The following is a 57,671-nucleotide window of genomic DNA, read 5'->3' on the forward strand; positions in this document are numbered from 1 at the left end:
TATTATCACTGGTACGGACAGTTGCAGACTTATTAGATGGATGAAGAAATACTGGAAAACAAAGATAAGGACGCTCAAGACATTTTTAACAGGCGTAAAACTCGATTATAGAGCTATATTAAATACCATTAGGGAAAATGTCACAAATGGAATCACAGAGGGATTTGTAAATAAGCTAAAAGCTGTAAAGAGAACTATGTATGGTAGAGCAGGCATTAAATTACTAAGAAGAAAGATGGTTCTGGAGCATATATTCTTCAACTAAATTAGAGAAGAACCGAATAAGTTGTCTGACCTTACCGGATTAGTTGTCATATATTTAGCCGCAATAGGTTATAGAAGATATTTCCAAAATTGATAAAGAACCAAACAAATAGGCAGAAGTCTCTAAATACAAGGGACTTCTGCCTAAAGTTTTATATATCAACAAATTACTTATCGTCCTCAATAGCAGCCTGTGCCGCAGCAAGACGTGCGATTGGCACTCTGAAAGGTGAACAGCTGACATAGTTTAGACCTACTCTATGACAGAACTTAACAGAACTTGGTTCACCACCATGCTCACCACATATACCACACTTCAAATCGGGACGAGTGGCACGGCCTTTCTTTACTGCCATTTCAACAAGTTGACCAACACCAGTCTGATCTAAAACTTGGAAAGGATCAACCTTTAATATCTTCTTATCAAGATATACTGGCAAGAAACTTGAAATATCGTCACGACTATAACCAAACGTCATTTGAGTAAGATCATTAGTTCCAAAACTGAAATATTCTGCTTTCTGTGCAATAATATCAGCAGTAAGAGCTGCACGAGGAATCTCTATCATCGTACCCACCTTAAATGGAATTTCAACACCTTCCTTTTCAAATATCTCTTTTGCTGTAGAATGAATAACTTCCTCCTGAATGTCAAACTCATTTACGATACCAATCAACGGAACCATTATTTCTGGTTGAGGATTATAACCTTCTTTCTTCAAATCAATCGCAGCACCAATGATAGCACGTGTTTGCATCGCTGTAATTTCAGGATAAGTATTACCAAGTCTACAACCACGATGGCCCAACATTGGATTGTGCTCACTCAATGAATTTACTCTATGCTGAATCTCCTCTACGGGAATACCCATTTCCTTAGCCATAATCTTCTGACCTTCAATATCATGAGGTACAAATTCATGCAATGGAGGATCAAGTAATCTAATATTAACAGGGCAACCATCCATTGCCTTGAGAATGCCATAGAAATCCTGTTTCTGATAAGGTAATAGTTTCTCTAAAGCCTGTACTCTACCTTCTTTCGTATCAGAAAGAATCATTTCACGCATTGCCTTAATCTTTTCATTCTCGAAGAACATATGTTCTGTACGGCAAAGACCTATACCTACCGCACCAAAACTACGAGCGACTTCTGCGTCATGTGGAGTATCAGCGTTAGTACGAACAACAAGTTTTGTATACTTCTTACAAAGATCCATCAATTTGGCAAAATCTCCTGTAACTTCAGCAGGCTTAGTCTTAACCTCACCAAGATAAACCTCACCGGTAGATCCATTAAGCGAGATAAAATCCCCTTCACGAATAATAACTCCATCAATATCTACAGTTCTATTCTTATAGTTAACATTTATAGCCCCAGCACCACTGACACAGCACTTTCCCATGCCACGTGCAACAACGGCAGCATGACTTGTCATACCACCACGAGCAGTAAGTATACCTTCGGCTGCATTCATGCCAGCAAGATCTTCAGGACTTGTCTCAATACGAACCATGATGACTTGATGACCATCGTCATGCCATTTTGCAGCATCATCAGCAAAGAAAACCACCTGTCCACATGCTGCACCTGGACTTGCAGGAAGACCACGAGTAAGAACCTTTGCACTAACCAAAGCTTCCTTGTCGAAAACAGGATGAAGAAGCTCATCAAGTTTATTAGGTTCGCAACGTTCAAGAGCAGTCTTCTCATCAATCTCGCCCTCAATAAGCAAATCCATAGCTATTTTAACCATGGCAGTACCAGTACGCTTACCATTACGAGTCTGGAGGAACCAAAGATGACCTTCCTGAACTGTAAATTCCATATCCTGCATATCATGATAATGTTTTTCCAACTTATCCTGAATATCATTCAACTGTACGAAAATCTCAGGCATAGCCTCTTCCATTGAAGGATATTTAGATGCACGAATTTTTTCATCAACAGATTGTTGTTTAGCCCAACGCAAAGAACCTTCTTTTGTAACCTGCTGAGGTGTACGAATACCAGCAACGACATCCTCTCCCTGAGCATTTACAAGATATTCACCATTGAAACGGTTTTCACCAGTAGCAGCATCACGGCTGAAGCAAACACCAGTAGCACTAGTTTTACCCATGTTACCGAATACCATAGCCATCACACTAACAGCTGTGCCCCACTCTGCAGGAATACCTTCCATCTTGCGATAAAGTATAGCACGTTCATTCATCCAAGAATCAAATACAGCACAGATTGCACCCCAAAGTTGATCCATAGGATTTACAGGGAAATCAAATCCTGTCTGTTCCTTGATTGCAGCCTTGAATTCAGCAACAAGCTGTTTCAATTCGTCAACATTCATTTCATTGTCTAGAGATATTCCACGCTGCTTCTTTACCTTAATTATAATGGCTTCAAAAGGATCAATATCCTCTTTATTTACAGGTTTCATGCCCATAACAACATCACCATACATCTGAACAAAACGACGATAGCTATCATAAGCAAAACATTCATTGCCTGTTTTACGAGCTAAGCCTTCAACAACTTCATCGTTCAATCCAAGATTAAGAATAGTATCCATCATACCAGGCATACTTGCGCGTGCACCAGAGCGTACACTCATCAAAAGGGGATTCTCTATATCACCAAACTTTGAATTCATCAAAGTTTCTATATGTTTTACAGATTTTATAACATCGTCTTTAAGAAGATCGACAACCTGTTGTTTGCCTTTTTCAAAGTATTCATTACAAACATCGGTAGTTATTGTAAAGCCAGGAGGAACTGGTACTCCTATAAGATTCATTTCAGCCAAATTAGCTCCTTTTCCGCCAAGCAGATTTTTCATATCAGCCTTACCTTCCGCCTTACCATTTCCAAAGGTATAAATTCTTTTTTCACTCATAGTTGATTAGGTATTCTAAATGTTTTTATACGTTAAAATTTTAAATCTATAATGCAAATATAATGTAAATTTATTAATAGCCAAAACTTTTATATGCTTTTTTGCAAACTAGACCTTACATTTTAGGATGTTAGCGGACACAGAATAATTTAATTACACGGTGAACAATGTAGTTTGGGATTATTTTAGTAATTTTGCACGGAAATAATAAAAAATATATGACAAGAAAACATAAGCCATACCCTATATTGGAGAATGTCGAGATTGAAGCTATTGCAGCTGAAGGCAAATGCCTCTTTCATCATGAGGATAAAGTAGTATTTGTACCTTTCTGTGTTCCTGGTGACATCGTTGACATACAGATAACAAGAAAGAAACACAGCTTCATGGAAGGGCGTGTTGTTAAATTCATTCAATATAGTAAGGTGCGCACTACCCCAATGTGTTCTCACTTCGGAATTTGCGGTGGATGCAAATGGCAGAACCTACCATATGAAGAACAATTAAAAGCAAAACAGCAACAGGTATTTGATCAACTTACTCGCATTGGTAAGATAGAACTACCCGAAATAAATCCTATCCTTGGAAGTGTTAAGACAAGTGAGTATCGCAATAAACTTGAATTCGGTTGCGCTAATAAGCGTTGGTATACGCAAGAGGAAATAAATGCGATGCCACCACGTGAAGAAGGAAAAGAAGGTAATCTGAATGAAAGTGCTATCGGCTTTCATATCACCGGAGCTTTCGACAAAATATACCCTATTGAGAAATGCTGGCTAATGGATGATTTCCACAACACTATTCGTAACGAAATACAAAAATATGCCAAAGAAACTGGCATGACTTTCTATGACATCAGAGCACAGCATGGATTACTGCGCGACATTATGATGAGAAACTCTAACACGGGTGAATTCATGGTGCTGATTCAGTTCCATTATGATGTTGAAGGAGATGAAGAAAGAGCTAAAGCATTACTTAAATACGTAGCTGATAAGTTCCCTGAAATAACAAGTTTAATATATGTAGACAACCAAAAGGGAAACGATACGTTTGGAGATTTAGAACTCACTACATTCAAGGGAACAGACTTTATATATGAAACAATGGAAGACCTTAAATTTAAAGTAGGTCCAAAGAGTTTCTACCAAACAAATACAGACCAAGCCTATCACCTATATAGCGTGGCAAGAGAATTTGCCAACCTATCAGGTAACGAACTTGTATATGACCTATATACAGGAACAGGAACTATTGCAAACTTTGTAGCTCATAAGGCGAAGAAAGTTATAGGTATTGAATACGTACCAGAAGCGATTGAAGATGCAAAAGTAAACAGCGAAATCAACAACATCACCAATACCCTATTCTATGCCGGTGACATGAAAGACATTCTTACAGATGATTTCATTGCAGAACACGGACATCCTGACATAATAATCACTGACCCACCACGTGCTGGCATGCATCAAGACGTGGTAAATGTAATACTAAACGCAGCACCAACGAGAATTGTTTATGTAAGTTGCAACCCTGCAACACAAGCTCGTGATTTAGCTTTGATGGATGCTAAATATAAAGTATCCAAGGTGCAACCTGTTGACATGTTCCCCCACACACCACATGTAGAGAATGTAGTGCTATTGGAGAAAAAATAGAGAATTATTTATTAAGAAGAGTAAAAATTTAAAATGAAAAAATTTCTATTAATCACGACTATGGCACTGGCTGCAATGTACGGCAATGCTCAAGAGTCTAAACCATTGTTTAACAATATCAAACTAAGTGGTTTTGGTATGGCCCAATATACTTACAATGGGCAGAAAAACGAAGAAAGCAATACATTCAATATCAGAATGTTGCGTTTAATTCTTGACGGAAAATTCCAAAACGACTTTTATTGGAAAGCTCAAATTCAGTTTAACGGCAATACCTCTACACTAGGTAACAGTCCTCGCATTGTAGACTTGTTTACTGAATGGCAGAAGTATGATTTCTTTAAAGTGAAAATTGGACAGTTTAAACGTCCATTTACATTTGAAAATCCTCTAGCACCTATTGAAGAGGGCTTTATGAGTTACAGCCAAGTTGTTACAAAGCTATCTGGTTTCAATGATCGTAATGGTGAACAGGCTAGCAATGGCCGCGATATCGGTTTGCAGATTCAAGGTGATTTCCTTAAAAACGGAGAGGGCAGAAACCTTCTTCATTATCAGATTGGTGTATTCAATGGACAAGGAATCAATACTAAGGATGTAGACCAACGCAAAGACATTATCGGAGGAATATGGGTAATGCCTGTAAATGGAATGAGAATTGGAGCATTCGGCTGGGAAGGATCTGTTGCTAGAAAAGGTACATGGCTAGATGAAAATGGTACATCACAAACAGGTGTTCGCTCATTACCAAAATACAGATATGCAATCAGCGGTGAATATATTACCAACGATTGGACATTCCGTTCTGAATATATTCATTCTACAGGTAAAGCATTCAAGACAGCTATAAATAATAGTGAAGACTATTCAAAATGCGATCTGAATACAACCATTGGCGACAAGGCAGATGGCTTCTACGGAATGGTCATTGCCCCAGTAGTAAGCAAAAAGCTATATGCTAAAGTTCGTTATGACATGTATCGTCCTAGTGCATCATGGGCTACTTCGAACACGCAATATGAAGCTGGTGTGAACTATATGATTAATAAAAATCTTCAGATAGATCTAGAATATGCAAGAGTTAACGACCGCGCAAAGTCTGATTACAACATATTAGATGCACAGGTTGATTTCAAATTCTAACATGAGTTAGCTATCTTGAAATAGCTAACAACAATAAAAAATTAAGGCATTCGATAATTTTCGGATGCCTTAATTCTTTACATTATAGTTCTTCACATTCCTTTAACCAAAGTGTACTTGCGGCATCACTTGGCATTCGCCAATCACCACGAGGACTAAGGCTTACACTACCAACCTTCGGTCCATCAGGCAGACAACTACGCTTAAACTGTTGGGCGAAGAATCTTCTGCAGAAAGTAGTAAGCCACTGCTTTATAACTTCATCATTATAAGTGCTGTAGAAAGCCTTTTGTGCTAACATAAAAATCTTACGTGGGCGGAAACCAAAGCGTAAAAAATAATACAAAAAGAAATCATGCAACTCGTAAGGTCCTACAAGGTCTTCTGTCTTCTGTTTGATATTTCCATTTTCATCTGCTGGAATAAGTTCTGGACTTATAGGAGTATCGATAATATCATTCAAAATAGCAGAAGTACCACCTTCCATTGTATCCGCAACATATCTAACAAGATATTTTATCAAAGTCTTTGGTATGCTTGAGTTTACACCATACATACTCATATGATCGCCATTGTATGTTGCCCAACCAAGAGCCAACTCAGAAAGATCACCAGTACCGATAACCATTCCATTGAGCTTATTACTTAAATCCATTAGAATCTGAGTGCGCTCACGTGCCTGTCCATTTTCGTAAGTAACATCATGAACATTGATATCATGGCCAATATCCTCAAAATGCTGTGTAACACTTTTTGCTATGCCAACTTCACGAATTGTAATACCAAGTCTTTTCATCAAACTTATGGCATTATTGTAAGTACGATCGGTAGTTCCAAATCCAGGCATAGTAACGCCAACGATACCACGTCTTTCAAGTTTCAGTTTGTCAAATGTTCTAACGCATACTAGTAAAGCCAACGTTGAATCAAGTCCGCCACTGATACCAATAACAACAGTCTTACAGTTGGTATGCACAATACGCTTAGCCAATCCCATAACCTGTATATTGAAAATCTCCTCACACGACTTTTTCATATCGTCTGTATGAGGAATAAACGGATGCGGCTCAACTTCACGTTCCAATTTAAAATCAGATTTCACGTCAATGCCATGACAATCAACAACGTGTTCATCAGTCATTACGTTACGTTGAGCTGTAACGAAAGTTGTATTATTTCTTCGTTCAGCACGCAATCTCTCTACATCAATCTGAGCAGTTACAATCTGAGCAGACAAAGAAAATCTCTCGCCCTCAGCAAGCAATTTTCCATTTTCATGTATAATAGCATTTCCACCATATACAACATCCTGCGTACTTTCACCAAATCCACAGCTGCTATAAACATATCCACACATTGTACGTGCACTCTGCTGAGACAACAGAGTTTTAAGATAGTCATGCTTTCCGATAAGTTCATCAGAAGCCGACATATTGAAAATTATATCAGCACCAGCCAAAGTAAGATTATTGCTTGGTGGTATCGGAGCCCATACATCCTCACAAATCTCAACACCAAACCTTACTCCCTGAGAAGTTGTAAAGACAGGAGATTTAGCTGGCATAATCATCTTATGTCCAGCAAAACGTATTTCCTCATGGCACAAATCAGCAGAAGACGCAAACCAACGTCTCTCATAAAACTCATTATAGTTTGGAAGATACGTTTTTGGAACAATACCCAAGATTTCTCCCTGCTGAATTACGACTGCACAATTCAACAACAAGTCACCAGCTATAACCGGAACGCCAACAATAGTTATGATATTAAGTTTTCTTGTAAAATCCAGCAATATCATAACCGCTGTCTCAGCAGACTCTAAAAGAATTTCCTGACGAAACAAATCCTGACAAGAATATCCTGTAACGGAAAGCTCTGGAAAAACTATAACTTCAACGCCCTGTCCTTCAGCTTGAGCAATAAGATTCTCAATCTGTGCAGTGTTGTATTTTACGTCACCGACTTTCACTGACGGTATGGCACTTGCGACTTTTATAAATCCGTAATTCATTATTACTACAAATTATATTCTACTTAATGTCTTATCGTATAGTAACTTGAGTGGCACCATATCCATATTCTTGGAAAGAAGCATCCTGATAAGCATATTTCTTATATCTATAATGTAATTCATTAATTATAGAGCCTCTCAGTACACCTTCACCCTTACCATGAATGAATACTATTTTCTGTCCTTTTTTATTTGCATATTCAGCTAAGGTATCACGAAATTTCTTCATCTGATAATTTAGAATATCAGCAGTAGTCATGCCTGCAGTTGTATCTAATAATTCATCAGCATGAAGATCAACGACAACTATGTCATCATCTCCACGATGCTTTATCTTAAAAACATTCCCATTTTTGCCGTCTTCATATCTGCGCATATAATTTCCGATATGCTCTGGTGATTCTTTCTTTTCATTATCAGCACCGGCAAACATTTCCTTTTTCAAAGCTTTAGGATCTATTACGAGAGGTCTTGCTGGTACATCATCAACAATGAGACTGTAAAGTAAAGCAGGAGATTCAAAGAACTGTGTATCTTGAAAAGTATGAAGCTTATAAAACTTCACTGGATCAATTCGGAACTGTGCATCTACACTAGGCTTCATAATAAAGCCCTTTTCTAGCTTATATGATATAAACTGTACCGCAATATGATTCATATCATTAAGAGCATCACGACCGAACTCTTCAATATACAGTTTGGTATTTGGTTCAACCTCTCCTTTAAATTTAAGGTTCCAACTATTACCTTCAGCTATCATATAACAGAACTGAATATAATAGTTGCTGTCATTAACAAAATATGTTTCAAAACGAGTTGAAGTCACATTATTTATATCCATTGGAACAAATGCTATATATGCACTGAGCATATTACCACCTTTGCGTTCCTCAACTGGCGCACGGAAAGTAACTTCCTTTTCGTCATCAACAGTGTCATATTTATCTTCTTCATTAAGAGAAGCATCAACATCATCCTGCCCGTCTTTCAATAATGTCTTTATACTGCGTCCATCAGGTTCTATTCCATTTTGTTTGGATTCAGCCGCCATTTTTGAACTTACAAGTTTTGATGTTGCATAGTTATCCTCGCCAATAAGAACAACCTCGTTTATAGGGAACGGTATTTGAAAACCGTCCTCGTCTTCAACGAGCACTATATTCTTTCCTTGGAAACCAGCGACCTTTCCGCCACCTGTCTCACTAAGAAATCTCACTTTATCTCCAATATTCATATTCAGATATTTTTATGGAATTAATAAAGAACTGTCACCATAACTAAGGAAGCGAAAATCGTGTCCCAAAGCATAATCATAAATGCTCTTCCAGTCACCTTTAACAAAAGCACTCACCAAAAGCAACAATGTACTCTGTGGTTGATGAAAATTAGTAACAAGCATTTTCACGATTTTATATTCATATCCTGGAGCGATGATAATCTGCGTACTGCTATGCAATGCCTCTACTCCACATCTATCTAACCAGTCAATGATATTCTGTATCGCTTGAACAGGAGAAATACCTTCTGCAATCTTGCCGTCTCTGCCATTATCATAAGGTTCCCACTGATTTACATGCAGGTCTTCCTCAGTAGCATCAGAATTCGTAGCCAATTTCACACCAATGTAATATAGACTCTCCAAAGTTCTCACACTCGTTGTGCCAACAGCGATAGCATTACATTCATGATTAACCAATTTCACAAGACTATGGCGATGAACTACTATATATTCAGTATGCATCTCATGTCCATCAATCTCCTCACTCTTAACTGGTTTAAAAGTTCCTGCACCAACATGTAAAGTTACCTCTTCACGGTCTATTCCATGTTCGTCAAGTGCATTAAGCACTCTATCTGTGAAATGCAGTCCAGCTGTTGGGGCAGCTACACTACCCTTTATCTTGCTATAAACAGTCTGATAAGTAGTTTTGTCACTTTCCTGTGTTTCCCTATTTAGGTATGGAGGAATAGGCAACTCACCAACCGTTTCCAAAATTTCAGCAAAGTTGATATTATCATTATCCCAATCAAAATCCACCCAATAGTTTGTTCCTGTAGCACTATGCTCACTTTCGCTCCTGTTTAACGTAGCTGTCAAAGTTAGTTTATGACCTTTAATTTCAAAGTCACGTTTCAGTGAACCATCCTTCCATTTTTTTAGATTACCAATCATACAAAGCCACGAGCAATGTCCTGTAGTCTGAAACATCAATTCGTAATCTACAGGTTCAGCCGGTTCCATAAGAAACACCTCAATCAGAGCACCAGTCTCTTTTCTAAAATGCATACGCGCCTGTATGACTTTTGTATTATTGAATACCATTAAGGCATTCTTTGGAAGATATTGTGGCAGATTATAAAAAATATCATCACTCAGACTACCATGATTGTATATCAAAAGTTTGCTATGGTCACGTTCCTCTAATGGGAATTTTGCAATTCTGCTATCAGGCAACTCGTAGTTAAAATCACTAATTTTAATATGTTTTGTATCCATTATCAATTAATTTCTCAATATTGTTGTTTCTAAAATACATTTACTGTTGCCAAAATCAAAGCATATAATACAGTAAGCGAAAGTGTTGTTATTACAATATCTACATCAATAAAACTATATCCTGTTGACGTATATTGAGAAGATATGTAATTAATGTGGGGATTGCGTTTGTAATATAAATAAGAATACATGAAATATGCTACGGCACCACACATCATTCCCCACAAGGTGCCGACGATTACATCAGACGGATAATGCATTCCCAAATATAATCTAGTATAGGCATTTATTGCTGCCCAAATAAATAATCCAAAATTAAGAATTCCACTTCTCACCAATAAAGCCATGAATGTTGCTATTGCAAATGTATTTGCTGCATGAGCAGAGAAAAAGCTAAACTGATCGCTGCTTACTCCATAAACGGTATCGATAATATATTTTGTAGCTAAATCATTTACTGGTCTGGGACGTGCAACAAGCGGTTTCACTATTAAGTCATCAACACCACCAGCAAGCATAACACTCAGTAGTACCCCACCAACAATAAAAAATATTTGAGCCATCGTCTCATTATTCTTCACGACGATATAAAACAACGCCAAATACAGAGGTATCCACGTAATCCCAGATGTAAGTGTTTTTATTACTCCATCAATAAAGAGATTGTCATTCTGATTAAAAAATGAAAGCAACTCTCTGTCCAATTCTATAATGCTAACAGCATCCAAAGCTTATTAATTATATATGTTAATATACTAAATTTCTTCTATCTTACCTTTAAGAATCCAACCTTCACGACCATCAGGGAGCCTGATTCCAGTCCAGCCTTTCATAGCACGATCAGTAATATAGACTTTTGTTCCTTCATGAATAATAAATTCATCAGCACTTCCAACCGACGGTGTCTTTTTCACATTTACAACAGGAGATGTAACAATAGCCCCACAACGGTTTTCAAAAAAACATTTCTGTTGATAAGCAAATAATATACTTAAAATAAAACATCCTATAAAAGTAAGCGATCCAAAGAAACCAACTTTTCTGAGACTTACTTTTTCGCAGAATAAATATACCAATAACAACAGCAATGCCATGATTACCGACACAACACTTATTTTAGCCCATCCGTCAACACTCTCAAAATTTACAACAGACTTATACCATGTAACGAAAAACATCTCGTCATCGTCAGCTACCTTATCTATTGTCTTGTTTCGTACAAATTGCAGATTGAATCTTATATCCTTGTTACCCGGATCAAGCATTGAAGCACGCTCATAATTAAGCAATGCACGTGTAATATTATCAACCTTATAATAAGCATTACCCAAATTATAATAGAGTTCTGAACTTACTCCATGTGTCAACAACTCTTCATAATCTTTTATAGCTTGCTGATAATTCGCCTTCTTATACTCTGCATCTGCCATATCTTTTGTCACAGCACCAACTGTCATGCTGAAAGCAAGAAAAGCAACTACGCAAAATATGATATGTAAAATATGTCTTTTCATTTTCAATTCACATTAATGTTTTCTTTTAGACTTGCCTTTAAAGACATTTTCAATCTCCATTATTGCAGACATTGCCGATTCAAAAGTACGGCTCATATTGCCAGCAACATCACCTGGAGCATACCTTTCAAATTCACATTCATCAATAGCATTGATAAATTTATCTATCGTATTGTCATCAACATCACTACCTTTAAGATTATCTGAGATATTCTCACGTGACAACTTCTCCACTGACATATTTAGTTTATCACCTACATATCCCCACAATGCGCGCAATACTTCATCATAGAATTCATTAGCCTTTGATGCCAGCATCAGTTTTTTAGCCTTACGAAGTCGCTTAGTAGCAACCTTGTTAGCCCTCTTTCCACGAGTCTTTACAACATCAGCCAAATCCATAGCACGCTTTCTAAATAGTATAAGCAATACTACGAAAACTATCAATGGCAAGAATAAAACTACGCAATATTGTGCAGAACCGAAAAAGAATTCATTAATATTATGAATCTTGGAACTTCCCTCCATTAATGGATGAATATCGTTATCCTTTTCAGCAAAGTCTGTAACACTGCCAGACTTACCATCACCCTTATCTACATTTATATTAAATGCCTGAGTTTTGATAGTCTTATAACTGTTACTACCAGTATCATAGTATGTGAATTCTGTCGCAGGAATAGTATAATGTCCTTGATTCTGAGGAACTGCAAGGAAGTCATAAACCATATTTCCTTCTACTCCATTAGCTGTAAGTTTAGTCTTATCAGTAACCTTAGCATCATACTTTTCAAAGTCCTTAGGGAAATTTACAACAGGCTGTTTGATTAGTTTCAAGTTGCCTATTCCTCCAACAACAAGACGAAGTTGAAGCGGTTCGCCTGCCTTAATACTCTTCTTGTTAAGTTGTGCTGAAATATTAAACTTACCAACACCTCCAGAAAAACCAACAGGGCGTTTAGGCAGAGGACTAACCATTATGCTAAGACTAGGGGCTTTGATGTCTCGTTTAACCTCAACATATCCAGATCCGCCATTAAAGAAAGCCTCAAATGGGTCAACATTTCTATTCTGCTGAACAACAATACCTTTGAATGTTATACTTGGAATTGTTAGTTTGCCTGTCATCTGTGGATACATCACATATTGACTCCATGTGACACATCTGTAGGCTCTGCCGTTTATACGTTCAACATGAAAACTCTTCTGTTGAGGCAACTGTACTTCCTGAGTATGGAACCCCGTTAAATCAGGCATTTTACCTTCCAACTGTGTCAGTTCAACTAATGTATATACCTTATATGTAAGCAATACAGGCTCCTGTTCATGTACATTGCGCTTATTGGCACTTACACGAATAAACAAGTCATTACCTGAAATACGAGAACCTGCAGCTTTCATAGCTGCACCACCATCGTTATCATAATTGTTAGCACTCTGCGAACCTCTTCCGCTAGCAGCATTGCCAACAATCGTAATAGTTACAGGACGTGAAGATATTCTTCTACCATTCACAACAACATGAGCGCCAGGAATTTTATACGTACCATGTTTTACTGCATATAATGTATATGTAAACGTAATCGAAGAAGAAGAACTGGTATGTCCATTTACCATCTGATAACTAGACTGTTGAGATGTATAAGGTCCAGCAATAACTTCTATTCCTGAAGGAATATTACCTGCACGGAAATCCTCTACGTCTTGAGTATTTACGGTATAAGAAAGTCTAAAATTATCACCTGCAGGCACTTTAGAAGGTGCCTGTACAGAAATGCTTTGTGCATACGAACATCCTATATCACAAAGAGTTATAGCCAATATCAATACAATATAACGAATATATCTATACATATAAGTCAATATAAAATAATCATTTTACCAATTTTTCTGCAATTTTCTGCTTCCTGTCTGCTGCATAGCCTTGCTGATACGTTGCTGAGTAGCCTTTTCTTCCTGCATCGCCGCGTTAAGCAACTGCTCTGCATTCTCTTTACTCATTCTGTCTTTAGGTTGCTGTTGCTTCTTGTCCTGCTTATTTTGGTCCTTGTTATTCTTATTTTGTTTGTCTTTATTCTTATCCTTCTTGTTTTTATCCTTATTTTTCTTGTCCTTCTGTTTATTATTCTGCTTATTCTTATCCTTTGGTTGATTTTTCAACAATCTTTTGCATAACGCAAGATTATATCTTGTCTGATTATCATTAGGATTGTTTCTCAAAGCCTCTTTATAAGCATTAATAGCGTCACCATACATCTGGTGTTTCTGACAAATTACACCAATGTTATGATAGCTCATAGCCTTTCTTATCTTACTCGTTTCAATTCGTCCTGATTTTTGAAACAAAGATGTTGCGGCAGAGTCTTTCTGCTGCATTAGCAAAGCATTTCCGAGATTATATATAGCTTGAGAATTATTCGGATTCTTTGAAATGGCCTTTCTATACTCCACTTCAGCCTTTGCATAATTTTGCTGGTGATATAGTTTATTGCCATTTCTGATATATTGTCTGTCTGATTGAGCAAATCCACTTGCACAAACAAAGATAGACAAAAGAATGAATATGTATTTAATACCTCTCATTATTTTTTCTTTTTAAACAATCTGACATTCTTAACCAATGGATTCTTAGATTCCAATACACAAATTTCAGCAATAAGCAAGAATATAAGTATCAGTCCAAATGCCTGGAACTGTTCATTGTACTCACTAAAAATAACACTATTGGTTTCGCCACTCTGCAACTTTGTCAATTCGTCATTAAGTTTTTCTTGAGCTTCATTAGTATTGTCTACGTGAATATACGTGCCACTACCCGCTTCAGCAACTTGTTGACACATCTGCTCATTCAAAGCCGACATAACAGTCTGTCCAGTGTTGTCTTTAAGATATCCACCATTTCCATCAGGAATAGGTGCCCCTTTTGGATCACCGACTCCTAGTATAAATACGTTAATACCCTTTTTACGAGCATCTTTAGCTGCTTCCAGAGCACCACCTTCATGGTCTTCACCATCAGTTATTACAATAATAGCCTTACCAACCTTATCCTGCTGAGTAAAACTGCTTTCTGACAATGTAATAGCCTTTGCTATATCAGTACCTTGAGTAGCGATAAGTGACGGTTCGATATTCTGCAAAAACATCTTTGCCGAAACATAATCGCTTGTAATAGGCAACTGAACAAAGGCATCACCCGCAAAGACAACAAGTCCCACCTTGTCATTATTAAAGTGGTCGACCATATTCTCAACTAGCAACTTGCTCTTTGCCAATCTTGATGGCATTACATCTTCTGCCATCATAGAATTACTTATATCAAGAGCTATAATAGCCTGTATTCCATTTCGTTTCTCGTGAGATACCTTGGTACCCATTTGTGGACGAGCTATCATACAAATAAGAATCGCTATTGCCGACATCAGCAACCAGAACTTCACTGTTGGACGATATTTAGAAACATCCGGCATGAGTTGTTTGAGCAGTTCAGGGTCACCAAACTTTCGTAGTTTGCTACGACGCTGTCGCCAAACTATAAATCTCACCATTGCCATTACAGGCAAGATGAGCAGCAACCACAGATATATTGAATCTTGAAATCTTAACATAGTTATATATATTTATGGGATACGACGCAATACTGTTGTACGCAATATTAATTCAAAAAGCAAGACTAGCAAAGCTGCTATTGCAAAAGGCTGATAAGCCTCATAACGCTTTGAGTATGTTTTAACATCCATCTTTGTCTTTTCCAATTTGTCTATATCCTTATATATTTGCTTTAATTCCCTATTATTTGTTGCTCTATAAAAATTACCTTCGGTCATAGCAGCAATATCACTCAATGTCTTTGTGTCTATTTCTACAGGAATATTCACATATTGGACACCACCTGCAACAGGCATTGGATAAGGAGCTACCTTGTTTGTACCCAAACCAATAGTGTAAACTCTTATGCCAAGGCTACGCGCAATCTGCGCACTTGTCATAGGAGATATATCACCCATATTATTACTACCGTCAGTAAGCAAAATTACAACTTTACTCCTTGACTTTGAATTTTTAAGTCTGCTTACAGCATTCGCCAATCCCATACCAACAGCTGTACCGTCAGAGATTAGTCCACGAGCAGCGATGTCTGTCCTCACACTTTGTAACAGATTAATAAGTGACGCATGGTCTGTTGTCATTGGACATTGAGTAAATGCTTCACCAGCAAATATTGTCAGACCGATATTGTCATTTGGACGGTCTGCAATAAATTCAGACGCTACATTTTTGGCAGCCTCAAGACGGTTTGGTTTTAAGTCCTCGGCAAGCATTGATGTTGAAACATCCATTGCCATCATAATATCTATTCCGTCAACTTGCTTATTATCCCATGAATTGTGTGTCTGTGGACGCGCCATAACAATGACAATAAGAGTGAAAGCTATACAGCGCAGCACCATAGGCAGATTTACAAGTCGCATGCGCCAACTTTTTGGTGCATAGCGATATGCAAAAGTGTCGCTCATCTGCATTGTGGGCTCACTTTTCTTTCGATATAGGAAATACCATAATATATACGGTATAAGCAATATCAATAATATGAAGTATTCTTTACTTGCAAATTCCATAATCTTATCCTAACAACTGATATACACTATATATAATATATACCAATAGTACAACAACAGCTACAGTAATAACAGAAATAAGCGACTTTATAGTCATTCTACTCTTTCGAGATTTTTCTTCGTCATCACTTAGTTGCGGTATAATTTTTTCTTCTGTTTCTTCGGTTGCCGTCTTCGTACCATCAATAAAGTTAATAGCGTTCACAAGATTAAGATCATTCTCATTAATCAACGCGCTATGCTTTGCGAATTTTACCAAGTCGGCAGTTTCAAACAACTCATGAAGTTCATCAATACTTTTTTGGTCACCACTTTCACGAAGTCTGTAAATGATTTCGTTACTTGTCATTTCCATTGCATTGAATCCAAATCTTTCCTGAATATACTGTCTAACAGTATCAGTAAGCTTTGTGTAATATTCTTTTTGATTTTCAGACACCTGCATGTGTTCGGACTTAATCTTATCGATTTCGTTCAAAGCCTTCTTGTGGGCAGGTATATGTTTTACAATACGTATTCTTGTTATAACAGGCTTATTACTTTTCAGTCTACTATACAGATAATATACAATGCAGCAAAGAATTACCAAGACCACGCTCAACCAAAAAGCCAAACTAAAATCAGCCCATTGGAAAGGATTATTCTGAACGTCTTTAGGTGGGAAAAATTGATTTGGATGAACTGTATCAACATCAACAGTCAGTACTTTCAGAGCTAATTGAGTTCCAACATAAGACTTACCGTTTACACTCACCTTTACAGGAGGAATAGCATATAATCTTTCGTCAAAACTAGTGAGAGTATAAATCTTGCTAACCTTTGTCATTCCGTCTACTTCAGATGTATCGCCATTCTCAGAATTTACGACTTCAACACCAGGAGTAATATACTGTGACGGTTTGAATTTCTGCCAATCAATCTTAGCACCATGCTGAGCCGTAACAGTTACAGTCATGTGAGCCTGCTGTCCGATAAGTATAGAAACAGAATCTATTTTCTGCTCCACCTGAACAGTTTGTGCGTGTCCGCTGAAACTTATTCCCAACAGACACATCAAACATATTATGATTTTCAGATATCTCATTTACGCTCTTTTCTTAAATAATAACATGAGGGCTTTAGCAAAGTCCTCATTTGTAGCAATAGAAGTCCAGTCAACGTTACTCATTGCAAAGAGCCTGCGCAAATCTTCCTCACGCTCCAACCAATAGGCAGTATGAGCATGACGAAATTTAGCTGAACTCGTGTCTATAATCATTTCGTGTCCTGTTTCTGCGTCGCGAACTTTCATTAGTCCGATATCAGGCAACATTTTGGCACGTTGGTCATACACCTGAATGGCTATCATATCATGCTTTGAATTAGCAATCTGCATCTCTTTGTAGAAATCATCACGTGTATAGAAGTCACTTAATAGGAATGCGGTGCAGCGTCTCTTCATCATCCTAGTGAGATACGAAACAGCCATGCCAACATCTGTGCGACGGCTTTGCGGTTTAAAATCCAACAATTCTCTGATAATATACAGGATGTGCTTTCTACCCTTTTTTGGTAAGATATATTTTTCGATCTTATCAGAAAAGAAAATCACACCAATTTTATCATTATTCTGAATGGCACTGAATGCAAGAGTTGCAGCAATCTCAGTAACCATGTCACGTTTTGTTTGGTGAATAGTACCGAAGTCAAGCGAACCGCTCACGTCAACAAGTAACATTACAGTAAGCTCTCTTTCTTCCTCAAACACCTTGACGTAAGGATGATGAAAACGGGCAGTTACATTCCAATCAATATCGCGTACATCATCGCCATACTGATACTCACGCACTTCGCTGAAAGCCATACCTCTACCCTTAAAGGCAGAATGATACTGACCCGCAAAAATGTTTTGACTTAGTCCGCGAGTTTTAATCTCTACCTTCCTTACTTTCTTTATGATTTCAGATGTTTCCATTAACTTAATCCTTTGTTCTTGTTTATTAGATTGCAAAGTGTAATTTATGGAACTTCAACCTTGTTGACAATCTTTGATACAATTTCCTCTGAAGAAACATTACTTGCCTCTGCTTCATAAGAAAGGCCAATACGATGACGCATAACGTCATGAACAACAGCACGTACATCTTCAGGAACAACATAACCGCGGTGCTTAATAAAAGCATAAGCCCTACTTGCCTTAGCCAAGTTGATACTTGCACGTGGAGAACCTCCATAAGTAATCATTCCCTTCAATTCAGAAAGTCCGTAACGTTCTGGATAACGGCTTGCAAAGACGATATCAGCAATATATTGCGCAATTTTATCATCAATATATACCTTATTGACAACATCACGAGCAGCCATTATTTCCTTTGCTGAAGTTACAGCTGTAACAGTAGGCAGACTTCCGTTGATATTCTCACGAATGATAAGTTTTTCCTCTTCTATTGTAGGATAATCAATCACTACCTTTAGCATAAAACGGTCAATCTGAGCCTCAGGCAACTGATATGTGCCTTCTTGTTCAATTGGGTTCTGAGTTGCCATTACCAAGAAAGGTTTTGGCAAAGCAAATGTATGATCACCAATAGTGACCTGATGCTCTTGCATTGCCTCAAGAAGAGCGCTCTGAACCTTAGCTGGAGCACGATTAATCTCATCAGCAAGAATGAAATTAGCAAATACAGGACCTTTTTTTACATGGAAAGTTTCATCTTTCTGTGAATATATTTGTGTACCAATGACATCAGCAGGAAGGAGGTCAGGAGTAAACTGAATTCTACTGAAATCGGCATCTATAAGCTGAGCTAGAGTCTTTATAGCAAGAGTCTTTGCCAAGCCAGGAACACCTTCCAACAAAATATGTCCATCACTAAGAAGTGAGATAAGAAGTGAGTCAACAAGATGTTTCTGACCCACGATAACCTTATCCATACCAGCAACAAGATTAGTTATAAAACCACTCTGCTGCTCAATCATAATATTTAGTTCACGAATATCAATCGTCTCAGCCATAATTATTTGTATTTAACCGATTATAAATTAGTGACCACAAAATTACAATAAATCGCTTAGAGTAACTAACATCAGCAACTAAATAATATTAAAAAAGTTTCCGAAAACGTATATTTTAAGAAACTTTCAATCGCGAGCACCCAAATATCTGATAAAATGAACAACATTTAATGTTATAACAGTTTGTGATGATCACTTCCTGAATTTCGTTACAACGTTAATATATTTACATAACTATGTTAATATCGCTTACATATTAACATCAATAAAAATTGATAAAATTCAAAAAAATAAGGATGACTTCAAAAGAAATCATCCTTATTATAGATTTTAATCTAAGAAGATTAAGCCTCAGCTGGAGCTTCAGCAGCTTCCTCTGCAGGAGCCTCTGTTGTTTCTTCTGTTGCAGCCTCTGCCTGAGCAGTAGCATTTGCAGCTTTCTTGTCAGCCACCTTCTTAGCGATAGCTTCATTAACCTTCTTTTCAGCCTCAAGAGCTGCTGCAAGAGCATCCTTTTTAGCCTTTGCATCCTTTTCACTGATAGCTTCAAAGCCCTTCAACTTGTTTTCTTTCCAAGCGTCAAACTTCTTCTGAGCAGCAGCCTCGTCAAATGCACCCTTCTTAACACCACCACGAAGATGCTTCATCATGTAAACGCCTTCGCTTTTAAGAATGTTACGAACTGTGTCTGTTGGCTGTGCGCCACTCTCTACCCAGTAAAGGGCGCGTTCGAAATTCAAATCTACAGTAGCAGGATTGGTGTTTGGATTGAATGTACCAATCTTCTCAGTAAATTTACCATCACGTGGTGCTCTAACATCAGCGATTACGATACCATAAAAAGCATAGCCTTTACGACCGCCACGCTGCAATCTGATTTTTGTTGCCATTTTAATTTAATATTTAATTAGGTTTGAATTAATGCTGCCATCTCGTGACAGCGCCTGCAAAGGTAACAAGAATTGTTGGAATAGACTGAACTGAAAAACTGATAACGCCAAACTTTAATCATATTTAACAAAACAAAAAAGTCCACGATATCTCATCGTGGACTTAAACAACACAAACACAAAATTTCTGTCCGACTTAGCGATAACAGAATTTATAATTTTTAAATTACATTATTCCATCTTCACGAAGTTTCAGCTGCCATTTCCATGCACTGGCCATGACATCTGCGAGTGAGGCTTCAGCTTTCCAACCTAAAACTTTGTTGGCTTTACTGCAATCACCCCATATTTTTTCAATATCTCCCTCACGACGCGGTCCAAACTTCCAATTAACCTTTACACCGGTTGCTTTCTCGAAAGTATCAACAAGTTCCTTTGTTGAATTTCCACGACCTGTACCGATATTGAAATATTCAATATTATCTGTTTCTTTATCAAGAACACGGCTCATTGCAGCTACGTGTGCCTTTGCTAAATCTACTACATAAATATAATCACGGATACATGTTCCATCCTCTGTATCATAGTCATTACCAAAGATTGTTAGTTCCTTACGAATTCCTATAGCGGTCTGTGTTACATAAGGAATAAGGTTAGCAGGAACACCGTTTGGCAATTCACCGATTAAAGCACTAGGATGAGCTCCGATTGGATTAAAATATCTCAGTACAATACTCTTTATATTTGCTCCACTATGTATGTAGTCATAAATAATCTGTTCGTTGATTTCCTTTGTGTTACCATAAGGAGATGTAGCCTTCTGATGAGGTGCATCCTCGGTTACAGGAAGGTTCTCTGGTTTTGGCTGACCATATACAGTACAACTTGAAGAGAAAATAATTCCCTTTACATTATACTCTGGCATAAGTTCCAAAAGATTAACAAGTGAAACTATGTTGTTACGATAATAAACAAGAGGTATCTTTACACTCTCTCCCACAGCCTTTGAAGCTGCAAAATGAATAATACCCTCTATATCAGGATATTTTTTAAATACGTTTTCTGCTGCTGCCTTATCACGAAGATCTACATTTTCAAATGCTGGACGCACACCAGTAATTTTTTCGATACCGTCAAGAACCTCTACCTTTGAATTACTCAGATTGTCTACAATAACTACTTTATAGCCAGCTTCAATCAATTCCACTGTGGTATGAGAGCCAATAAAGCCTGTGCCACCTGTAACAAGTATTGTCTGTTTCATAAGAATTTAAATGTTTATAAAGCACAAAGGTACACACAATTTATTTAAAACAGAATACCTTTGAATTTTTTTTTTCATTTATTGACTTTATCCCAATCCAAACAATGTGCGAAGTCCACTTTCTAATCCACTGAAACCCATAAAAGAAAGGGCCAATAATGAAGCTGTTATCAAAACTATACTCATTCCCTGCATTCCTTTTGGAATTTTCACCAGTTCCTGTTGTTCACGTATTCCTGCAAACAGAACCAAAGCTAATGCAAATCCCAAAGCAGTAGAGAAAGCATAAACGATGCTTTCCATAAGATTATAATCCTTCTGAATTACAAGGATAGCAACACCAAGCACACAACAGTTTGTGGTGATCAGAGGCAAGAATATTCCCAGAGCTTGATACAATGCGGGAGACACTTTTTTCAAGATGATCTCAACCATCTGCACAAGTGCAGCTATAATAAGGATAAATGACACTGTCTGAAGATAACCAATTCCGAGTGCATCAAGAACGTATTTTTGTACGAGCCATGTTATTATAGTGGCAAGAGTAAGAACGAAAGCCAACGCACCGCCCATACCAATAGCTGTATCAATCTTTTTTGATACTCCAAGAAAAGGACATATTCCCAAGAACTGGGACAACACGATATTATTAACAAATATCGCTGATATAAATATCAATAAGTATTCCATATATTATATTTTATATGTGTTTAATATTAACTGTTACATCCATTTACTCACTCTTCAACTTATTGAAGATAGCAACCAAATAACCTAGTGTAAGAAATGCTCCTGGAGGCAACACAAACAGGAGTATGTTTGTCGTCTCAGGCAATACTACCACTCCAAAAAGACTTCCCGCTCCAAGAAACTCTCTTACACAACCAAGCAATGTAAGACCACAAGTAAATCCCAAACCAATACCGATGCCATCAAAGATACTTGCTATAGGAGTATTCTTGCAGGCAAAACTCTCTGCACGACCAAGGATGATGCAGTTCACAACGATAAGCGGAATATAGATACCCAATGCCTTATTGATTGAATCAGGTGCATAGGCACTCATAAACATCTGAAGAATGGTCACGAAAGCAGCAATAACAACAATGAATACAGGTATTCTAACCATATCAGGAGTGATATTCTTTATACAAGATATAACGAAGTTTGTACATATCAGCACTGCCATTGTTGCTAATCCCATGGATAATCCATTTATAGCACTGGTTGTCGTTGCTAATGTAGGACACATACCAAGGAACAACATGAATGTAGGATTTTCCTTGATCAGTCCATTAAGTAATATTTTTAAATTGCTCATTATTCCAAATTTTTAAATACACATCATTTTTTCTTTGCATAAGCAGCATAAGCCTGATTTATGGCTTTCAAAAAAGCACGACTAGTTATTGTCGAAGCTGTAATAGCGTCAACATCTCCTCCATCCTTGCTTACAGCCAACGGTTTATCTTTAGGATTCATACTAATTATATTACCCTTACCGTTTTTCTGAAACCAGACTCCAGCCTTAGCTCCCAGTCCTGGTGTCTCAGAACTTTTTAGGATTGTATAGCCGAGAATCTTTCCATTATTGTCGAAACCTACAAGAACCTGAAGATCACCGCCAAATCCATTCGTAGTGCTTTCAACAGCCGAACCGATATTCTTTCCAGAATTATCAGAGCATGAATGTATTATAAAAGTGGCATTCTTGCCATCTATAGTCTGGTTTAAAGTTTCGGGATCAGCAACTCGTACGTTATTATTCTGCATAACGGTTTTTATTCCTGCGGCGAGAGTCTGTTGTTCCTTTTGCTTTATTGGTCCTTCCGTGATGTGATTGACATAAGCAAGCAAACCTCCTATTATAATAGAGAAGCCTACAAGAACACCAACCATATTTGGTAAAGATGATTTTAGTTTTTCCATCTTCTTATATTTTTTTCTTAATTACCTTTGTTTATTTACTTCTTCACTACTTCTCCAAAACGCTTTGGCTTTGTTGATAAATTGATTATCGGCGTGAAAGCGTTCATTATAAGTATGGCGAAACTCATTCCTTCAGGATAACTTCCCCAATTACGTATTACCACAGTAAAGAATCCAATTGCTATACCATAAATCAACTGACCTTTATGGGTCATCGGAGACGTCACATAATCCGTAGCCATAAAGATTGCACCGAGCATCAACCCGCCACTAAGGATTTCATTCAACGGATTGGAATAAACAGGATTTGCCAAATGTAAAAGACCACTAAATATAAATACAGTTGCAATTATGGATACCGGGATATGCCATGTAATTACCTTTTTCCACAATAGGTAAGCTAAGCCAAGCAACAGAGCCAAAGCACAAACTTCACCGATAGAACCTAGTCCCATTGTTGGATTTGAACCTAAAAGCAGTTGTGTGGCAGATGGCAACTTATCCAAAATAGACGCATCACCAGTCTTTATAGCTTGTTTCATTATTGCAAGCGGAGTTGCTCCTGTCTGTGCGTCAATATAACTTGTTAATTGACCAGCCATTGGCCATGACGTCATCTGAGCAGGAAAGCTGACGAGCAATATACAACGTGCTACCAGTGCAGGATTGAAAGGGTTGTTACCAAGTCCTCCAAAGGTCATTTTTGCAACACCAATTGCCATAAGCGCACCTATGATAACAATACACACTGGCAGGTTACTAGGAAGATTCATACCAAGAAGCAATCCTGTAACAATTGCCGAACCGTCTGTCAATGTAGGTTCACGCTTCAACATATATTTTGTTATAGCCCATTCAAAAAACATGCAGGCAGCAACACTGCTTAGCAATACGACAACAGAACCAAGTCCAAAATAAATAAAAGATACAAGTATTGCTGGAATAAGTGCTATGACAACTCCAAACATATTTTTCTCAACACTGTCATTTCCATGGGCATGCGGTGAAAGAGATACTATTAATTTTCCCATTTTTGATAATTCATTTTAAATACTACTTCTTGACATTTCTCGCCTTAATCATTCCCATAACAACACCTTTACCTTGAAGGATATTATCCAATATAGGGCGATGAGAAGGACATGTAAACTGACATGAGCCACATGACATACAAGATGTAACGCCTTCATTCTCAAGACGATCATACAAATTGTTTGCTGAGAGTATAGCCAAAAGATATGGTTCCAATCCCATAGGGCATGCATCAACGCATTTTCCACAACGGATACAGGGTTGAATAGCCTTGCGGCGAGCATCATTACCACTAAGAATTGTTATTGAATTTGTACCTTTTGTAACAGGCACATCCAAAGACATAACAGATTTTCCCATCATTGGACCACCAGCAAGTACCTTATTGTCACCTTCTGGCATTCCGCCGCATGCGCATATAAGTTCACCGAAAGTAGTTCCAATTCTCACTAAATAATTACCAGGATTCTTTACTTGCTTTCCTGTTACAGTAGTGTATCTCTCAAACAAAGGCTTATGTTTCATAACAGCTTGATATACAGCATAAGCAGTACATATATTCTGAATAATTGCTCCAACATTCACAGGTATTGCAGGCGGTGCAGGGACTTGTCTATTTATAACAGCATCCACAAGTTGTTTTTCACCACCTTGTGGATATTTTTGCGCCAATGGTACTATTTCAATGCGAGAGTCATCAGCAGTTAGCTGTGTAAACAACTTTATTGCTTCGGGTTTATTTTCCTCAATACCTATATATCCACGATCCACTTTAGCGGCTTTCATAAGTAAGTCCAATCCTACTAGGATTTCCTTTGCATGCTCCATCATCAAGCGATAGTCGGCGGTAATATATGGTTCGCACTCCACCCCATTGATTATGATACATTCAGCCTTTGCTGTTGGTGGAGGACATAACTTTATAAATGCAGGGAAACCAGCGCCTCCCATACCGGTAATGCCAGCACGCTTGATTATATCAATAATATTTTCAGGAGTAAGTTCAGAATGCTCATCAAGAGTTTCAAGTTTCTCACTTCTATCAATACTCTCTTCCCATTCGTCTCCCTCTACATTGATTATTATCACGGGTTTACGATAACCTGTAGCATCAATACTTGTATCAATCTTAGCAACTGTTCCTGAGACAGAACTGTAAATCGGAGCACTTACGAATCCACCAGATTCTGCTATCAATGTACCTACCTTAACAAAGTCTCCACGTTTAACAACTGGTTTTGCTGGTGCACCGATATGTTGCCCCAACGGGAATATCGCAACTTTAGGCAATGCTGCATTCTTTGTTTTAACATCTGCCGTTATTTTGTTTTCCTCTGGGTGCACACCACCTATTTTAAATGTATGTAATCTCATGCTTCAACCTCCACTTTTTTCTTTATAGGAAAGTTTATCTTTACTATCGCGCCAGTAGGACATTCATCAACACACTTTATACACATGTGGCACTTGTTGAAGTCGATATAACTGAGATTATTCTCTATTGTTATAGCGTCAAACTGACAAACCTTTTCACATTTTCCGCAACCTATACAAGCAACACTACATGCCTTTTTAGCAACGGCACCTTTGTCCTTATTTGCACATTGCACGTAAACACGATGACCTTTAGGTCCCTTTTTGCGAAGTTCTATAATATGGCGAGGACATACTTTTACACACGCACCACAACTGGTGCACTTATCTTCATCCACTTCTGGAAGACCCGTATCTGGATTCATGTGAATTGCATCAAACTGACATGCGCTAACACAGTCTCCACAACCGAGACATCCGTAACCGCATCCTGTTTCACCAGCACTTGTTGAATTTATCGCAGCACATGTATGCAAACCATCATATTCAGCAATTCGAGGGCGATTATCGCAAGTTCCATTACAACGTACAACAGCCACAAAAGGTTCTGATGACGCAGCAGCCATACCCAATGTATCGGCTATTTTTAGCATCACATCGTCCCCACCGACAGGACAGCGAAATCCTTCTATGGAACCTTTGTCGGCTCCTGCTACCAGAGCGCATGCCATACCGGAACATCCGGCAAAGCCACAGCCGCCGCAATTAGCACCAGGCAGCAACGCTGACACCTTGCCAATTCGCGGATCTTCTTTTACGGCAAACTTCTTGGAAATAAAATATAGCACAACCGAAGAGATTAGTGCTATTGCTCCAAGAGCTATTACCGAAGTTAAAATAAAATTCATAATTTGTTTGTATTTGTTTTAGCTATTTGTTTTTTCAATTTGTTTTCTCTATTTCAAAATACACTTGAGAACTTATTTTATTTCTCAATATATATACGCAGGCATAATAAGGTATCAATGAAAACAAAGCGGACATTGCTGCCCAACCATCACTTCCAGTAATCGCCTTGACAACTATTAGCACAGTCATCATAATCACTAGAGGCAATATATAAGCATATATAGTCGCCATCATCCCTACTCCATTTGTAGTTGAAACCTTGACACTTTCTCCAATGCTGTATTCGTTGGCTTTATCTGTAATAATATCTATTATTTTATCCTTTGATTCTGATGCGTTACAGTGCCCGGCAACTTTGCACTCCGCACATGCTGATGATTGTGAGATAGCTACATGGAGGCAATTCCCTTCTATCGTATTTATCACTCCTAAATGTTCAATCCTGTTGCTCATGTTGTTTTTATTATACCAGATTGCAAACTCCAGTTGACAATTGCAAAGATAATATGATTTTTTCAATATACAAATATTTCTATATCATTATTGCTCTAAACAGTCTTTTAGTTAACAACTCTTAAACGTAAACGTTTACATATCATGATTATAAAAGATTAGTTGTCAACAATTGAACATCTTAATTATTCATCACAGCCCCTTCTGTTATCATTCAAAATTGTTTCCCATAGCTATAATTTGTCAATATTTACAATATAGCGAATAGTAGTATTTACAAACGTTAGATTATCAGCATTAAGCACAAAGCTTATCTCATCCTTCTACTTTTAAAGGAACATAACATACTGAACTACAAGTAGATTCAGTACAAATTATAGAATTTAATTTATGTCATAGCCACCCTTATGTATGTAGCCTGCCTTTTAAGAAACAGTATCATCGGCATCTACGATTTTATACTCAGGATGTTGTTTTAACCATTTAACCGCATACGGACAAGTTGCAGCAATCTTATTACCATCAGCAATAATTTTATTTACCGCCAATTGTACAAGTTCTGCAGCTACCCCTTGGCGTCGAAGAGAATTATCAACAAATGTATGGTTAATTGTTGTTACACCATCATTTGTTTTAAATGTGATTTCAGCAATAACTTTACCGTCACTGCCATCCACATATATGCGATCATTTTCTGTAATATACTTCATAATGTTTTACGTTTTAAAATCATTAATTGCAACCGTAAAAATATGAAATAAAAACGATATTTACATTATTATGATTATTAAATTATGTAAATTAACTTTTGATACTTCAATATTATTCCCTAACTTTACCGACAAAATATTAAATGTAAAGAAATGAAGAAAGTAATGTTAGCTGTATTAGGAACTGTTCTATTCCTAGCCAGTTGCAATACAAATAAAATTGTAACTGTTGATGCAAATAAGTTTGAAGAACTAGTAAAATCTTCCAAAGTACAACTTGTTGATGCTCGTACAGCCGAGGAATATGCTAGTGGAAGAATATCTGGGGCAACAAACATTGATGTAAAAAAAGGTGACTTTAAACAATTTGCAGAAGAGAAACTAAGTAAAGATAAACCTGTTGCGATATATTGTCGTTCCGGCAAGCGCAGTTTGATTGGTGCTGGTATACTTCAAAAAGCTAAGTTTAAAGTGATAAACCTACGTGGAGGAATCATGGCATGGGAACAAGCCGGAAAAAGTATCTCTAAATAAATGCAGAGAGGAATACCTATAAAATTACATATATGTGATAAACAAAAAAGGAATACTGCTACAATGCAATATTCCTTTTTTATATTTATTTGAAGAAATCGTTATCTATTGGAACTTCCTCCTACAATATCAAGCAACTCATTAGTAATTGCCTGCTGACGACTCTTATTATACTGCAAATTCAATCCACGCAACAATTCATTAGCATTATCTGTGGCAGTCTGCATTGCGACCATACGAGCAGCGTGTTCACTGGCATTACTATCCAATAGCGCTGTGTATAGTTGAAGATTAAGCTGCTTAGGTATCAAAATGCTCAAAACAGTATTAAGATCAGGCTCTACAATGAAATTATCATTAAGAGGTTTTGCCTCAGCCTTCTCTCCTTCTTCCTCTAGCTTGCGTTTCTTTAGATATTCCTGCGCTTTAGCGGTAGTTGTGTTACCACTCAAATCACGATCGTTTTCATTGCCGATAGACTCTGTAGACAAGTCGATAGGCAAATAAGTCTTACGCGTAAGAATCTGCGAACCAGCACTCTTGAAATGATGATAGATAACTTCAACCTTATCTATTTCATGAGCAATAAACTTTTCACGCAGTTCCTTGGCGATTGCTGCACATCCTGCTGAATTTGGTTTATCTACAAGTTCAAGATAACTTCCAGCTTTAGTTAACCCCTGCTTAACGACATATTCTTCAACCTTTCTACCTATCGGGTAAACAATGATGTCATCAATGCCACGAGCTTTATAATCATCAATAGCCGAACTGAGCATCTTGATTATGTTATTGTTGAATCCACCACACAATGAACTATTGCTGGTATAAACAACAAACGCAACCTTTTTTACCTGACGCTCTGATTCAAGCTCATTCCACGCTTCAGGCACTGCCACCAAGAATGACTTGAGGATATGCTCAAGTAAGTTCTCATAAGGCAGCATACTCTGAATGGCAGTCTGGGCATGATGAAGTTTACTAGAAGCCACCATCTTCATAGCACTTGTAATTTTACGAGTGCTATTAACAGAGTCAATACGTGTTTTTATCTCTTTTAATGACGGCATTGCTAACTATTAATCTTAATTATTAAAACTATCAACCTTTATATTGTCCAACGACGTTAGCAATTGTGTCCTCGATAACCTTTATGGCCTCATCGCTCAACTGTCCGTCTGACAAGACATCAAGTATATCGTTATGAGAAGAACGCATTGCATCTAAGAACTGATTCTGACATTCACGAATATTCTCAACAGGAACATCATGCATCAAACCATGTACTCCGCAATAAAGGATAGCAACCTGCTCACCTACAGCCATTGGGCTATATTGTGGTTGGATAAGAAGTTGATTGTTCTTACGTCCACGATCCAAAGTCATTGCTGTTACGGCATCCATATCACTTGAGAATTTAGAGAAAGCCTCTAGTTCCCTGTATTGAGCTTGGTCAATCTTAAGTGTACCAGCAACCTTCTTCATACTCTTAATCTGTGCAGAACCACCTACACGAGATACAGATATACCAACATTAATGGCTGGACGGAAACCTTGGTTAAACAGATTTGTTTCCAAATATATCTGACCATCGGTAATAGAAATAACATTCGTAGGAATATAAGCAGAAACGTCACCAGCCTGTGTCTCAATGATAGGCAAAGCTGTCAAAGAACCACCACCACGAACATGTCCCTTCATACATTCAGGAAGGTCGTTCATTTGCTCAGCAATCTCTTGCTGATTATTGATACGTGCGGCACGTTCCAAAAGACGAGAGTGCAAATAGAACACGTCACCAGGATAAGCCTCACGTCCAGAAGGACGTCTCAATATCAAAGATACCTCACGATATGCAACAGCCTGTTTACTAAGGTCATCATATACCACAAGAGCACTATATCCACGATCACGGAAATACTCGCCGATAGCAGCACCAGCAAAAGGTGCATAATATTGCATAGCAGCAGGATCTGCAGCTGTGGCAGCGACTATAATAGTATATGGCATTGCACCATGTTCCTTAAGAATCTCAACCAAAGTAGCTACGGTAGAAGCCTTCTGACCGATCGCTACATATATACAATATACAGGTTTTCCTGCATCATAAAGACTTTTCTGATTGATGATTGTATCTACAGCAATTGCAGTCTTACCAGTCTGACGGTCACCAATGATAAGTTCACGCTGACCACGACCAATAGGAATCATTGAGTCGACAGCCTTCAAACCAGTCTGTAACGGTTCCTTAACAGGTTGACGATAGATAACTCCAGGAGCTTTTCTATCAAGAGGCATTTCAAAGGCATCAGCCAAATCTATATCGCCTTTGCCATCTATAGCTTCACCAAGAGGATTGATTACACGCCCAAGCATATTGTCATTAACGAGAATTGAAGCAATACGCTTTGTACGCTTAACAGTCATTCCCTCCTTAATGCCAGCGGTAGATCCAAGAAGCACGCATCCAACGTTGTCTTCCTCCAGATTCATCACAATTGCCATTGTTCCGTTCTCAAACTCTAACAATTCATTGGCCTCAGCATTGCGAAGTCCATAGATACGGGCAACACCATCACTCACCTGGAGCACAGTACCCACCTCATCAAACTTCTCACTGCCATTGATACCTTTGAGCTGTTCAAGAAGAACTTGAGACACTTCGCTTGGTTTTATTTTATCTGACATAATTTGTATTTTAAAAATTATTTCTTAAGCTGTGTCAGGATGCCGTTAAGCTTTGATTTCACGCTAGCGTCCATTCTGTAAGTATCATACTCTAGGATAAATCCCCCGATAAGATCAGGTTCTACCTCGGTCTCAAACTCCACAGTTCCATTAGTATTACTCTCCACCATCTGTCGCATTTTCTGCTCTGTGTCATCAGATACGGCAGCAGCGGTAATGAGTTTGCCACGGATGACATTCTTCTGTTTTCTATAAAGTGTGATATACGAATTCGCCATGAACTGCATTATTCCCTCACGACCCTCTTTCAAAACAAGAGAAATGAAATTCTTCGTAAGTTCGCATACATTGCTTCCTGCCGCAGTAACGAGAAGATTTTCCTTACTGTCTTTTGAAAGCATTGGATTGTCTATCGTAAATCTGAGTTCAGGTACATCGATGTAACTCTTTGCAAGAATTTGCATATCTTTATACACCGAATCCTCGATTTTAGCATCTGTACTGCTTTTTAGCAGTGCACGCGCATATCTTACCGATATTACTCCTATATCCATAACCAATTATTTATTTTCTGCCGAAGAAACGTCATCCAGCATACGGTCAATCAAATCCATCTGAGCTTTGTCATTACCAAGATTTTCACGAAGAATCTTCTCAGCTATTTCAACACTCAATGTCGCTACTTGCTTTCGGATATCACTTATGGCAGCCTGCTTTTCGTTGTCAATTTCTATTTTGGCATCGCTAATCAAGCGGGCACCTTCCTCACGTGCTTTATCCTGAGCTTTTTCAACAATTGCGTCACGTGTGTTAGCTGCCTCCTTCAATATTGAGGCTTGTTTCTCACGCGCTTCCTGCAAGATGGATTCACTCTCTTTCTGTATATTAGCTAGTTTTTCGTTTGCTTCATGAGCCTTACGTAGACTATCATCAATAAAAGCCTTTCTCTCTGATACCATTTTTACGATAACAGGAAAGCCAAACTTCCATAAGATAAATAGTACGACAAGGAACGTCAGAGACATCCAAAATAGCAAGCCAGTACTAGGAACCAATAAATCCATACACTGTTTTAATTATATGTAGAGGAATGTATTTATACATCTGGAAACAATCCAATTGCGACATTCCTCCAAAAAAGTTTTATATTAAATACACAAGAATGCTATTACGGCAGCGAAAAGTGCAACACCCTCAACAAGTGCGGCTGCGACGATCATATTCGTGAATAACTTATTCATAACTTCTGGCTGACGTGCCATAGCATCCATTGCATGACCACCAATTTTACCAATACCAAGACCTGCACCTATAGATGCGAGACCTGCACCTACTGCGGCGCCTAATTTTGCAACACCTTCTGCTGCTAATAATAATGAAATCATAATCTTGAATGTTTAAATTGTTATTTTATTTTTTATATTAATTATTCGTGTTCTGGTTCAGCTCTTGCCAACCCAATAAATGCAGCACTAAGCATAGTGAATACTATTGCCTGAATAAAGCATACCAAACATTCCAAACACATCATAAATATACTCATCAGAATGCTCAATGCAGACATACTAAGAAATACTGCTGCTGTTCTACTTGCAACAAGGAATATTATACATGTTATAGCTAGTCCGATAGCGTGTCCAGCCATCATGTTGGCGAAAAGTCGAATCATAAGAGCAAACGGTTTAGTAAAGATGCCTACAAATTCGATTACAGGTATAACTGGTACAGGTGCTTTCAACCATGTAGGAACTTTGGGCCAGAATATATCTTTCCAATAATGTTTGTTTCCACTAAACTGTACAATTATAAATGTACACAATGCCAAAAAGAATGTAACGGCAATATTACCCGTCACGTTTCCACCACCAGGAGGAAATGGCATTAAGCCCATTATATTACACGTAAATATAAAGAAGAAACATGTAAGCAGATATGGAGTATATTTCTCATAACCTTTTCCTACACCAGGTTTGATGATTTCGTCAATGACGTACATCACCAACATTTCAATAAATCCTACAAATCCCTTAGGAGCAGGATCACCAGCTTTACGTTTCTTGTACCATCTGGCAGGTATCAAAATGCAACAAAGCAACAGGATGACATCTATAAACATCACCGCTACGGTCTTCGTAATAGAGATATCAAAAGGGCGCAGTTCTGCTCCAGACTTGTCAATCTCAACTATTTTACCGGCATTGTCACCCTTGCTTGCTATTGCCAAATTAAACGGTCCATGACGGTATCCTTTAGCATCTGCAACTTCTGAAAATTGCGAACTGCAAAATACATGAAAACCAGTTGAACTGTTTACTATTATCGGCAAATGTATTACCAAAGGCTTATCTCCAATATTAGTAATGTGCCAGTCATAAGAATCCTTGATATGTTCAAGCACCACATCCTTAATATTTGGATCTCCACCTTTGCCATTTGCGAAAGTCGGCAACACGGCAAGCATTACCATTAAAATACCTAACAGTCGTTTGATGTGATTCATTTCTACTTAATGTTTTAAAATCAGCGTTACTACCATTGTTACGACATACATTCCTAGAAACATTGCCACAAAATGGATAGAATCTTCCCTATCTTTAGACGACAACACATAAACCGCGACTATCGTAGCCACAAGCAATATGCGTATTGTTGCCATAATAAGATAGAAATTTACTAAATTACCCGGAGCATGACTTTTTACGAAATCATATCCTTTAACGTAAACTGTACCTAAGAGGACATAAAAGAATACAGATAGAAAAATTACCAATATACTCATTGTGCCTTTTCTACACAGATATTGACATCATTCTTCTGGACCTCTACAAAACCTCCAGTTATAGCCAACTCTTTTCGGCCTTCTTTGGTAACAAATTCAACTACACCTTCTTGAAGTGCCGATACTATCGGAGCATGGTTACTGAGAACTTCAAATATTCCCATCAATCCTGGAACCTTTACAATTTCGGCTTCACCGTTGAACTCCACCTTTTCTGGCGATACGATTTTTAGTTTCAAACTCATATCCGTCATCAGTTTAATTACCCTTTGCTGACTCTAGCAGCATCTTACCCTTCTCTTTGGCATCTTCGATTGTACCAACGTTAAGGAATGCCTGTTCTGGAAGGTCATCGACCTCACCATTCAATATAGCATTAAAACCTTTAATAGTGTCTTCGATTGGCACCATTACACCCTTTAGTCCGGTAAACTGTTCTGCAACAGTAAATGGCTGACTAAGGAAACGCTGTACACGACGTGCGCGGTTTACTGTAAGTTTATCTTCATCTGAAAGTTCATCCATACCAAGAATAGCAATAATATCTTGCAATTCCTTGTAATGCTGAAGAATTTCCTTCACTTTCTGTGCACACTCATAATGTTCTTTACCAACAATCAGTGGATCAAGAATACGAGAAGTGCTACCAAGTGGATCAACAGCAGGATAAATACCAAGTTCGGTAATCTTACGTGAAAGTTCAGTTGTAGCATCCAAATGGGTAAATGTTGTTGCAGGAGCAGGGTCAGTCAAATCATCAGCAGGCACATAAACAGCCTGAACAGATGTGATTGAACCATTCTTTGTTGATGTAATTCTCTCTTGCATAGTACCCATTTCACTTGCCAATGTTGGTTGATAACCTACGGCAGAAGGCATACGTCCAAGAAGTGCAGACACCTCTGAACCAGCCTGAGTAAAACGGAAAATATTATCAATAAAGAACATTATATCAGCAGCTTCACCATTAGGACCTCCATGATCACGGAATTCCTCAGCAACGGTAAGACCAGAAAGAGCTACAGAAGCACGTGCGCCAGGTGGCTCATTCATCTGTCCATAAACAAGTGTAGCTTGACTCTTTGCAAGTTCCTCCTTATCTATAAGCGAAAGGTCCCATTTGCCTTCATCCATTGATTTACGGAATTTTTCACCGTACTTAATAACTCCACTCTCAAGCATATCACGCAACAGGTCATTACCCTCACGTGTACGCTCTCCTACACCAGCGAATACAGAATATCCATTGTGTCCTTTGGCGATATTATTGATAAGCTCCATGATAAGGACAGTCTTACCAACACCAGCACCACCAAACAAACCGATTTTTCCACCTTTCATGTATGGCTCCAAAAGGTCAATGACCTTAATACCTGTCGCCAACATTTCTTTATGGGTAGACAATTGATCAAATTTAGGAGCATCTCTGTGAATAGGATAAGAACCTTGCATATCAAGGTTTTCCATTCCATCAATAGGCTTACCTATTACATTCATCATACGACCCTTTATCTGTTTGCCGGCTGGCATTGTTATTGGACTTCCTGTAGGAACTACATCAAGTCCTCTTTGAAGACCATCGGTATTGTCCATAGCAACACATCGCACTGTGTCTTCACCGATATGCTGTTGAACCTCAATCACAAGGTCACTGCCATCCGTGCGCTTAACTTTAAGAGCTTCGAAAATCTTTGGCAACACCTTTTCAGCATCCTGTCCTTTTGTATCGAAATAAACATCGATAACAGGACCGATAATCTGAGAAATGCGCCCGATAATTTGTGACATAAGCTACTATTTTTTATTAATGTTCTATTTATTTTCGATATAGCAAAAGTACGAATATTTATGGAAACTACAAAACAAATCCGAGTTTTGTACCATTATTAACCACATATTAACCACTTTTTAATACCTTTTAATATTAGATACTAAGTTCATCTAGTACTTGTATTAACTTACGGTCAAAAGGTTTATCACTTCGTATTGCTTCGCTCATCGGAACATATACAACTTCATTATTTCTCATTCCGACCATAATATTACGCTGTCCCTGCATGATAGCCTCAACGGCGCCTAAGCCAGTACAACTTGCAAGGATACGATCACGTGCTGATGGACGTCCACCGCGCTGAAGATGTCCCAAGATAGAAACACGTACGTCATATTCAGGGAACTCTTTCTTTACACGGTCAGCATAATAAAGAGCACCACATTTAGGACTTTCGCTTACAATCACTATACAACTCTTTTTACTTTTACGTATTCCTCGTTCCATAAACTGAGCCAACTGGTCTACATCAGTACGGTCTTCAGGAATAATAGCAGCTTCAGCACCACTCGCAATAGCAGAGTTCTGTGCCAGGAAACCTGCGTCACGTCCCATAACTTCAACAAAGAATATTCGTTCATGACTTTGGGCTGTATCACGAATACGGTCAACACACTCCACGATAGTATTCATTGTGGTGTCATAACCTATGGTATTATCTGTACCATATAGGTCATTGTCAATTGTTCCTGGAAGTCCGATGCAACAAACATCATATTCCTGAGCAAATAACATGGCTCCTGTAAGAGAACCATTTCCACCGATTACAACAAGTGCGTCGATACCTTCTTTTACAATATTATCGTAAGCCTTCTTCTTACCCTCGTCTGTCATAAAATCTGACGAACGAGCAGTCTTAAGAATCGTTCCGCCTTGATTGATAATACCACTTACATTCTCTGTCGTGAAATCAACAATCTCATCATTAATAAGGCCATCATATCCACGATATACAGCCTTAATATTGAAACCGTTATAAATTCCGGCACGCGTCACCGCACGAATAGCAGCATTCATTCCTGGAGCATCACCACCAGAAGTAAGAATACCTATTGTTTTAATTTTTGCCATAATCAAATTATTACCTTAATTTTTAATTATTCTTGATAAGTTTTATATTCTCGTATTTATAAATTCACCAACATCAGTACCATGAAGCCTACAGCGGTTCCAAGCACGCATTTCCATCCTACATTCCTGAAATACCAACCAATATGCATACGTTCCATTTTTAATAAAGCGATACCACTCATGCTACCTATTGCTAATACATTTCCTCCTGACATTACACAAAAAGCTATCACCTTATAATATATATCATTCATTTCTACATTCTGCTTTATCTGAATAAAACTCATTGCCGTTGCAAATGTATCCAAAACAGAACTAATAACACCTGCTATAACACCATATATCCAAACACTATTTATATTTTCCTGAAGAAAATCCCACAATAATTTAGTTGCACCAGTCTCTTTAACAACACCAAGAGCAAGCATGACTCCCATTACATAAAGCATCATCTGGATCACTCCATACTGCAATACGCGTGGGGTGCGACGTTGTATCATTTGGTCGGCATTCATCAATTTATGATTGAATATCTCATTAACAATCCATAAGATTGAAAGAACACATAAAGCGCCAAGGAATGGGCTCAGCTTTGTTATATTATGGAAAGTAGGAATAAACCAAAGTCCACCTATTCCAACGAATAGCATCAATAATCTCTGCCAAGTATTAAGATTTGTATCATCTCCTCTATATGGCATCACCACCCATTCGGTATCCAATCTACTAGGAAGCATGCGACCAAGCATCCAAGTTGGTATAGCCCAAGCTATAATGCAAGGAATTATAAGAGACATTGAAAAATTAGTAGCACTAACGGCTCCGATATTCCACAACACCAATCCCTCCGGATTACCTATTACTGTTAAAGCTCCGCCTGCATTTGCCGCTACAACTATAGCTGAACCAAATATCATCCTTTGACGACGACTTGGAACAACTTCATGCATCATTGTGATCATCATTACAGTTGTAGTGAGGTTATCAAGATTTGCCGAAATCAAAAAAGTAACAATTCCAAGCGACCAAAGCATTCTCTTACTGTTTCTTGTCTTTAGCAATTGAGAAACAAAATCAAAGCATCCATTATTGTTCAATATCTCAACAATAGTCATCGTTGACAACAAAAACAAAACTATCTCAGCAGCCTCACCTACATAAGGAAGAAAAATACGTTTGGCTATAAATTGTTTCACTACTACGCTTGAAGAAGTCGCACTGTCTAGGAAACTTGCATATTCACCATAATGCTGACTCATTACGAAATCAGTGCCATAGCAAATATACAATACCCACCCTACTGTACCAGCGAAAATAGCTATAGCAGCTTTATTCACGTTGGTGATTTTTTCAGTAGCGATGAGCAAAAAGCTCAGCAGTATTATAGCGACTATTATAAGCGTCATAGTTTATTTTATTTAGTGGCAAAGTTAACAATTATTCTGAAACATTCAAACATGATATTAGTTTTTTATATTGGTTTAACGATAAAGTGTAAGATTGTAACCACAATGAACAAGGTTTTGCAAAGTATAGATTACAAAGAACGGTCACTATGCAAAAACATAGTGACCGTTCTGAATATTAAGTGACAATGTGCATCACATATTTTTCAACTCTTCATATATTCTCTGTACAGGAAATCCCATCACATTAAAGTAACTTCCTTTAATAGATATAACGCCTATATAGCCTATCCATTCCTGAATTCCATAAGAACCAGCCTTGTCATAGGGCTTAAAAGTTGAGATATAATAATTGATCTCTTCATCTTCTAATTTTTTAAACGTAACTTCAGTTGTAACCTTGAAACTACGCTGTTTAGAAATTGTTGTAAGACTGACGCCAGTAATAACTTTGTGTGTACGTCCGCTAATCATTCGCAACATTCTAACAGCATCCTCTTTATCTTTTGGTTTGCCTAAGATCTCTTCATCCACAACAACTACAGTATCAGCTGTTATAATCAATTCATCCTCTTTTATATCTTCCAAATAAGCAGAAGATTTAAGTTTTGACAAATACAAAGAAACATCGTCTACAGGTGTAGATTCGGGATATGTCTCGTCAATATCATCCTTTACAAATACTTTAAAGGGGATATTCAAACCAGAAAGTAATTCTTTACGACGTGGAGAATTACTGGCAAGTATTATTTTATAGTTCATAATTATATATTACCATCCAAAAGCCTTCGCATCACTTAGCCATTTGCCATTAGCTCGAAGCACTTGTTCTATGATATCACGTCCACAACCATATCCTCCATTACGAGAACTTATATAGACGCTGATACTCTTAATATCAGTACATGCATCTGCCGGACAACAAGGACAACCACAACGGCGCATAACCTCATAGTCAGGAATGTCATCACCTACATAAATCACTTCGTCATCTTTAAGATTATGCTTTTTAAGAAATTCATCATAAACAGTAACCTTAACAGCGCAGTTCATGTAAATATCCGCAACGCCAAGATGCTCATAACGCATTCTTACAGCCTCAGTATTTCCACCAGTAAGAATAGCTATTTTAATACCCATCTTTACAGCTAACTGAATGGCGTATCCATCCTTTATATTCACTGTTCGCAAAGGCTCTCCGTCGTGCGACAGTACTATTGTCTCGGCAGACAGAACTCCATCGACATCAAAAACGATAGCTTTAACCTTACTCAAATCATAATTTATCATAGGTCTGAATTTTTATTTATTGCGATAGAATGGATAGCTTTACTCATAAGTTCATAGATCTTCTGATTAAATGGAGCACCATCCAGTAATTGGATCTGACGACTAATTACGTTTTCATCATATCTTATAGCAGGACCCGTTTGAGCATCCTTTGGTTTCACATTGTGCACCTTCTTTGCAGTTTCGTCTATCAAAGGCAGCATCACATCAAAAGGTATACCATTATCATTCAATATCTCTGACGAAATTTCGTAACAATGATTAGTAAAGTTACATGCGAACACAGCTGCTAAATGCAAATACTTTCTCTGTTCTGTTGAAAGTTCATATATACGATTAGATATATTGCTACAAATATTTTCAAGTACAGATTTAGCCAACTCGTCAGAAGTCTCTATAAAACAAGGTATTACTTTAAAATCCACAAAGCGTTGTTTTGAGAAAGTCTGCATAGGGTAAAGCACTCCGTAGTGCTCAACATACCCTTTAAATATATCCATTGGCATACTACCTGCCGTATGGAAGAAGAACTTATCAGATTTATTTTTACATAGCGACGGAATGATTTTTTCTAGTGCATCATCCTTTAAAGCCACGATATACAAATCAGCTTCATCACTTACATTATGAATATCATCTACGGCCCTTGCTCCTATTCTATCAGCTAGAGAAGTAGCATGCGAAAGCGTTTGACTATAAACTTGAACGACTTTGTTACCAGAATTAAATAAAGCCACTCCTATATTTGTAGCCAAGTTTCCTGAGCCAATCAATGAAATTTTCATTTTAGCCTCTTAATTTTCATGTCCATTATAGCCAGTCCCTTATCAGTACAGAAACCACGCATAAACAAGAACATCACATTATATAAGATATGTTGCATGCTATAAGTCTCATACAACTTATTATCCATCACATATTCCATTGTTGCATTGCTGAAACGCTCAACCAAAGAATAATCAATGTCATCACGAAAATATCCATCCTTGATACCTCGCTTGAAAAACATATGCGACTTGTTTCTACGCAATTCGTGCCGCTTAGAAAGATAATTAACTATTTTAGAATACTTATGTAATTCTGCAAAGAACAAAGGATTAACTGTGCGAACCTTTTCCATTTGTACCTTATAAAATTCCACGAGAATATCCATCACATCTGGAGCTTTTTCCTTTTGGAATTTCTCCATATGATTATCACACAAGCATTCAGACATCTTTATACCTTCTAGTAAAAGATCTTCCTTTTTGTTGTATATTTCATAAAGAGTACGCTTCGATATGACCAGTTTCTTCGCTATGTCATCCATCTTGACACGCTTAATTCCATTAACATAGAATTCTTGCATGGCTAAATTCAGAATACGGTCTTTCAACTGTTCCCGATACTCAGTTTGAATATTAATTTTATGCATAAGCAACCGTTTACCGTAATGAGTTTTAATATTATTCTGCAAAGTTACAAAAAATAACAAAAAACTCGCACTCATTTAAACGTTTTTTACTAACTTTGCGCTTGTTAGAAGGAAAAATTAAAAGTAGAGAATTGAACTTTAATTACTAGAAAATGGTAAAGATTACTAAGGAAGCTGCTCTGGAGTATCACGAGAATGGACGTCCGGGCAAAATTGAAGTAAAGCCAACTAAGCCTTATCACACACAAACTGATTTGAGCTTAGCTTATTCACCTGGTGTTGCATACCCATGTCTTGAGATTCAATCTGATCCGGACAGTGTATACAAATATACTGACAAGGGCAATCTTGTTGCCGTAATCAGTAATGGAACTGCCGTTCTTGGCCTTGGTGATATAGGTGCTATGAGTGGTAAACCAGTAATGGAAGGTAAGGGTTTACTATTCAAAATTTATGGTGGTATTGATGTGTTTGACATCGAAGTAGCAGAAAAAGATCCAGAAAAGTTCTGCGAAGCTGTAGAAAAGATTGCACCTACTTTCGGTGGTATAAATCTTGAGGATATTAAAGCTCCTGAATGTTTCTATATTGAGGAAAGATTAAAGAAGACTCTAGACATACCAGTAATGCATGATGATCAGCATGGAACTGCTATCATTTCTTCTGCGGGACTTCTTAACGCTCTTGAAGTTACCGGGAAAGACATCACTAAAGTCAAGATTGTTGTAAATGGTGCTGGAGCCGCAGCTATCAGTTGTACAAAACTATATGTTTCACTTGGAGCTAAAGTTGAGAATATCGTTATGCTTGACTCTAAGGGAGTCATAACAAAAGATAGAGAAAGACTTAGTCCACAGAAAGCATTGTTCGCTACAAGCCGCAAGGATGTTCATACTTTGGAAGAAGCAATGAAGAATGCTGATGTATTCTTGGGACTTAGCAAGGGTAATATCCTTACACAGGATATGATTCGCTCTATGGCTAACAACCCTATCGTATTCGCACTTGCCAATCCTGTTCCTGAGATCTCTTACGAAAATGCTATGGAAAGTCGTCCTGACGTCTTAATGAGTACAGGACGTAGCGACTATCCTAATCAGATAAACAATGTAATTGGCTTTCCTTACATTTTCCGCGGAGCTCTTGATGTTCATGCTAGAGCTATCAACGAAGAGATGAAGCTTGCTGCAGTAAAAGCTATTGCCGATTTGGCAAAGCAACCTGTTCCAGACGTTGTCAATGACGTATATCATGTAAGCGACCTTACATTCGGTCCTAAATATTTCATTCCGAAACCTGTTGACCCACGCCTTATCACTGAAGTTAGTGCAGCCGTTGCAAAGGCAGCCATCGAAAGTGGTGTAGCCCGTAAGACAATTACTGATTGGGAAGCATATAAGAAGAACTTGCGCCAGCTTCTTGGTCAAGAGACTGTACTTACTCGCAAGCTTCACGATACAGCTCGTCTACATCCACAGAAGGTCGTATTTGCCGAAGGTGGACACCCTACTATGATGAAGGCTGCTGTTCAAGCTAAGCAAGAAGGTATATGCAATCCTATTCTTCTTGGTAATCCAGATCGCCTAACTCGTCTTGCTACTCGTTTGAAACTAGATCTTACCGGTGTAGAAATCATTGACATGAGAGCAGACCAGGAACAAGGTCGCCGTGCTACATTCGCTAAACATCTTACAGAAAAGCGTTCTCGCCAAGGTTATACTTTCGACGAAGCTTACGACAAGATGTATGAGCGCAATTACTTCGGTATGAGTTTGGTTGAAAACGGATATGCTGATGCATTCATCACAGGTTTGTACACAAAATATAGTAATACTATCAAGGTTGCAAAAGAAGTTATCGGTGTAAGACCAGAATTCAACACTTTTGGAACTATGCATATTCTGAACACTCAGAAGGGCACATACTATATTGCAGACACACTTATCAACAGACATCCTGATGAGAATGTACTTACAGACATCGCAAAACTGAGCGCACACACAGTGAAGTTCTTCAATGAGGAACCTGTTATCGCTATGCTTAGTTATTCAAACTTCGGCACAGACGAAAAGGGAAGCCCTGTTAAAGTACATACAGCTGTAAAGCACATGCAGGATTTGTATCCTGAGCTTGCTATTGACGGAGAGATGCAAGTTAACTTTGCTCTCAACAAAGAATTGCGTGACGACAAATATCCATTTAGCCGTTTGAAAGGCAAGGATGTAAACACACTTGTATTCCCTAACATGAGCAGTGCAAACTGTAGCTATAAGCTTCTTCAGGCTCTAGACCCTGATTGCGAGATTATAGGCCCTATCCAAATGGGATTAAACAAGGCTATACATTTTACCGACTTTGAAAGCTCTGTAAACGATGTCGTAAATATTACCGCTGTTGCAGTAATCGATGCCTACGTTGAAAAGCTTAAGAATGGCAAATAAGACTATAAGACTAAATACGAAAGAAGGATGAAGTAAAAATACTTCATCCTTCTTTTTTATATATCCTTTCGGATATTAAACTGTTATGTCACTATTAATCTAATAGAGTAGAAGCCCTTACCCTACTCAAAGTTTCAGGAGTCATTTGGAGATAACTTGCTATAAACACTAAAGGAGCACGCAAAACAACTTGAGGCATCAACTTGCACATTTTCTTATATCTGTCACCAGCTGTTTCAAATCTAACTAAGTCTGCATGCACCTGAGAAAGAATCAAACTTTCTTCAAGTATTTTTCTATAGAGAATCTGAATGTTCACATTATGAAGAGCTACACTTTCAAGATGATGCTTAGGAAGTGCATAAATCAAACAAGGTTCCAAGGCTTCAACTTGCAAATGCGATGGAGTCTCTTTAAAAAGACTTTCTATGCACATAAAAATCGTACGATCTTCACCTAGATGTTCTGTAACCTCCTTACCATTCTTAAAATAGAACTGGCGCACAAGTCCTTTATCAATGTAGTATAGATTCTCACAAATTTCACCATCCTTGATAATCATTTCACCCTTCGCGAATTTCATCGGAACAAGAACACTTTCCAAAGTATCAAGTTCTTCATGAGTCATCGTACTATACTTTCGTGCTAATTCACGTGCAATATCGCGTGGTGTGTTTACAGGTTCTTTCATAAAGTTTCCTCCAAATTTTAGTTATCTTCCAAGTATCATATTATAAATTAATCAAGTTTAAGGACAGCTAAGAATGCCTTCTGCGGAACTTGCACATTTCCAACCTGCTTCATGCGCTTTTTACCTTGCTTTTGCTTTTCCAAGAGCTTACGCTTTCGGCTAACGTCACCACCATAACATTTGGCAGTTACATCCTTACGCACCTGTTTCACAGTCTCTCGCGCTACGATTTTAGCTCCTATGGCTGCCTGAATAGCTATATCAAATTGCTGACGAGGAATCAACTCTTTCAGTTTCTCACACATTCTGCGTCCAAAATTCACAGCATTACTCTCGTGTGTCAACGTAGAAAGAGCATCAACAGGTTCGCCGTTTAGCAATATATCCAACTTAGCCAATTTAGATGGGCGGAAAGAATCTACATGATAGTCAAAAGAAGCATATCCTTTTGAAATACTCTTCAGTTTATCATAGAAGTCTATCACGATTTCTCCCAACGGAATCATGAAGTGCAACTCTACTCTATTTCCTGTCACATATTCCTGATTTAAAAGTTCGCCTCTTTTGTCAAGACACAACTTCATTATCGGACCTATATATTCCGCACCAGTAATGATACTAGCTTTGATATAAGGTTCCTCAATATGGTCTATCATGGTCTGATCAGGCAATCCTGACGGATTATGAACTTCATTCTCATTTCCCTGCTTATCATAAACCATATATGAAACGTTAGGAACAGTCGTTATCACATCCATATTGAATTCACGCTCCAAGCGTTCCTGAACAATCTCCATGTGCAGAAGTCCAAGGAATCCGCATCTAAAACCAAATCCCAATGCGATAGAACTCTCTGGTGAGAATGTAAGTGATGCATCGTTAAGCTGCAATTTCTCCAAAGAAGCCCTTAGATTTTCATAATCATTAGGATCTATAGGATATAAACCGGCAAACACCATAGGCTTTACTTCCTGGAATCCTGCAATAGCCTCTTTACATGGGTTTACCACAGAAGTTACTGTATCACCAACCTTCACCTCGGTTGCATTCTTAATACCGCTTATGATATATCCTACTTCACCGCTAGATAACGTGCTGCATGGAACCATATCCATTTTCAACACGCCAACCTCGTCAGCAGTATATTCCATATCTGTATTGAAGAACTTTACCCTTTCGCCTTTCTTTATACTACCGTTAATAACCTTACAAAGTACGATTACTCCACGGAAGCTATTAAATATTGAGTCGAAAATCAAAGCCTGAGCTGGAGCATTCACATCACCAATAGGATGAGGAACACGAGCAACAACGGCTTCAAGTATATCTTCCACACCCTCACCGGTTTTTCCAGATGCTCTTAATATCTCGCTTCGGTCGCAACCTATAAGATCTACAATTTCATCCTCCACCTCATCAGGCATGGCATTGGGCATATCAATCTTGTTGATTACAGGGATAATCTCCAAGTCATGTTCAATAGCCATATACAGATTTGATATTGTCTGTGCCTGAACGCCCTGTGTAGCATCAACAACAAGCAAGGCACCCTCGCACGCAGCAATAGAACGCGAAACCTCATAAGAGAAGTCTACGTGTCCCGGAGTATCTATAAGATTGAGAACGTATGCCTGCTCATCCTTAGCCTTGTATGCCATCTGTATAGCATGACTCTTAATTGTAATTCCACGCTCACGCTCAAGATCCATGTTATCTAGCATCTGACCTTCAGTAATTTGGATCGTCTTTGTTCGTTCCAAAAGTCTGTCTGCCAATGTTGATTTTCCATGATCAATATGAGCAATGATACAGAAATTACGTATATTATTTATATTATCCATGTTAATTAATGTCCATTTAAAGCGCAAAGATAACGAATTTTCCGCAATTTATTATTATCTTTGCACGAAAATAAAGCATTTGCATTATGAAAAAAACATTTATTTTGATTATTTCGGCACTTGCTCTCACGGCTTGCCACCATGAGACCCTTGATGAACGTGCTAAAAGAGAGACTACAGAATATACCCAAAAGTACTGCCCTACGCCTTTTATCAATTATACCCGTACAGACAGTATGACTTTCGAGAATTCTTCCAGAACAATTATATACTACTGTTCATTCTCTGACAAGATGGACAATGCTGATATAATCAACAAAAACAATAAGAAGATTATTGACGGATTGAAGAAAGGCATTTCTGATAACACTGGTATAAAAGGTTATATTGACGGAGGATTGAATTTCAGATATGTTGTTCATTCAAAGAAGAATCCTCAGCAAATTCTTTTCAAGCATGACTTCAACAACAAAGAAATAAAATAAAATAAAAAACAGAAATCTCTATCAAATAAAGATTTCTGTTTTTTTTATTTTATCTGTATAAATTATGCTCCCTTTTCTAGTTCATCAAGAGCTATAGCAAGTTGATCAGGGCAACTTGTGGCTTTTGTTCCACAAGCAATTCCCTTTAATTTTGATTTAACATCATCAACTTTCATACCTTTAACCAAAGCCATAATTCCGTGCGTATTACCATCACAACCACCCACGAATTCTAGATTTGTGATTATATTGTTGTCATCAACATCAATATTGATCATGCGAGAGCAAACACCCTTTGGCTTATATGAAATACGACGAGACATATTTTTTACGCTTCAGTATCTTCTTCTGGTATCATGTTGGTGTATACAGTCTGTACATCCTCAAACTCTTCCAATTTATCAACCATTTTTTCAATAGTTGCACGCTCTTCAGGAGTTACCGCCTTCAAATCGTTAGGAATACGAGTAAATTCTGCACCTGTAACCTCGAAACCATCTGCCTCAAGATGCTTCTGAATGTCGCTGAAACTTGTTGGAGAACCATAGATAGTTACCTCACCAGCTTCCTCGTCTTCATCATATTCATCTTCTACTCCATAATCAATAAGATCAAGGATAAGTTCATCCATGTCGATACCATCCTTCTTCTTGAATGTGAATACACATTTGTGGTCGAAAAGAAAAGAAAGACTACCTTGTGTACCAAGGTTTCCGTTAAACTTATTGAATATAGAACGAACATCGGCTACAGTGCGTGTAGTATTGTCTGTAAGAGTATCAACAAACACCGCTATTCCGTGAGGGCCATATCCCTCATAAGTAACATCCTTATAATCACTTTGATCCTTGCCCATCGCATTCTTGATTGCGCGATCGACGTTGTCCTTAGGCATGTTCTCACGTTTGCAGTTTGCAATGAGAGCACGAAGTGTTGGATTGTTCTCAGGTTCAGGACCACCAGCTTTTACTGCAATAGCAATCTGCTTACCCAATTTTGTGAATGTACGGGCCATGTGACCCCATCTTTTCATCTTCGTAGCTTTACGATATTCAAATGCTCTTCCCATTGAATTTTAAATTTATCGATTATTTTTTACTTAAATTATCTTTATCTTTTATCGCAATTCAGCACCTAGCTTAGCGCATAACTGCTTAATCATCTTCTGCATGATCGCGTCAATGGCCTTGTCATTCAGGGTTTTTGTATCATCCTGTAGGATAAAGTTAATGGCGTAGCTCTTCTTGCCAGCAGGCAGATTTTTGCCCTCATATACATCAAACAAGTCTACACTCTTCAATAGTTTCTTTTCAGTCTGCAATGCAATCTGCTCAATCTGCTCAAACTCTACGTTCTTGTCTATCAGCAATGCCAAATCTCTGCTCACAGCTGGGAACTTGCTTATTTCCTGATATTCCAAAGTTTCTTTCTTCACAGCCTTCGTAACATTATCCCAATAGATATCAGCATAGAAGATTGTCTGTTCTATATCAAACTTCTTAAGAACCTTACCGTTCAGAATACCAAGCTCAGCAAACACCTTACCTCCGCGGTTTTTGTAAACAAGGCCCTTAGAGAATATATTGTTGTCGCTCTTTTCAAGCACAAGTTTGTTTATTCCAAGACCTACATGAGCAAAGATATTCTTTACATAAGCCATTAGCTCATAGAAACTAGTGTCTTCATCAGGATGAATCCAAGAACCTTCTACACGCTTTCCTGTAACCCAGAGAGCCATGTGCTGCTCCTGACCGTATGCTCTTGCAGGATCTTCTTCAGTCCATTTAGACTTATCATACTTATAGGTATTACCAACCTCAAAGAAACGAAGATTACTGCTTTTGCGGTTCACATTTCTCAAAATACTCTCCAAGCCACCAAACAACATTGTCTGACGCATAACGCCCAAATCAGCACTAAGCGGATTCATCACCTTTACGGTTGTATCAAGAGGATATGCGTTATAAGCGTTATCTGCGTAATAAGAAAGTTTTGAAAGCGAGTTGTTCAATATTTCATTGAATCCACAACCTACAAGTTGCTCACTTACAAGATTTTGAAGACGATGCTTCTTATCTTCATCACCAGCTATTGTAAGAGAACTCTTTAGCTGAGTAGGAATTTCTACATTATTATATCCGTATATACGCAGGATGTCCTCAACAACATCACATGGACGCTGAACATCAGAACGATAAGGAGGAACAACAATTGAAATACCTTCATTTGTCTCAGATACAATCTTCATTTCCAAGCTTGTAACGATTTCTTTGATGGTTTCCTTACCTATTTCCTTACCTATCAAATTATGTACGTATTCGTAAGACAACTCTACATTAAAGCCTTCAATAGGTTCTGGATATACATCCTTTATCTGCATAGAGATCTTACCACCAGCAAGTTCTTTACACAAAATAGCAGCCTGCTTCAATGCATAGATATTGCCATTAGGATCAATACCACGCTCAAAACGATAACTTGCGTCTGTACTTAGTCCATGACGACGAGTGCTCTTGCGAATCCATGTTGGATGGAAGTATGCACTTTCTAATACCACGTTCGTTGTAGTATCATAAGTTCCACTACCCTTTCCGCCGAAGATACCAGCTATACACATCGGATCTTCTGCGTTGCATATACTCAGGTCACGAGCACCAAGTGTATGCTCCTCACCATCTAGAGTAACAAATTTAGTTCCTTCTGGTTGAGTGCGCACAACGATCTTATGACCTTTCACCATGTCTGCATCAAAGCAATGCATAGGCTGACCATAAGCCATCATAATATAATTTGTGATATCCACAATATTATTAATAGGGCGTAAACCGATAACACGCAATTTATTCTGCAACCATTCTGGACTCTCTTTCACTTCGCATCCAGAAATGCTTATACATGAATAGCGCTTGCAAGCATCAGTATTTTGCAAGTCTACATCTATTTTAAGATCTTCATTGTCTACGCAGAATGCAGAGCTATCAGGACGATGCAAACTTGTTGTATATCCGTTTTGCTTTAACCAAGCATAGAAATCGCGCGCTACACCATAGTGAGACAAAGCATCTCCATGGTTCGCAGTTATATCTATTTCTATTATCCAGTCACTTTCAAGGTGATAGTAATCAGCAGCAGGAGTTCCTACAACAGCATCCTCTGGCAAAACAATTATTCCTGCATGGTCTGTACCTACGCCAATCTCGTCTTCGGCACAAATCATACCTAATGACTCAACACCGCGGAGTTTACTCCTCTTAATGGTAAATGACTCCTCGCCAGCATAGAGAACGCAGCCCAAGTCGGCAACGATTACTTTCTGACCAGCAGCCACATTTGGAGCGCCACAAACAATCTGCTGTGGTTCAGCTTTACCCAAGTCTACCGTTGTTATATGCAGATGATCACTGTTTGGGTGACTTTCGCATGTCAGAACTTTGCCGACATACAAACCTTTAAGCCCACCCTTTATAGTCTGAACTTCTTCAAGAGCGTCTACTTCAAGTCCCACAGATGTCAATGCATCGGCAGTTTCCTGCGGTGTAAGGTCGAAATCGACGTATTCTTTAAGCCATTTATAAGAAATATTCATTATAATGATTTTTATATTTACTCAAAAACTCTGCAAAAATACAAAAAAATCATCACATGCACAAAAAGAATCATTGATTTTTAGTTCATCAACATACATATATCTAGATATTACACATCATAATTATTCTTTTCTGTACTTTTACACATATTATTCGCTGTTTATTCCACGATATTCAGTCCCACAATATATCCTGTTGTCCAGGCTGCCTGCAAGTTGAAACCACCTGTTATTGCATCTATATCAAGCACTTCTCCTGCAAAAAACAGATGTGGGCATATCTTGCTCTCAAGAGTATGATAGTCTATATCGCTTAATGATACTCCTCCACAAGTAACAAATTCATCACGATATGCGCCCTTCCCTTTTACGTGATAAATATCATTCGTCAAAGCTTCTATCATTCTGTTTATATTACTCTTTCCTAATTCCGACCATTTCTTTTCCTTTGGCAAACTTAGTTTATCTATAATATATGTCCAGAGTCGTGAAGGCATGTCATAAGGTCTGAGCGAAGCAAGCTGCTTATTTGGATTTTCGTTTACAATATTCTTTATATATTCCTCTATTTCATCACGATTTACCACATTCGCCCAATTCACGGATATGTCTACATTATAATTGTTTTCATGCAAATATCGTGCAGCATGTGATGATAGTTTTAATATTGCAGGTCCGCTGAACCCCCAGTGCGTAACAAGTAGCGGTCCTTGTGAGCGAAACTTGGTTGAAGGAATTGAAGTTATAACAGGATTTACCACAGTACCCATCAATGCCAATATTTTTTTATCTGATATATTAAAGGTAAAAAGTGAAGGTATCGGTGTTTCTATTCCATGACCCAGTTCGCGCAAATGCTGCAAGTCGCTTATGTTAGGCGATCCACCTGTCGTAATTGCCACTCTGTCAAAGACTTGCGTCTTACCGTTTTTGAAATACAACATAAATAATCCGTCCTCAGCCTGTACAGCCTTTTCCATTTTATATCCAGTCATAATGTTTACCCCCAGACGCTTTGCCTCATTGATAAGACAATTCACGATAGATGCCGCTTCCTGAGATTTAGGAAACACGCACAAATCTTCTTGAGTAACCAATGGAACGCCATTATCCTCAAACCATTTATAAACTTCATGATAGTCAAATTGCTTAAACAAGCGTTTCATCAGCTTATGTCCCCTTGGATATGCATGTTTAAGATCAGAAATTTCTTCAAAGGTATTAGTCAGGTTACATCGTCCCCCACCAGTAATCATCACCTTAGCCAAAACGTTTTGATTTTTCTCAAAGATAGTTACATTGGCGTTTGGATTTTTACTCTTAGCTCTTATCGCTGCAAAGAATCCCGAAGCACCACCACCGACGATAGCGACATTCATTTTTATCATATATGGATACCGTATTTTTTAAATTATTCCGCTAAGTTATGAATAATTTCACAAGTTTCAATGCTTTTCCTGTAAAAAGTAAATGTAAAAAGCAAACACCTATTTGTATATTAATGAAATATATTGTAAATTTGCAATAATAATATCATTCAACAACAAAATTAAGAATAAATGAATATGAAGAAAACCATTTTAACCGCAATTATTCTAGCAATGTCTATCACGGCATTCGCTCAACATGATTACACACACGACAATAATCATGTTTACTACCATGGAATGATGTTAAGGCATGCCAACATCGAAACATTCCAGGACTTAGGCTACGGTTACGCTAAGGATTCCCGACACGTCTACCAAAACGGTAACATTCTGGAATATGTAGATCCCAACAGTTTCAGGATAGACAGCCGCTATAGAATAAGCAATAATGATGACATTATATATAATAGAGACGATAACGAAGACTACGATAATAACGGATACGAAACATCAAGATACCATAAGACAAACTTTGATGTCTTCTATAACGGAAAGAAACTTGATGATGCCAACGCAAACACATTCAAAGAAATAGGTCGTGGATATGCCAAAGATGCGTTCAACGTGTATTATCGTGGAAACAAAGTCGAAGATGCCACTGCCAGTTCATTCCAGATTATTGAGGGTGGATATGCCAAAGACGCATTCAATGTATACTATTACGGAAAAAAATTACCAGATGTTTCTAGTGCAAACAACTTCAAATATCAGGGCAATGGATACGCTTCAGACGGCTTCAGCATGTATTATCATGGTAAGAAGATAGATAATCAATAATGCTAAAATGCACTTTTGTTTGGGTTCACAAAATCATTAACATTTATTTATCATTTATAAAGTATTGATTTACAACAGATTACAAAAAAGTTACAAAGGAAGACAAAAAAAATCGTTAAAAAGTGAACAACGTATTAAAAAAATACTTACCTTTGCAACGTTTTAATAAACAAATGATTGTTTTACAGATTTAAAAAAGCAAAGAAAATGAAGAAATTAGTTTTAATGTTCGTAGCTATCGCAGCTATCTCTTTCGCATCATGTGGTAACAAAACTGCAGCTCCTGCTGCAAACGCTGATTCTGATACAGCTGTTGTTGATTCAGCTAATGATTCAGCTGCTGTTGATACAGCTGCTACTGACACTGCTGCTGCCGCTGCAACTGTTAAGTAAACAGAAGCTCGAACTGAAAAATGAGAGATTAACCGCTGGACTCCAAGAGTCTAGCGGTTTTTTGTGTTTATACCTCTCCACCTCCCTGGTCTTCTTTTGCGAGCATCATCGTTGTAACTATCTCATTTCATATAATAAAGTATTCAAATTGAGTACTGTCTGATAACCAAATGAATATACCACTCTATTTGAAAAGACTTATAGAAAAAGAAAACCGTGACTATTGATCACGGTTTTAAGCTTTATACCACTGAAAGATAAAATATTAGTTCATGTGCCTGATACATAACTGGGTGTTATTACATACTAATCACCATACTAGATCATCAGAGACAAATGAAATAACACGGTAAGCATCTTCGTTTCATGAAAGAACAAAATAAGACTATAAATTCTTTATATATATGCTCTCCCACTGATTACCTCTAATGTTTTTCGCTGCATGACTCTACACCATTCCACGGGAGCCTTTTTATTTTCAGCTAAATAAATGAAACTTTACACAATATCATAATAATTAAGAATTGTGAAAACACAAAATTTACTTTATTCTCTTTCCATATAATATACGTGTCTGTTCAGCAGTGATGTTACATATATATATTACACGACTATTTGCGACAAGCTCTCTTTTATTGAACTTTCGCTTTTTATCATTATATAGCGGATAAAGTTTTGCTGTCAATATAGAATTATTATTGGTAATATCTCCAAAAGCCATAGTAGAATGGTCGGGAGTTATCACACTTAAGCAATTATCTATATTCACCCATCCTGTATTCATTATGCGCAATCCAGAGCCATTAGTTGTAAAGCTATCATTTTCAGTAACAAAATGACGTGCTGTAGAGGTAAAAGGATCCATACTTATAGCCAAAAGTCCAGAAAATTCTCCTGTAATTTCAACATCTCTTAATGCCGTTATACTATCAGAAAAGACAATTTTATTATTCTTTGTTGATATAATATTGAATTTATGAAGTAAGCTACTATCATTAGTCAACAACTCACCTCTATAATTCCACCCTTTTCCGTCATTAGGAATATTTACTGTTCCGTCATTTAAAGGAACAGCATTTGTCTTGCGTTTATCAACATTTAACCAACCGATAAAATTACCGGTATTATGTGCTGTGAATGGAACAACAATATTATTATATGCACTATCAAAAGGAGCAAAATATCCAGTATAACTACGTTTCCCATTACTCCAACTAAAACATGAAAAAGAAGAATTTTCATAAGAGCAAACGATATTTTGATTTGGGAAAAACTTACTCTTTGGTTTTCCAAAGCCAGCCCACCAAAGATTCTCATTCAAATCAACATGACCAACAGGAAAACAATGATGCATAAGCCAAGTCATCATCAATCTATGCGCCTCTACTCCCATACGACGTGCTCCAACATCAGCACGAAGAAGATACGAGCCATCAGTTGTAGTCTGCTGTCGGCGTAATATTTGGTTTAACGCTTTAGTTTCAAGAGCCAAAGCATTGGTATTATTATGCGGCAACATGCAAGCCAATGTTGAATATGATGTTATCTGATCATAAAGAAACATACTCCAGTCATTGCCATTTGGCATTGCTTGCTCCCCATCACGCAGACTGAACCAATTCAGTACTTCATCATTTACTTTTTGGCAATTATGCAACAAAGCATTACTATGCCATTTCTGTTCTTTACCTTGAAACAATCTCAATGCCAAAGCAGCCTCACCCAATTCCTGAATTACAACATTTTGATAACTGGTGTGAAAGAAACCATGATTCTGCAGTGTATAATCATTATACAGGTTCTGCCCACGATACAAATCTTTTACTCTAGTTTGATTATAATTAGGATCAATAACTGTGTTATCAAGCGAATCAGAAGAATGAGAATAACTGTTTATCGCGAATTCTCGCATACGTTCAAACCATTTCGATGCAAGTGCGTCATTAGGAAAGAGTCCTAACGTGGCAGCCAACACGTCAACCTCCCATCCATTTTCTTCTGCTTTCGTATCACCAATATATCCTGTTGGAATATTGCGTTCAAGTTCGTAATTACATTCGGCTTTCAACAGATTATACACATTATCTCTTTCTGATTTAGAAAGATCATCCCACTGAAAAAATGCAGAATAAGCAACCGACATAGCCCAAAGAGAACTCTCCCATTGGTAATCATTTTTAGATACCGATCCCCAATACTTTCCATCACGGCAAACTTTCAATCTCACCGCCTTGTGGGTAGAAAGGGCATAATTCAAAGATCGTCTTGCCATATTGTTCAATTCTGGGGATTTCACATGACCATATCTGCACAAAAAAGCAGAAATCATAGACAAGTCAGCGTTAGTGCGTACACCTTTTTCATCGCTAGCCATGGTGTTTTCACCTTTAAACACACCATTATCTTGATCAAAATCTGCACGTAAATATCTATTAAAATCAGACAATGAATTCATAATGTCAGACTTCAGGCTATTTTCGTCGACAAATTTATTCTTTGCACCCAATATAAGTGGCAAAAAAAGCAGTATTATAATTAAATTTCTTTTCATATATTTATATTGCAAAAGTAACATTTTATTTTTACCTTTGCAAGCGATATGAAAATATACAAGAAAATATTTACATTGGTTTTGCCTTTCTGTATCACAGTTCCAATTGTGGCACAGAATATAAAGACAATAACCCCAAGCACAAAATATTCAGCTTTCACAGATAAGTACATTGATAGTATGGAAGCAGCCAAGAGTGATTTTGATTATTCATTATCACAATATGGCAACGACTCTCTATATATATCATTCTTTCCTAAAGCAAATTATGCTCCACTGTTCTTGCCACCAACCTTTTACAAAGGTATATCACATAGAACATTGGCCATTGAAAGCAATGAGAATGATAAACAAAACGAGGCTATAGACAATATTATGATGTCTATATACCTAAAAAGACCAGACTTGATAAGAACCACAGAAAGTCATCTTGACATTATTGGACCAACACTTGAAGTAAACCACAGAATAACACCTGACGAACAACAACTTACAAAACATGTTGCTCCTAAGGCTGTTGAACCAGAATTAGAAGATTTCGGTATCAGTATATACAAGCCAAACTTCTGGTCATACAATGGTGATTACTATCTTCAATTCCTCCAAAATTATGTTTCAGACAACTGGTATAAAGGTGGAGAAAGTAATTATAGTATAATTGGCGCAGTTACATTGCAAGCTAATTATAACAATAAGCAGAAAATAAAATGGGAAAACAAACTTGAAATGAAATTAGGTTTGCAGACTTCTCAAAGCGACAGCCTCCACACATTAAAAACGACAGAAGACCTTCTGAGATATACAGGTAAATTTGGATTACAAGCTACTAAGAAATGGTATTATACTATTCAGTTTCTTGCAAATACACAATTCATGCGTGGTTACAAAAATAACGACACATTTACATATAGCGATTTTGCAAGTCCAATGAATATCAACCTATCTCTAGGTATGGATTACAATGTAGAATGGTTTGATAAAAAACTTATCGGAACTATTCATCTAGCGCCAGCCGCATATAACTTCAAATATGTAAGCCGACTCGCATTGAGCACCAGATATGGATTAAGAGAAGGCCATCACACGTTGAATGACATTGGTTCTGAATGTACATTGGATTTAACATGGACATTCAGCGACATGATGAAATGGAAGACTCGCCTGTACGGATACACAACATATAAACGTGCTGAAATAGAATGGGAAAACACCATAACATTCCAGTTCAACAAATATATCAGCAGCAACATATTCATATATCCACGCTTTGATGATGGTGCCCAACGCGATGGTAAGTATGGGTATTGGCAATACAAGGAATATGCTAGTATTGGATTTTCATATTCTTTCTGAGAAAACGCTTGCTGATATCGGAATTTTATCGTAAATTTGCAATTTGAATTTTATTAAATTACATTATCGTGGCTGAAACAAAGTATATCTTCGTAACCGGTGGTGTGGTTTCCTCTTTAGGAAAGGGAATCATAAGTGCATCTATCGGTAAGCTTCTGCAATCCAGAGGCTACAACATTACAATTCAGAAATTTGATCCTTACATTAACATTGACCCGGGAACACTAAACCCTTACGAGCACGGAGAGTGCTACGTCACAGTAGACGGAATGGAAACAGACCTAGACTTGGGACACTACGAGCGCTTTACTGGAATTCACACCACTAAGGCAAACAGTATGACAACAGGTCGTATCTACAAGGCTGTTATTGATAAAGAGCGCCGTGGAGATTATTTAGGAAAGACCATCCAAGTTGTACCTCACATTACTGACGAAATCAAGCGTAACATTAAATTGCTTGGACAGAAATACCACTATGACTACGTTATTACAGAAATTGGCGGAACGATTGGTGATATTGAAAGTGCTCCTTTCATGGAGGCTATACGACAGATGAAATGGGAACTTGGTAAGCGAGCTATAAACGTACATCTTACATATGTACCTTATTTAAAAGCAGCAGGTGAATTAAAGACTAAGCCAACACAGCACAGTGTAAAAGAGCTTCAAAGTATAGGAATTCAGCCAGATATATTGGTTCTGCGCACGGAAAAGAATCTTGATGAAGGAATACGCAAAAAGGTTGCTGCATTTTGTAATGTAGACTTTGACTGTGTAGTACAAAGCGAAGACCTCCCTTCAATATATGAAGTTCCTGTAAACATGCAGAGTCAAGGGCTTGACACCGCTATTCTTCGCAAGACAGGAGAGCCTATTGGAGAAACACCATCACTTGGACCTTGGAAGGAATTCATTGAGCGTCGCAAGAATGCCAAAGAAACTGTAAATATAGGTCTAGTTGGTAAATACGATCTTCAGGACGCATATAAGAGTATACGTGAAAGTTTGTCACA

The 57,671-nt window shown here is 37.8% G+C and carries 55 protein-coding genes (1 of these 55 running past the window's edge); 10 read left to right on the forward strand and 45 right to left on the reverse strand.

Annotation, left to right across the window (positions count from 1 at the left end; genetic code table 11):
* Positions 1-265 (forward strand): transposase (locus tag B045_RS0105310; protein ID WP_018463238.1); only part of this gene is annotated, 265 nt, incomplete at its 5' end.
* Positions 266-431: 166 nt separating this feature from the next.
* Here B045_RS0105310 and ppdK read toward each other — a convergent pair.
* Positions 432-3,158, reverse strand: coding sequence for a pyruvate, phosphate dikinase (ppdK, locus tag B045_RS0105315; RefSeq protein WP_018463239.1), 2,727 nt, complete (start codon positions 3,156-3,158; stop codon positions 432-434).
* A gap of 218 nt (positions 3,159-3,376) precedes the next feature.
* Here ppdK and rlmD point away from each other — a divergent pair, with 218 nt between their 5' ends.
* Together rlmD and B045_RS0105325 are read left to right on the forward strand one after the other, a co-directional pair.
* Positions 3,377-4,816, forward strand: coding sequence for a 23S rRNA (uracil(1939)-C(5))-methyltransferase RlmD (gene rlmD / locus B045_RS0105320; protein WP_018463240.1), 1,440 nt, complete (start codon positions 3,377-3,379; stop codon positions 4,814-4,816).
* A 33-nt stretch (positions 4,817-4,849) separates the two neighbouring features.
* Positions 4,850-5,959: a porin gene (locus B045_RS0105325; RefSeq protein WP_025883112.1), complete on the forward strand. Its 1,110-nt coding sequence runs from the start codon at positions 4,850-4,852 to the stop codon at positions 5,957-5,959.
* 82 nt (positions 5,960-6,041) lie between these two features.
* On the opposite strand, the gene B045_RS0105330 is transcribed toward B045_RS0105325, so the two are convergent.
* The 22 genes from B045_RS0105330 to B045_RS0105435 all read right to left on the reverse strand — a co-directional run bounded on the left by B045_RS0105330 (position 6,042) and on the right by B045_RS0105435 (position 28,095).
* Complete coding sequence (locus B045_RS0105330) at positions 6,042-7,970, reverse strand: NAD(+) synthase (RefSeq protein WP_018463242.1); 1,929 nt, start codon at positions 7,968-7,970, stop codon at positions 6,042-6,044.
* 31 nt (positions 7,971-8,001) lie between these two features.
* The gene (locus B045_RS0105335) at positions 8,002-9,204 is read right to left on the reverse strand and encodes a DUF2027 domain-containing protein (protein WP_018463243.1); all 1,203 of its coding nucleotides are present in this window, start codon (positions 9,202-9,204) and stop codon (positions 8,002-8,004) included.
* Positions 9,205-9,216: 12 nt separating this feature from the next.
* The gene (locus tag B045_RS0105340; RefSeq protein ID WP_018463244.1) at positions 9,217-10,467 is read right to left on the reverse strand and encodes an S-adenosylmethionine:tRNA ribosyltransferase-isomerase; all 1,251 of its coding nucleotides are present in this window, start codon (positions 10,465-10,467) and stop codon (positions 9,217-9,219) included.
* Positions 10,468-10,496: 29 nt separating this feature from the next.
* Positions 10,497-11,195 carry a phosphatase PAP2 family protein gene (locus B045_RS0105345; protein ID WP_018463245.1) on the reverse strand — a complete coding sequence of 233 codons (699 nt, stop codon included), beginning with the start codon at positions 11,193-11,195 and terminating at the stop codon, positions 10,497-10,499.
* A 27-nt stretch (positions 11,196-11,222) separates the two neighbouring features.
* Positions 11,223-11,981 (reverse strand): tetratricopeptide repeat protein, encoded by a 759-nt coding sequence (locus tag B045_RS15625; protein ID WP_025883116.1) that lies wholly within the window; start codon positions 11,979-11,981, stop codon positions 11,223-11,225.
* Between the two features lie 12 nt (positions 11,982-11,993).
* Positions 11,994-13,835: a BatD family protein gene (locus tag B045_RS0105355; RefSeq protein ID WP_018463247.1), complete on the reverse strand. Its 1,842-nt coding sequence runs from the start codon at positions 13,833-13,835 to the stop codon at positions 11,994-11,996.
* Between the two features lie 24 nt (positions 13,836-13,859).
* Positions 13,860-14,564, reverse strand: a complete 705-nt coding sequence (locus tag B045_RS0105360; RefSeq protein WP_018463248.1) for a tetratricopeptide repeat protein — start codon at positions 14,562-14,564, stop codon at positions 13,860-13,862.
* Positions 14,564-15,589 (reverse strand): vWA domain-containing protein, encoded by a 1,026-nt coding sequence (locus B045_RS0105365; RefSeq protein WP_018463249.1) that lies wholly within the window; start codon positions 15,587-15,589, stop codon positions 14,564-14,566. Before B045_RS0105365 ends, B045_RS0105360 begins: the two co-directional genes overlap by 1 nt.
* Before the next feature lie 12 nt (positions 15,590-15,601).
* Entirely contained in the window at positions 15,602-16,600 is a 999-nt protein-coding gene (locus B045_RS0105370) for a vWA domain-containing protein (RefSeq protein WP_025883119.1), read from the reverse strand.
* Positions 16,601-16,604: 4 nt separating this feature from the next.
* Positions 16,605-17,684 carry a membrane exported protein gene (locus tag B045_RS0105375; protein WP_025883121.1) on the reverse strand — a complete coding sequence of 360 codons (1,080 nt, stop codon included), beginning with the start codon at positions 17,682-17,684 and terminating at the stop codon, positions 16,605-16,607.
* Positions 17,685-18,554, reverse strand: coding sequence for a DUF58 domain-containing protein (locus B045_RS0105380; RefSeq protein ID WP_018463252.1), 870 nt, complete (start codon positions 18,552-18,554; stop codon positions 17,685-17,687).
* A 44-nt stretch (positions 18,555-18,598) separates the two neighbouring features.
* Positions 18,599-19,594: an AAA family ATPase gene (locus tag B045_RS0105385; RefSeq protein ID WP_018463253.1), complete on the reverse strand. Its 996-nt coding sequence runs from the start codon at positions 19,592-19,594 to the stop codon at positions 18,599-18,601.
* Positions 19,595-19,938: 344 nt separating this feature from the next.
* Positions 19,939-20,484, reverse strand: a complete 546-nt coding sequence (locus tag B045_RS0105390) for a 30S ribosomal protein S16 (protein WP_018463254.1) — start codon at positions 20,482-20,484, stop codon at positions 19,939-19,941.
* Between the two features lie 226 nt (positions 20,485-20,710).
* On the reverse strand, positions 20,711-21,748 hold the full coding sequence (gene galE, locus B045_RS0105395; RefSeq protein ID WP_018463255.1) for a UDP-glucose 4-epimerase GalE: 1,038 nt from the start codon (positions 21,746-21,748) through the stop codon (positions 20,711-20,713).
* Positions 21,749-21,835: 87 nt separating this feature from the next.
* Positions 21,836-22,438, reverse strand: a complete 603-nt coding sequence (gene rsxA, locus B045_RS0105400) for an electron transport complex subunit RsxA (RefSeq protein WP_025883125.1) — start codon at positions 22,436-22,438, stop codon at positions 21,836-21,838.
* A gap of 43 nt (positions 22,439-22,481) precedes the next feature.
* Positions 22,482-23,069: an electron transport complex subunit RsxE gene (gene rsxE / locus B045_RS0105405; protein WP_018463257.1), complete on the reverse strand. Its 588-nt coding sequence runs from the start codon at positions 23,067-23,069 to the stop codon at positions 22,482-22,484.
* Between the two features lie 23 nt (positions 23,070-23,092).
* Entirely contained in the window at positions 23,093-23,677 is a 585-nt protein-coding gene (locus B045_RS0105410) for an RnfABCDGE type electron transport complex subunit G (protein ID WP_025883128.1), read from the reverse strand.
* Positions 23,678-23,712: 35 nt separating this feature from the next.
* The gene (locus tag B045_RS0105415; RefSeq protein WP_018463259.1) at positions 23,713-24,708 is read right to left on the reverse strand and encodes an RnfABCDGE type electron transport complex subunit D; all 996 of its coding nucleotides are present in this window, start codon (positions 24,706-24,708) and stop codon (positions 23,713-23,715) included.
* Between the two features lie 22 nt (positions 24,709-24,730).
* Positions 24,731-26,083: an electron transport complex subunit RsxC gene (gene rsxC / locus B045_RS0105420; protein WP_018463260.1), complete on the reverse strand. Its 1,353-nt coding sequence runs from the start codon at positions 26,081-26,083 to the stop codon at positions 24,731-24,733.
* Positions 26,080-26,931, reverse strand: a complete 852-nt coding sequence (locus B045_RS0105425) for a Fe-S cluster domain-containing protein (RefSeq protein WP_018463261.1) — start codon at positions 26,929-26,931, stop codon at positions 26,080-26,082. Before B045_RS0105425 ends, rsxC begins: the two co-directional genes overlap by 4 nt.
* 34 nt (positions 26,932-26,965) lie before the next feature.
* Positions 26,966-27,385, reverse strand: a complete 420-nt coding sequence (locus B045_RS0105430) for a SoxR reducing system RseC family protein (RefSeq protein WP_018463262.1) — start codon at positions 27,383-27,385, stop codon at positions 26,966-26,968.
* Positions 27,386-27,810: 425 nt separating this feature from the next.
* Positions 27,811-28,095, reverse strand: a complete 285-nt coding sequence (locus B045_RS0105435) for a GNAT family N-acetyltransferase (RefSeq protein WP_018463263.1) — start codon at positions 28,093-28,095, stop codon at positions 27,811-27,813.
* Positions 28,096-28,248: 153 nt separating this feature from the next.
* Between B045_RS0105435 and B045_RS0105440 the strand changes: the two genes are divergently transcribed.
* The gene (locus B045_RS0105440; protein ID WP_018463264.1) at positions 28,249-28,629 is read left to right on the forward strand and encodes a rhodanese-like domain-containing protein; all 381 of its coding nucleotides are present in this window, start codon (positions 28,249-28,251) and stop codon (positions 28,627-28,629) included.
* 101 nt (positions 28,630-28,730) lie between these two features.
* On the opposite strand, the gene B045_RS0105445 is transcribed toward B045_RS0105440, so the two are convergent.
* The 15 genes from B045_RS0105445 to B045_RS0105515 all read right to left on the reverse strand — a co-directional run bounded on the left by B045_RS0105445 (position 28,731) and on the right by B045_RS0105515 (position 41,108).
* Positions 28,731-29,699, reverse strand: a complete 969-nt coding sequence (locus tag B045_RS0105445; protein ID WP_018463265.1) for a F0F1 ATP synthase subunit gamma — start codon at positions 29,697-29,699, stop codon at positions 28,731-28,733.
* Positions 29,700-29,730: 31 nt separating this feature from the next.
* Entirely contained in the window at positions 29,731-31,317 is a 1,587-nt protein-coding gene (gene atpA, locus B045_RS0105450) for a F0F1 ATP synthase subunit alpha (RefSeq protein ID WP_018463266.1), read from the reverse strand.
* Between the two features lie 17 nt (positions 31,318-31,334).
* Complete coding sequence (locus tag B045_RS0105455; RefSeq protein WP_018463267.1) at positions 31,335-31,871, reverse strand: F0F1 ATP synthase subunit delta; 537 nt, start codon at positions 31,869-31,871, stop codon at positions 31,335-31,337.
* A 6-nt stretch (positions 31,872-31,877) separates the two neighbouring features.
* Entirely contained in the window at positions 31,878-32,381 is a 504-nt protein-coding gene (gene atpF, locus B045_RS0105460; RefSeq protein WP_018463268.1) for a F0F1 ATP synthase subunit B, read from the reverse strand.
* An 84-nt stretch (positions 32,382-32,465) separates the two neighbouring features.
* Complete coding sequence (gene atpE / locus B045_RS0105465) at positions 32,466-32,702, reverse strand: ATP synthase F0 subunit C (RefSeq protein WP_018463269.1); 237 nt, start codon at positions 32,700-32,702, stop codon at positions 32,466-32,468.
* 41 nt (positions 32,703-32,743) lie between these two features.
* Complete coding sequence (atpB, locus tag B045_RS0105470; protein ID WP_025883136.1) at positions 32,744-33,817, reverse strand: F0F1 ATP synthase subunit A; 1,074 nt, start codon at positions 33,815-33,817, stop codon at positions 32,744-32,746.
* Positions 33,818-33,823: 6 nt separating this feature from the next.
* Positions 33,824-34,096 carry a hypothetical protein gene (locus tag B045_RS0105475; protein ID WP_018463271.1) on the reverse strand — a complete coding sequence of 91 codons (273 nt, stop codon included), beginning with the start codon at positions 34,094-34,096 and terminating at the stop codon, positions 33,824-33,826.
* Positions 34,093-34,350 (reverse strand): ATP synthase F1 subunit epsilon, encoded by a 258-nt coding sequence (atpC, locus tag B045_RS0105480; RefSeq protein ID WP_018463272.1) that lies wholly within the window; start codon positions 34,348-34,350, stop codon positions 34,093-34,095. Before atpC ends, B045_RS0105475 begins: the two co-directional genes overlap by 4 nt.
* A 4-nt stretch (positions 34,351-34,354) precedes the next feature.
* On the reverse strand, positions 34,355-35,884 hold the full coding sequence (gene atpD, locus B045_RS0105485; RefSeq protein WP_018463273.1) for a F0F1 ATP synthase subunit beta: 1,530 nt from the start codon (positions 35,882-35,884) through the stop codon (positions 34,355-34,357).
* Between the two features lie 136 nt (positions 35,885-36,020).
* Positions 36,021-36,998, reverse strand: coding sequence for a 6-phosphofructokinase (gene pfkA, locus B045_RS0105490; RefSeq protein WP_018463274.1), 978 nt, complete (start codon positions 36,996-36,998; stop codon positions 36,021-36,023).
* Between the two features lie 56 nt (positions 36,999-37,054).
* The gene (gene nhaD, locus B045_RS0105495) at positions 37,055-38,404 is read right to left on the reverse strand and encodes a sodium:proton antiporter NhaD (RefSeq protein WP_018463275.1); all 1,350 of its coding nucleotides are present in this window, start codon (positions 38,402-38,404) and stop codon (positions 37,055-37,057) included.
* Positions 38,405-38,599: 195 nt separating this feature from the next.
* Positions 38,600-39,166: a Maf-like protein gene (locus B045_RS0105500; protein ID WP_018463276.1), complete on the reverse strand. Its 567-nt coding sequence runs from the start codon at positions 39,164-39,166 to the stop codon at positions 38,600-38,602.
* A gap of 9 nt (positions 39,167-39,175) precedes the next feature.
* On the reverse strand, positions 39,176-39,694 hold the full coding sequence (locus B045_RS0105505) for a KdsC family phosphatase (RefSeq protein ID WP_018463277.1): 519 nt from the start codon (positions 39,692-39,694) through the stop codon (positions 39,176-39,178).
* A complete protein-coding gene (locus B045_RS0105510) occupies positions 39,691-40,479 on the reverse strand; it encodes a Rossmann-like and DUF2520 domain-containing protein (protein WP_018463278.1) in 789 nt (262 codons plus the stop codon). Before B045_RS0105510 ends, B045_RS0105505 begins: the two co-directional genes overlap by 4 nt.
* On the reverse strand, positions 40,476-41,108 hold the full coding sequence (locus B045_RS0105515) for a TetR/AcrR family transcriptional regulator (protein WP_025883140.1): 633 nt from the start codon (positions 41,106-41,108) through the stop codon (positions 40,476-40,478). The genes B045_RS0105510 and B045_RS0105515 overlap by 4 nt, the downstream gene beginning before the upstream one ends.
* Positions 41,109-41,260: 152 nt before the next feature.
* Here B045_RS0105515 and B045_RS0105520 point away from each other — a divergent pair, with 152 nt between their 5' ends.
* Positions 41,261-43,549 carry an NADP-dependent malic enzyme gene (locus B045_RS0105520; protein WP_018463280.1) on the forward strand — a complete coding sequence of 763 codons (2,289 nt, stop codon included), beginning with the start codon at positions 41,261-41,263 and terminating at the stop codon, positions 43,547-43,549.
* A gap of 94 nt (positions 43,550-43,643) precedes the next feature.
* Here the strand turns inward: B045_RS0105520 and B045_RS0105525 are convergent, their stop codons facing one another.
* Together B045_RS0105525 and lepA are read right to left on the reverse strand one after the other, a co-directional pair.
* On the reverse strand, positions 43,644-44,240 hold the full coding sequence (locus B045_RS0105525; RefSeq protein WP_018463281.1) for a Crp/Fnr family transcriptional regulator: 597 nt from the start codon (positions 44,238-44,240) through the stop codon (positions 43,644-43,646).
* A gap of 47 nt (positions 44,241-44,287) precedes the next feature.
* Positions 44,288-46,081, reverse strand: coding sequence for a translation elongation factor 4 (lepA, locus tag B045_RS0105530; RefSeq protein ID WP_018463282.1), 1,794 nt, complete (start codon positions 46,079-46,081; stop codon positions 44,288-44,290).
* A gap of 86 nt (positions 46,082-46,167) precedes the next feature.
* Here lepA and B045_RS0105535 point away from each other — a divergent pair, with 86 nt between their 5' ends.
* Positions 46,168-46,566, forward strand: a complete 399-nt coding sequence (locus tag B045_RS0105535; RefSeq protein ID WP_018463283.1) for a hypothetical protein — start codon at positions 46,168-46,170, stop codon at positions 46,564-46,566.
* A 62-nt stretch (positions 46,567-46,628) separates the two neighbouring features.
* Here B045_RS0105535 and B045_RS0105540 read toward each other — a convergent pair whose 3' ends face one another.
* The 4 genes from B045_RS0105540 to B045_RS0105555 form a co-directional block, all read right to left on the reverse strand.
* The gene (locus B045_RS0105540; protein ID WP_202900287.1) at positions 46,629-46,889 is read right to left on the reverse strand and encodes a TIGR03905 family TSCPD domain-containing protein; all 261 of its coding nucleotides are present in this window, start codon (positions 46,887-46,889) and stop codon (positions 46,629-46,631) included.
* A 5-nt stretch (positions 46,890-46,894) separates the two neighbouring features.
* Complete coding sequence (locus B045_RS0105545; protein WP_018463285.1) at positions 46,895-47,635, reverse strand: YebC/PmpR family DNA-binding transcriptional regulator; 741 nt, start codon at positions 47,633-47,635, stop codon at positions 46,895-46,897.
* Between the two features lie 48 nt (positions 47,636-47,683).
* A complete protein-coding gene (gene pheT, locus B045_RS0105550; protein WP_018463286.1) occupies positions 47,684-50,152 on the reverse strand; it encodes a phenylalanine--tRNA ligase subunit beta in 2,469 nt (822 codons plus the stop codon).
* Between the two features lie 161 nt (positions 50,153-50,313).
* Positions 50,314-51,540 carry a BaiN/RdsA family NAD(P)/FAD-dependent oxidoreductase gene (locus B045_RS0105555; protein ID WP_018463287.1) on the reverse strand — a complete coding sequence of 409 codons (1,227 nt, stop codon included), beginning with the start codon at positions 51,538-51,540 and terminating at the stop codon, positions 50,314-50,316.
* Positions 51,541-51,717: 177 nt separating this feature from the next.
* Here B045_RS0105555 and B045_RS0105560 point away from each other — a divergent pair, with 177 nt between their 5' ends.
* Together B045_RS0105560 and B045_RS0105565 are read left to right on the forward strand one after the other, a co-directional pair.
* On the forward strand, positions 51,718-52,359 hold the full coding sequence (locus B045_RS0105560) for a DKNYY domain-containing protein (protein ID WP_162163150.1): 642 nt from the start codon (positions 51,718-51,720) through the stop codon (positions 52,357-52,359).
* A gap of 207 nt (positions 52,360-52,566) precedes the next feature.
* A complete protein-coding gene (locus B045_RS0105565; protein ID WP_025883147.1) occupies positions 52,567-52,752 on the forward strand; it encodes a PG1828 family lipoprotein in 186 nt (61 codons plus the stop codon).
* 541 nt (positions 52,753-53,293) lie between these two features.
* On the opposite strand, the gene B045_RS0105570 is transcribed toward B045_RS0105565, so the two are convergent.
* The gene (locus B045_RS0105570) at positions 53,294-55,303 is read right to left on the reverse strand and encodes a hypothetical protein (RefSeq protein WP_018463290.1); all 2,010 of its coding nucleotides are present in this window, start codon (positions 55,301-55,303) and stop codon (positions 53,294-53,296) included.
* Between the two features lie 48 nt (positions 55,304-55,351).
* On the opposite strand from B045_RS0105570, the gene B045_RS0105575 reads away from it, so the two are divergent.
* Together B045_RS0105575 and B045_RS0105580 are read left to right on the forward strand one after the other, a co-directional pair.
* On the forward strand, positions 55,352-56,656 hold the full coding sequence (locus B045_RS0105575) for a DUF3078 domain-containing protein (RefSeq protein ID WP_018463291.1): 1,305 nt from the start codon (positions 55,352-55,354) through the stop codon (positions 56,654-56,656).
* Between the two features lie 68 nt (positions 56,657-56,724).
* Positions 56,725-57,671: the 5' portion of a CTP synthase gene (locus B045_RS0105580; RefSeq protein ID WP_018463292.1), read on the forward strand. Its footprint extends 658 nt past the window's final position; 947 of the gene's 1,605 nt are visible here — the first part of the coding sequence; its start codon is at positions 56,725-56,727; the stop codon falls past the right edge of the window.

The sequence above is a fragment of the Segatella paludivivens DSM 17968 = JCM 13650 genome, assembly GCF_000373185.1.
In the GTDB taxonomy this organism is placed as follows: Bacteria; Bacteroidota; Bacteroidia; order Bacteroidales; family Bacteroidaceae; genus Prevotella; species Prevotella paludivivens.

Coding starts and splice junctions, on each gene's coding strand:
- ppdK (WP_018463239.1), bottom strand. CDS start 3,158: ATGAGTGAAAAAAGAATTTATACCTTTGGAAATGGTAAGGCGGAAGGT.
- rlmD (WP_018463240.1), top strand. CDS start 3,377: ATGACAAGAAAACATAAGCCATACCCTATATTGGAGAATGTCGAGATT.
- B045_RS0105325 (WP_025883112.1), top strand. CDS start 4,850: ATGAAAAAATTTCTATTAATCACGACTATGGCACTGGCTGCAATGTAC.
- B045_RS0105330 (WP_018463242.1), bottom strand. CDS start 7,970: ATGAATTACGGATTTATAAAAGTCGCAAGTGCCATACCGTCAGTGAAA.
- B045_RS0105335 (WP_018463243.1), bottom strand. CDS start 9,204: ATGAATATTGGAGATAAAGTGAGATTTCTTAGTGAGACAGGTGGCGGA.
- B045_RS0105340 (WP_018463244.1), bottom strand. CDS start 10,467: ATGGATACAAAACATATTAAAATTAGTGATTTTAACTACGAGTTGCCT.
- B045_RS15625 (WP_025883116.1), bottom strand. CDS start 11,981: ATGAAAAGACATATTTTACATATCATATTTTGCGTAGTTGCTTTTCTT.
- B045_RS0105355 (WP_018463247.1), bottom strand. CDS start 13,835: ATGTATAGATATATTCGTTATATTGTATTGATATTGGCTATAACTCTT.
- B045_RS0105360 (WP_018463248.1), bottom strand. CDS start 14,564: ATGAGAGGTATTAAATACATATTCATTCTTTTGTCTATCTTTGTTTGT.
- B045_RS0105365 (WP_018463249.1), bottom strand. CDS start 15,589: ATGTTAAGATTTCAAGATTCAATATATCTGTGGTTGCTGCTCATCTTG.
- B045_RS0105370 (WP_025883119.1), bottom strand. CDS start 16,600: ATGGAATTTGCAAGTAAAGAATACTTCATATTATTGATATTGCTTATA.
- B045_RS0105375 (WP_025883121.1), bottom strand. CDS start 17,684: ATGAGATATCTGAAAATCATAATATGTTTGATGTGTCTGTTGGGAATA.
- B045_RS0105380 (WP_018463252.1), bottom strand. CDS start 18,554: ATGGAAACATCTGAAATCATAAAGAAAGTAAGGAAGGTAGAGATTAAA.
- B045_RS0105385 (WP_018463253.1), bottom strand. CDS start 19,594: ATGGCTGAGACGATTGATATTCGTGAACTAAATATTATGATTGAGCAG.
- B045_RS0105390 (WP_018463254.1), bottom strand. CDS start 20,484: ATGGCAACAAAAATCAGATTGCAGCGTGGCGGTCGTAAAGGCTATGCT.
- galE (WP_018463255.1), bottom strand. CDS start 21,748: ATGAAACAGACAATACTTGTTACAGGTGGCACAGGCTTTATTGGCTCT.
- rsxA (WP_025883125.1), bottom strand. CDS start 22,438: ATGGAATACTTATTGATATTTATATCAGCGATATTTGTTAATAATATC.
- rsxE (WP_018463257.1), bottom strand. CDS start 23,069: ATGAGCAATTTAAAAATATTACTTAATGGACTGATCAAGGAAAATCCT.
- B045_RS0105410 (WP_025883128.1), bottom strand. CDS start 23,677: ATGGAAAAACTAAAATCATCTTTACCAAATATGGTTGGTGTTCTTGTA.
- B045_RS0105415 (WP_018463259.1), bottom strand. CDS start 24,708: ATGGGAAAATTAATAGTATCTCTTTCACCGCATGCCCATGGAAATGAC.
- rsxC (WP_018463260.1), bottom strand. CDS start 26,083: ATGAGATTACATACATTTAAAATAGGTGGTGTGCACCCAGAGGAAAAC.
- B045_RS0105425 (WP_018463261.1), bottom strand. CDS start 26,931: ATGAATTTTATTTTAACTTCGGTAATAGCTCTTGGAGCAATAGCACTA.
- B045_RS0105430 (WP_018463262.1), bottom strand. CDS start 27,385: ATGAGCAACAGGATTGAACATTTAGGAGTGATAAATACGATAGAAGGG.
- B045_RS0105435 (WP_018463263.1), bottom strand. CDS start 28,095: ATGAAGTATATTACAGAAAATGATCGCATATATGTGGATGGCAGTGAC.
- B045_RS0105440 (WP_018463264.1), top strand. CDS start 28,249: ATGAAGAAAGTAATGTTAGCTGTATTAGGAACTGTTCTATTCCTAGCC.
- B045_RS0105445 (WP_018463265.1), bottom strand. CDS start 29,699: ATGCCGTCATTAAAAGAGATAAAAACACGTATTGACTCTGTTAATAGC.
- atpA (WP_018463266.1), bottom strand. CDS start 31,317: ATGTCAGATAAAATAAAACCAAGCGAAGTGTCTCAAGTTCTTCTTGAA.
- B045_RS0105455 (WP_018463267.1), bottom strand. CDS start 31,871: ATGGATATAGGAGTAATATCGGTAAGATATGCGCGTGCACTGCTAAAA.
- atpF (WP_018463268.1), bottom strand. CDS start 32,381: ATGGATTTATTGGTTCCTAGTACTGGCTTGCTATTTTGGATGTCTCTG.
- atpE (WP_018463269.1), bottom strand. CDS start 32,702: ATGATTTCATTATTATTAGCAGCAGAAGGTGTTGCAAAATTAGGCGCC.
- atpB (WP_025883136.1), bottom strand. CDS start 33,817: ATGAATCACATCAAACGACTGTTAGGTATTTTAATGGTAATGCTTGCC.
- B045_RS0105475 (WP_018463271.1), bottom strand. CDS start 34,096: ATGAGTATATTGGTAATTTTTCTATCTGTATTCTTTTATGTCCTCTTA.
- atpC (WP_018463272.1), bottom strand. CDS start 34,350: ATGACGGATATGAGTTTGAAACTAAAAATCGTATCGCCAGAAAAGGTG.
- atpD (WP_018463273.1), bottom strand. CDS start 35,884: ATGTCACAAATTATCGGGCGCATTTCTCAGATTATCGGTCCTGTTATC.
- pfkA (WP_018463274.1), bottom strand. CDS start 36,998: ATGGCAAAAATTAAAACAATAGGTATTCTTACTTCTGGTGGTGATGCT.
- nhaD (WP_018463275.1), bottom strand. CDS start 38,404: ATGACGCTTATAATAGTCGCTATAATACTGCTGAGCTTTTTGCTCATC.
- B045_RS0105500 (WP_018463276.1), bottom strand. CDS start 39,166: ATGAACTATAAAATAATACTTGCCAGTAATTCTCCACGTCGTAAAGAA.
- B045_RS0105505 (WP_018463277.1), bottom strand. CDS start 39,694: ATGATAAATTATGATTTGAGTAAGGTTAAAGCTATCGTTTTTGATGTC.
- B045_RS0105510 (WP_018463278.1), bottom strand. CDS start 40,479: ATGAAAATTTCATTGATTGGCTCAGGAAACTTGGCTACAAATATAGGA.
- B045_RS0105515 (WP_025883140.1), bottom strand. CDS start 41,108: ATGCATAAAATTAATATTCAAACTGAGTATCGGGAACAGTTGAAAGAC.
- B045_RS0105520 (WP_018463280.1), top strand. CDS start 41,261: ATGGTAAAGATTACTAAGGAAGCTGCTCTGGAGTATCACGAGAATGGA.
- B045_RS0105525 (WP_018463281.1), bottom strand. CDS start 44,240: ATGAAAGAACCTGTAAACACACCACGCGATATTGCACGTGAATTAGCA.
- lepA (WP_018463282.1), bottom strand. CDS start 46,081: ATGGATAATATAAATAATATACGTAATTTCTGTATCATTGCTCATATT.
- B045_RS0105535 (WP_018463283.1), top strand. CDS start 46,168: ATGAAAAAAACATTTATTTTGATTATTTCGGCACTTGCTCTCACGGCT.
- B045_RS0105540 (WP_202900287.1), bottom strand. CDS start 46,889: ATGTCTCGTCGTATTTCATATAAGCCAAAGGGTGTTTGCTCTCGCATG.
- B045_RS0105545 (WP_018463285.1), bottom strand. CDS start 47,635: ATGGGAAGAGCATTTGAATATCGTAAAGCTACGAAGATGAAAAGATGG.
- pheT (WP_018463286.1), bottom strand. CDS start 50,152: ATGAATATTTCTTATAAATGGCTTAAAGAATACGTCGATTTCGACCTT.
- B045_RS0105555 (WP_018463287.1), bottom strand. CDS start 51,540: ATGATAAAAATGAATGTCGCTATCGTCGGTGGTGGTGCTTCGGGATTC.
- B045_RS0105560 (WP_162163150.1), top strand. CDS start 51,718: ATGAAGAAAACCATTTTAACCGCAATTATTCTAGCAATGTCTATCACG.
- B045_RS0105565 (WP_025883147.1), top strand. CDS start 52,567: ATGAAGAAATTAGTTTTAATGTTCGTAGCTATCGCAGCTATCTCTTTC.
- B045_RS0105570 (WP_018463290.1), bottom strand. CDS start 55,303: ATGAAAAGAAATTTAATTATAATACTGCTTTTTTTGCCACTTATATTG.
- B045_RS0105575 (WP_018463291.1), top strand. CDS start 55,352: ATGAAAATATACAAGAAAATATTTACATTGGTTTTGCCTTTCTGTATC.